General features: G+C 45.1%; 49 protein-coding genes (2 of these 49 running past the window's edge). 12 read left to right on the top strand and 37 right to left on the bottom strand.

The window, feature by feature from the left end:
• Positions 1–1,013 carry the 3' portion of a sensor domain-containing diguanylate cyclase gene (locus BK126_RS00755; protein WP_076310844.1) on the top strand. The gene continues 637 nt to the left of window position 1, outside the view, so 1,013 of the gene's 1,650 nt are visible here — the last part of the coding sequence; its start codon lies beyond the left edge, outside the window; its stop codon occupies positions 1,011–1,013.
• Positions 1,014–1,104: 91 nt separating this feature from the next.
• Here the strand turns inward: BK126_RS00755 and BK126_RS00760 are convergent, their stop codons facing one another.
• The 3 genes from BK126_RS00760 to BK126_RS00770 form a co-directional block, all read right to left on the bottom strand.
• Entirely contained in the window at positions 1,105–1,773 is a 669-nt protein-coding gene (locus BK126_RS00760; RefSeq protein ID WP_083655665.1) for a PilZ domain-containing protein, read from the bottom strand.
• A gap of 325 nt (positions 1,774–2,098) precedes the next feature.
• Positions 2,099–4,840 carry a beta strand repeat-containing protein gene (locus BK126_RS00765; protein WP_083655666.1) on the bottom strand — a complete coding sequence of 914 codons (2,742 nt, stop codon included), beginning with the start codon at positions 4,838–4,840 and terminating at the stop codon, positions 2,099–2,101.
• A gap of 53 nt (positions 4,841–4,893) precedes the next feature.
• A complete protein-coding gene (locus BK126_RS00770) occupies positions 4,894–5,229 on the bottom strand; it encodes a hypothetical protein (protein ID WP_076310846.1) in 336 nt (111 codons plus the stop codon).
• 357 nt (positions 5,230–5,586) lie between these two features.
• Between BK126_RS00770 and BK126_RS00775 the strand changes: the two genes are divergently transcribed.
• Entirely contained in the window at positions 5,587–6,375 is a 789-nt protein-coding gene (locus BK126_RS00775) for a glucose 1-dehydrogenase (RefSeq protein WP_076310847.1), read from the top strand.
• Positions 6,376–6,531: 156 nt separating this feature from the next.
• On the opposite strand, the gene BK126_RS00780 is transcribed toward BK126_RS00775, so the two are convergent.
• The 7 genes from BK126_RS00780 to BK126_RS00810 all read right to left on the bottom strand — a co-directional run bounded on the left by BK126_RS00780 (position 6,532) and on the right by BK126_RS00810 (position 15,815).
• Complete coding sequence (locus tag BK126_RS00780) at positions 6,532–8,517, bottom strand: FUSC family protein (RefSeq protein ID WP_076310848.1); 1,986 nt, start codon at positions 8,515–8,517, stop codon at positions 6,532–6,534.
• Between the two features lie 21 nt (positions 8,518–8,538).
• A complete protein-coding gene (locus tag BK126_RS00785; protein ID WP_076310849.1) occupies positions 8,539–8,985 on the bottom strand; it encodes a MarR family winged helix-turn-helix transcriptional regulator in 447 nt (148 codons plus the stop codon).
• Between the two features lie 198 nt (positions 8,986–9,183).
• Entirely contained in the window at positions 9,184–10,053 is an 870-nt protein-coding gene (locus BK126_RS00790) for a CheR family methyltransferase (protein WP_076310850.1), read from the bottom strand.
• Between the two features lie 12 nt (positions 10,054–10,065).
• The gene (locus tag BK126_RS00795) at positions 10,066–13,710 is read right to left on the bottom strand and encodes a response regulator (RefSeq protein WP_083655667.1); all 3,645 of its coding nucleotides are present in this window, start codon (positions 13,708–13,710) and stop codon (positions 10,066–10,068) included.
• A gap of 361 nt (positions 13,711–14,071) precedes the next feature.
• A complete protein-coding gene (locus BK126_RS00800) occupies positions 14,072–14,473 on the bottom strand; it encodes an NUDIX hydrolase (protein WP_076310851.1) in 402 nt (133 codons plus the stop codon).
• Positions 14,474–15,295, bottom strand: coding sequence for a sugar phosphate isomerase/epimerase family protein (locus BK126_RS00805; RefSeq protein WP_076310852.1), 822 nt, complete (start codon positions 15,293–15,295; stop codon positions 14,474–14,476).
• A 76-nt stretch (positions 15,296–15,371) separates the two neighbouring features.
• Positions 15,372–15,815, bottom strand: coding sequence for a CBS domain-containing protein (locus BK126_RS00810; RefSeq protein ID WP_076310853.1), 444 nt, complete (start codon positions 15,813–15,815; stop codon positions 15,372–15,374).
• 417 nt (positions 15,816–16,232) lie between these two features.
• Here BK126_RS00810 and BK126_RS00815 point away from each other — a divergent pair, with 417 nt between their 5' ends.
• Both BK126_RS00815 and BK126_RS00820 read left to right on the top strand, forming a co-directional pair.
• Positions 16,233–16,718, top strand: coding sequence for a DUF2243 domain-containing protein (locus tag BK126_RS00815; RefSeq protein ID WP_076312479.1), 486 nt, complete (start codon positions 16,233–16,235; stop codon positions 16,716–16,718).
• Positions 16,705–17,511 (top strand): cytochrome c oxidase assembly protein, encoded by an 807-nt coding sequence (locus tag BK126_RS00820; RefSeq protein ID WP_076310854.1) that lies wholly within the window; start codon positions 16,705–16,707, stop codon positions 17,509–17,511. The genes BK126_RS00815 and BK126_RS00820 overlap by 14 nt, the downstream gene beginning before the upstream one ends.
• A 38-nt stretch (positions 17,512–17,549) precedes the next feature.
• On the opposite strand, the gene BK126_RS00825 is transcribed toward BK126_RS00820, so the two are convergent.
• Positions 17,550–18,644, bottom strand: a complete 1,095-nt coding sequence (locus tag BK126_RS00825; RefSeq protein ID WP_076310855.1) for a threonine aldolase family protein — start codon at positions 18,642–18,644, stop codon at positions 17,550–17,552.
• 371 nt (positions 18,645–19,015) lie between these two features.
• Complete coding sequence (locus BK126_RS00830) at positions 19,016–19,525, bottom strand: GNAT family N-acetyltransferase (protein ID WP_076310856.1); 510 nt, start codon at positions 19,523–19,525, stop codon at positions 19,016–19,018.
• Positions 19,526–19,644: 119 nt separating this feature from the next.
• On the opposite strand from BK126_RS00830, the gene BK126_RS00835 reads away from it, so the two are divergent.
• Entirely contained in the window at positions 19,645–20,499 is an 855-nt protein-coding gene (locus tag BK126_RS00835) for a LysR family transcriptional regulator (RefSeq protein ID WP_076310857.1), read from the top strand.
• 61 nt (positions 20,500–20,560) lie between these two features.
• Here the strand turns inward: BK126_RS00835 and BK126_RS00840 are convergent, their stop codons facing one another.
• A complete protein-coding gene (locus tag BK126_RS00840) occupies positions 20,561–22,771 on the bottom strand; it encodes a stalk domain-containing protein (RefSeq protein ID WP_076310858.1) in 2,211 nt (736 codons plus the stop codon).
• Between the two features lie 240 nt (positions 22,772–23,011).
• Between BK126_RS00840 and BK126_RS00845 the strand changes: the two genes are divergently transcribed.
• Positions 23,012–24,202, top strand: a complete 1,191-nt coding sequence (locus BK126_RS00845; RefSeq protein WP_076310859.1) for an FtsW/RodA/SpoVE family cell cycle protein — start codon at positions 23,012–23,014, stop codon at positions 24,200–24,202.
• 63 nt (positions 24,203–24,265) lie between these two features.
• Here BK126_RS00845 and BK126_RS00850 read toward each other — a convergent pair whose 3' ends face one another.
• The 3 genes from BK126_RS00850 to BK126_RS00860 form a co-directional block, all read right to left on the bottom strand.
• Positions 24,266–24,457 carry a hypothetical protein gene (locus BK126_RS00850; RefSeq protein ID WP_076310860.1) on the bottom strand — a complete coding sequence of 64 codons (192 nt, stop codon included), beginning with the start codon at positions 24,455–24,457 and terminating at the stop codon, positions 24,266–24,268.
• Positions 24,458–24,581: 124 nt separating this feature from the next.
• Positions 24,582–26,060, bottom strand: coding sequence for an alanine/glycine:cation symporter family protein (locus BK126_RS00855; RefSeq protein WP_076310861.1), 1,479 nt, complete (start codon positions 26,058–26,060; stop codon positions 24,582–24,584).
• A 332-nt stretch (positions 26,061–26,392) separates the two neighbouring features.
• Positions 26,393–27,772 (bottom strand): MATE family efflux transporter, encoded by a 1,380-nt coding sequence (locus tag BK126_RS00860; RefSeq protein WP_445321897.1) that lies wholly within the window; start codon positions 27,770–27,772, stop codon positions 26,393–26,395.
• Between the two features lie 161 nt (positions 27,773–27,933).
• Between BK126_RS00860 and BK126_RS00865 the strand changes: the two genes are divergently transcribed.
• Positions 27,934–28,812: an AraC family transcriptional regulator gene (locus tag BK126_RS00865; RefSeq protein ID WP_076310862.1), complete on the top strand. Its 879-nt coding sequence runs from the start codon at positions 27,934–27,936 to the stop codon at positions 28,810–28,812.
• Between the two features lie 62 nt (positions 28,813–28,874).
• On the opposite strand, the gene BK126_RS00870 is transcribed toward BK126_RS00865, so the two are convergent.
• From BK126_RS00870 to speB (BK126_RS00905), 8 genes are all read right to left on the bottom strand, one after another.
• Entirely contained in the window at positions 28,875–29,750 is an 876-nt protein-coding gene (locus BK126_RS00870; RefSeq protein WP_076310863.1) for a hypothetical protein, read from the bottom strand.
• A 258-nt stretch (positions 29,751–30,008) separates the two neighbouring features.
• Positions 30,009–31,352, bottom strand: a complete 1,344-nt coding sequence (locus BK126_RS00875) for an MFS transporter (RefSeq protein WP_256702779.1) — start codon at positions 31,350–31,352, stop codon at positions 30,009–30,011.
• The gene (gene opp4C / locus BK126_RS00880; RefSeq protein WP_143757707.1) at positions 31,321–32,193 is read right to left on the bottom strand and encodes an oligopeptide ABC transporter permease; all 873 of its coding nucleotides are present in this window, start codon (positions 32,191–32,193) and stop codon (positions 31,321–31,323) included. Before opp4C ends, BK126_RS00875 begins: the two co-directional genes overlap by 32 nt.
• A 75-nt stretch (positions 32,194–32,268) precedes the next feature.
• On the bottom strand, positions 32,269–33,219 hold the full coding sequence (locus BK126_RS00885) for an ABC transporter permease (RefSeq protein WP_076310866.1): 951 nt from the start codon (positions 33,217–33,219) through the stop codon (positions 32,269–32,271).
• Positions 33,212–34,276, bottom strand: a complete 1,065-nt coding sequence (locus BK126_RS00890; protein ID WP_305954022.1) for an ABC transporter ATP-binding protein — start codon at positions 34,274–34,276, stop codon at positions 33,212–33,214. Before BK126_RS00890 ends, BK126_RS00885 begins: the two co-directional genes overlap by 8 nt.
• A gap of 4 nt (positions 34,277–34,280) precedes the next feature.
• The gene (locus BK126_RS00895) at positions 34,281–35,270 is read right to left on the bottom strand and encodes an ABC transporter ATP-binding protein (RefSeq protein WP_076310867.1); all 990 of its coding nucleotides are present in this window, start codon (positions 35,268–35,270) and stop codon (positions 34,281–34,283) included.
• Positions 35,271–35,298: 28 nt separating this feature from the next.
• The gene (locus BK126_RS00900; protein WP_076310868.1) at positions 35,299–36,939 is read right to left on the bottom strand and encodes an ABC transporter substrate-binding protein; all 1,641 of its coding nucleotides are present in this window, start codon (positions 36,937–36,939) and stop codon (positions 35,299–35,301) included.
• Complete coding sequence (gene speB / locus BK126_RS00905; protein WP_076310869.1) at positions 36,923–37,924, bottom strand: agmatinase; 1,002 nt, start codon at positions 37,922–37,924, stop codon at positions 36,923–36,925. Before speB (BK126_RS00905) ends, BK126_RS00900 begins: the two co-directional genes overlap by 17 nt.
• Positions 37,925–38,270: 346 nt before the next feature.
• On the opposite strand from speB (BK126_RS00905), the gene BK126_RS00910 reads away from it, so the two are divergent.
• A complete protein-coding gene (locus tag BK126_RS00910) occupies positions 38,271–38,819 on the top strand; it encodes an ANTAR domain-containing response regulator (RefSeq protein WP_076310870.1) in 549 nt (182 codons plus the stop codon).
• An 85-nt stretch (positions 38,820–38,904) separates the two neighbouring features.
• Here BK126_RS00910 and speB (BK126_RS00915) read toward each other — a convergent pair whose 3' ends face one another.
• From speB (BK126_RS00915) to BK126_RS00940, 6 genes are all read right to left on the bottom strand, one after another.
• The gene (gene speB, locus BK126_RS00915; RefSeq protein ID WP_076310871.1) at positions 38,905–39,876 is read right to left on the bottom strand and encodes an agmatinase; all 972 of its coding nucleotides are present in this window, start codon (positions 39,874–39,876) and stop codon (positions 38,905–38,907) included.
• Positions 39,877–40,335: 459 nt separating this feature from the next.
• On the bottom strand, positions 40,336–41,949 hold the full coding sequence (locus BK126_RS00920; protein WP_076310872.1) for a catalase: 1,614 nt from the start codon (positions 41,947–41,949) through the stop codon (positions 40,336–40,338).
• Positions 41,950–42,162: 213 nt separating this feature from the next.
• Positions 42,163–42,918, bottom strand: a complete 756-nt coding sequence (locus BK126_RS00925; protein WP_076310873.1) for an SDR family NAD(P)-dependent oxidoreductase — start codon at positions 42,916–42,918, stop codon at positions 42,163–42,165.
• A 104-nt stretch (positions 42,919–43,022) separates the two neighbouring features.
• The gene (locus BK126_RS00930) at positions 43,023–44,108 is read right to left on the bottom strand and encodes a Gfo/Idh/MocA family protein (protein WP_076310874.1); all 1,086 of its coding nucleotides are present in this window, start codon (positions 44,106–44,108) and stop codon (positions 43,023–43,025) included.
• Positions 44,109–44,243: 135 nt separating this feature from the next.
• Complete coding sequence (locus BK126_RS00935) at positions 44,244–46,196, bottom strand: amidase family protein (RefSeq protein WP_256702665.1); 1,953 nt, start codon at positions 46,194–46,196, stop codon at positions 44,244–44,246.
• A 166-nt stretch (positions 46,197–46,362) separates the two neighbouring features.
• Positions 46,363–47,220, bottom strand: a complete 858-nt coding sequence (locus BK126_RS00940) for an aldo/keto reductase (protein WP_076310876.1) — start codon at positions 47,218–47,220, stop codon at positions 46,363–46,365.
• A 202-nt stretch (positions 47,221–47,422) separates the two neighbouring features.
• Between BK126_RS00940 and BK126_RS00945 the strand changes: the two genes are divergently transcribed.
• The gene (locus tag BK126_RS00945; RefSeq protein ID WP_076310877.1) at positions 47,423–48,250 is read left to right on the top strand and encodes an SPL family radical SAM protein; all 828 of its coding nucleotides are present in this window, start codon (positions 47,423–47,425) and stop codon (positions 48,248–48,250) included.
• Between the two features lie 97 nt (positions 48,251–48,347).
• On the opposite strand, the gene BK126_RS30165 is transcribed toward BK126_RS00945, so the two are convergent.
• Positions 48,348–48,416 (bottom strand): universal stress protein, encoded by a 69-nt coding sequence (locus BK126_RS30165; protein WP_076312482.1) that lies wholly within the window; start codon positions 48,414–48,416, stop codon positions 48,348–48,350.
• A 13-nt stretch (positions 48,417–48,429) separates the two neighbouring features.
• Positions 48,430–49,896, bottom strand: a complete 1,467-nt coding sequence (locus BK126_RS00955) for a SulP family inorganic anion transporter (RefSeq protein ID WP_076310878.1) — start codon at positions 49,894–49,896, stop codon at positions 48,430–48,432.
• Between the two features lie 165 nt (positions 49,897–50,061).
• Between BK126_RS00955 and BK126_RS00960 the strand changes: the two genes are divergently transcribed.
• Together BK126_RS00960 and csaA are read left to right on the top strand one after the other, a co-directional pair.
• Positions 50,062–50,610, top strand: coding sequence for a recombinase family protein (locus BK126_RS00960; protein ID WP_076310879.1), 549 nt, complete (start codon positions 50,062–50,064; stop codon positions 50,608–50,610).
• A gap of 16 nt (positions 50,611–50,626) precedes the next feature.
• A complete protein-coding gene (gene csaA / locus BK126_RS00965) occupies positions 50,627–50,956 on the top strand; it encodes a chaperone CsaA (RefSeq protein WP_076310880.1) in 330 nt (109 codons plus the stop codon).
• A 137-nt stretch (positions 50,957–51,093) separates the two neighbouring features.
• Here csaA and BK126_RS00970 read toward each other — a convergent pair whose 3' ends face one another.
• The 5 genes from BK126_RS00970 to BK126_RS00990 all read right to left on the bottom strand — a co-directional run bounded on the left by BK126_RS00970 (position 51,094) and on the right by BK126_RS00990 (position 56,969).
• Positions 51,094–52,242, bottom strand: coding sequence for a beta propeller repeat protein (locus BK126_RS00970; RefSeq protein WP_076310881.1), 1,149 nt, complete (start codon positions 52,240–52,242; stop codon positions 51,094–51,096).
• Positions 52,243–52,257: 15 nt separating this feature from the next.
• Positions 52,258–53,940 carry a glycoside hydrolase family 13 protein gene (locus BK126_RS00975; RefSeq protein WP_076310882.1) on the bottom strand — a complete coding sequence of 561 codons (1,683 nt, stop codon included), beginning with the start codon at positions 53,938–53,940 and terminating at the stop codon, positions 52,258–52,260.
• Between the two features lie 205 nt (positions 53,941–54,145).
• Positions 54,146–55,213, bottom strand: coding sequence for a glycosyltransferase family 4 protein (locus BK126_RS00980; protein ID WP_076310883.1), 1,068 nt, complete (start codon positions 55,211–55,213; stop codon positions 54,146–54,148).
• Between the two features lie 6 nt (positions 55,214–55,219).
• Positions 55,220–56,437, bottom strand: coding sequence for a glycosyltransferase family 2 protein (locus tag BK126_RS00985; protein WP_076310884.1), 1,218 nt, complete (start codon positions 56,435–56,437; stop codon positions 55,220–55,222).
• A gap of 160 nt (positions 56,438–56,597) precedes the next feature.
• A complete protein-coding gene (locus BK126_RS00990; RefSeq protein WP_047914261.1) occupies positions 56,598–56,969 on the bottom strand; it encodes a hypothetical protein in 372 nt (123 codons plus the stop codon).
• A gap of 176 nt (positions 56,970–57,145) precedes the next feature.
• Here BK126_RS00990 and BK126_RS00995 point away from each other — a divergent pair, with 176 nt between their 5' ends.
• A protein-coding gene (locus tag BK126_RS00995) for a sialidase family protein (protein WP_076310885.1) crosses the window boundary here: on the top strand, positions 57,146–57,671 show its beginning. 719 nt of this gene lie beyond the right edge of the window; only the first 526 of its 1,245 coding nucleotides appear in the window; it begins with the start codon at positions 57,146–57,148; the stop codon falls past the right edge of the window.

Here is a 57,671-nt window from a genome sequence, read left to right on the forward strand (position 1 = left end):
ACGATAACACGATTCTGTTAGGGCCCGATGATATGGTGGGTCAACAACTAGACATTCAATCCATTCAAAATGTGCAAAACGGTCAAAATTCATGGGAAATTGAAGAATGGCCCGATGGACAAACATATCTAACCGGCTATGCATATGGAGATGGATATTTGAATTATGAGGGTCTCGGATGGTCCGTACTGGTCAGACAGCCTGAAGCCACAGCCTTTATTGGTCTTAACGAGCTGACAAGACAGTTTATTATGGTAGGGGCAGCCGCCGCCCTCATCTTTGCTGCGATTGGCTGGTTATTGTCAGAGCGAATTACAAAGCCGATCCGGGGAATTACCAATGCGGCAAATCAGCTGAGACAAGGTAAAGATGTGAAAATCCCGGTATATAAAAGTTTCTCAGATATGCAGATTCTCTCCCTGTCTCTTCGCAGTCTGGTCGATACACTGGTTCGGACAGAAACAGCGCTGGGTGATATGAAAAATCAGGCTCATCGGGATCAGCTTACAGGCTTACCTAATCGGGCAGCCCTGGAGATTTATTTGGAGAATACCATTATGGATCTGGATCCGGAGCATGAGGCGTTATCTTTTATGTATTTGGATTTGGACGGCTTTAAGCGTGTTAACGATACTTTGGGACATCAGACAGGTGATATTTTATTACAAAAAGTAGCAAGCCGCTTAAGAGAAGCCATCCCAGCGCGTGATATCGTTGTCCGCTTAGGCGGAGATGAATTTTTGATTATTCTGCGTTCCGGGAAGGATGAAGCGATAGACGCGGCGCGCACGATCTCTCATCGGATCATTGAATCGATCAACAGCCCTTTTATTATTGATCTCAATCATGTAACGATCGGCTGCAGTATGGGTGTATCCTTCTACCCGATCCATGACAGGGATGTGGGAAGTATAATTCGGCTTGCAGACGAAAGCCTGTATCAATCCAAGCAATCCGGAAAAAACCGGGTCACCTTCTATCCTCATGAAGATATCCGATCATCGGATGAATAGCTATGCAAAGAACCCGGCAGATGCCGGGTTCTTTGACACATCCAATACATTCGATCGTACCAGCTCTATTCTCGCTTAACCATTTCCTTCTTCAATCGTTTAAATAGTGCGCTATTCCAATCTGCATTGGGCGATGTGTAGCTTGTTGATTAATAATTAGGGATTTGAGCGTATGCTTATCTTCCTTCGACATTTCCACAAATTCTGCACCGTATCTATACTCTGTATCCAGATTCTGATGATGTCTGATTATCGCATTAAGCCTGAATTTTCCGTCAAGATTCACACGGACGATATCCTTCTCCTGAATCGGAATCGGACTTTCGATGGAGAATAGCAAGCCTCCCAAGCTAATATTTTTAATATCACATTGCAGCCCTGGCTCAAATACAATCGGACTGGAGGATGCTTGCGGTAACAAAGACTCTAGACAAGAGTTCAAGTGCCTCACCGGTATGCGGACATCCTTCCGTCTATTCAGCATCTTTTTCTGTAAATTTGGTGGTAATATGCATAGAATCCGCTGCAGGTAGCTTGCAATGGGATAGGTATCAAACACAATTAATCCTTCAGCAGAGTAGATCGTGATGCCCACCGAATTACCTAATGGAAACGGGATATTCTCCTCCACCTCAAACATCACTTCAAATACATCGCCTTCTATATAAGAGACACGCCCTCCAACCGAGCGGAGCTTACTCCGTACAACGACGACACAATCTATTAATGAGGCTTCGTTAATTTTATCTATGCTCATCATGTATTCCTCCTGAAATAGTTAAAAAGCTGCATTGAAAATACATCGTTGTGTGTTTTTGGAAAAATGATGATCAGGATTATTATATAAGAATATCAGAGATTTGAAATGTAGTTTTTTATATGAGTGAGCAAACCGAATCCGTTTCATCATCTCTATAGTAGCTTCAAGTTCAGCCCTGTATACCAATTTATCGGTTAATGCGTCTTGTTCCGAAATACTTGCTGTTATTCCATTGGAAGACTTCAATGAAAATAAAAAGAAACAGGGCTCTTATTAAAGCCCTGCATGTGAATTGGAATTTAATCTACTTGGGATATCGGTACAATTATGTTGGGAAAGAAATTGCGTTGAAGTTGGTATTATTTGCTGATACTGAGGTCACGTTTGTACTTGTCGTCAGAAATCCTCGTACAGTATACGTGCTTGTCGCCGTTGCAGGAGCTGTATCTACATAAGTATTCGCAATAATAAACCGCTGAATTCCTGCGGTACTACCGCTCCTAATAACGACCTGTGTATTGATCAAGGTTGCATCCCTGTATAATCTAAATTCCACCTGAACCGACCAATCCGCCGTTGTATCGACTTCTGCAGAGAGGGTGTAATCTATCTTAAGTGTTAGGCCTGCTGTAGTATCCTGGGTTACCGTTGCAAGCGTAATCTCTGTCGCTTCGGGCATTTCAATGGCTCCGGGAACATTTGCAAAAGCCAGCACAGGTGATTCGGCAGTTGCACCCGTCGAGCCTGTAGCTCCCGTCGCACCTGTTATCCCCGTTAGGCCGGTTGCTCCTGTCGGGCCGGTGGCTCCTAATGCTCCGGCTTCACCTGTTGCCCCTGTTGGGCCGGTTGCACCGACTGCGCCTGCTTCGCCCGTTGCTCCTGTCGGACCTGTTGCACCGACTGCCCCTGCTTCACCTGTTGCTCCTGTTGGACCTGTCGGACCCGTTGCACCGACTGCCCCCGCATCACCCGTTGCTCCCGTTGGGCCCGTTGCACCGACTGCCCCGGCTTCACCCGTCGCACCTGTCGCCCCTACTGCCCCGGCTTCACCTGTTGCTCCCGTCGGACCTGTCGCTCCTATTGCCCCGGCTTCACCTGTTGCTCCCGTCGGACCTGTCGCTCCTATTGCCCCGGCTTCACCTGTTGCTCCCGTCGGACCTGTCGCTCCTATTGCTCCCGCTTCTCCGGTTGCTCCCGTTGAGCCGGTTGCACCGACTGCCCCCGCATCACCCGTCGCTCCCGTCGGACCTGTCGCCCCCGCATCACCTGTTGCTCCTGTCGGACCGGTTGCACCTGTCGGCCCAGTTGCACCTGTCGGCCCAGTTGCACCTACTGCTCCTGCGTCACCTGTTGCTCCCGTTGGACCGGTTGCACCCACTGCTCCTGCTTCTCCGGTTGCTCCTGTCGGACCCGTTGCACCGACTGCCCCTGCTTCACCTGTTGCCCCTGTTGGGCCGGTTGCACCTATTGCCCCTGCTTCTCCGGTTGCTCCTGTCGGACCGGTTGCACCGACTGCCCCCGCATCTCCGGTTGCTCCCGTTGGACCGGTTGCACCTACTGCGCCTGCTTCGCCCGTTGCTCCTGTCGGCCCAGTCGCACCTACTGCTCCGGCTTCACCAGTAGCTCCTGTCGAGCCCGTTGCACCTACCGCTCCTGCTTCTCCGGTTGCTCCCGTCGGGCCTGTCGCCCCTACTGCTCCTGCGTCACCCGTTGCTCCCGTTGGGCCGGTTGCACCTACCGCCCCTGCTTCACCCGTTGCTCCCGTTGGACCGGTTGCACCGACTGCGCCTGCTTCTCCGGTTGCTCCCGTTGGTCCCGTTGCACCGACTGCCCCCGCAACACCGGTTGCTCCAGTTGAGCCGGTTGCACCCACTGCTCCGGCTTCACCTGTTGCCCCTGTTGGGCCGGTTGCACCGACTGCCCCCGCATCTCCGGTTGCTCCCGTTGGACCCGTTGCCCCGACTGCTCCTGCTTCTCCGGTTGCTCCCGTTGGACCGGTTGCACCGACTGCGCCTGCTTCTCCGGTTGCTCCCGTTGGTCCCGTTGCCCCTACTGCTCCTGCGTCACCGGTTGCTCCCGTCGGACCTGTCTCCCCCGCATCACCCGTGGCTCCTGTCGGACCCGTTGCACCTACCGCTCCTGCTTCACCCGTCGCACCCGTCGGACCGGTTGCACCTACTTCCCCTGCTTCTCCGGTTGCTCCTGTCGGGCCCGTTGCACCTACTGCGCCTGCGTCACCTGTTGCCCCCGTTGGACCTGTTGCACCGACTGCCCCCGCATCTCCGGTTGCACCCGTCGGGCCTGTCGCACCGACTGCTCCTGCTTCTCCGGTTGCTCCCGTCGGACCTGTCGCCCCCGCATCACCTGTTGCTCCTGTCGGACCGGTTGCACCTACTTCCCCTGCTTCTCCGGTTGCTCCTGTTGGGCCGGTTGCACCTATTGCCCCTGTTTCTCCGGTTACTCCCGTCGGGCCTGTCGCCCCTACTGCTCCTGCGTCACCCGTTGCACCTACCGCTCCTGCTTCACCCGTCGCACCCGTCGGACCTGTTGCACCTATTGCTCCCGCTTCTCCGGTTGCTCCCGTTGGACCCGTTGCACCAGTTGAACCACCAGGCGGCCCTTCTGGCCCTGTAATTCCTGTTGCTCCTGTCGCACCTGCTTCACCGGTTGGCCCTGTTGCCCCTGTTGCCCCTGTAGCTCCGATCCCTCCAGAGTTTGCTCCAAGGAGCTCAGATGAGACAATTCGATGGGCTGCTGCCAAATTTCCAGCGGCGTCTTTGCCCCATACAGATAACTCAATTAAATCTTCTGCAAGACCGCTTGTAAGAAATTCGAATTCAAATCCATCCAGGTTAGCGAAATAGGTTCTGTTAATCACACCATTAGGTCCAATACTTAATGAATCGAGTACATATAATGTTCGAGCACCGTCTAACACATATCCCTGAACCGTTACAGTTCCGCTATTGATGGTATCTCGGTTTTCAATGGATATCGTTACCTGCTGTGTCAGTCTGACTCCATTTACCGCATTATTCTCAATAGGTCCCGTTGAGTAATTAGCCATATTACCAATCTCCCTCAATTATGAAGTGCTTTGTTAGTTACAACACTCACTTCTTACAATTCCGAAGACACTAATCGATGCGCGCTTACGATATGACCTGCTCCATCTTTTCCCCACACGGATACTTCAATCGCATCATGATCTTCAACCGACACTTTAAACTCATAACCGTCGACATTGGCTATATAATCGTTTGTAAATACTGCATTCGGATTGAGATTGAAGAGCTCTTCCACGTAAATTGTTCTTACTTGATCCAGCACATATCCTTGTATTAGGACCGAAGCATTTTGTGTCAATGATCTATTTATCATTTTAACTGTGACCATTTGGACCGGCCGAAGGCCGTTTACCGCACTATTCACAATAGGGCCCGTCGTGACAACCAATTATTGTTCCCTCCTTCATTACTGACCAATCCCAATAGATTAGGAACCATCTTTCTCAACATATGATGTCGGTGCTCAATGAATGTCATGAACCTTGTCGAGTTAAGCATTAATTTGGATCCTATTCGAACATTTCATCTACATATGTTTAAGTTTTGTCTCCTGGGTGAACATAATAGAGTGTGCTGTTGTTTAGAGGACATGGAACAGAGCTTTGTTTATTGTCAAGTGAATTATTTGTGATATATGATTACTAATGAATTTCGCTTGCAAACCCTATCACCATCTACATAAATCAATTCAACTTACTGATTTACATAGATGCCGTATAATTAACTTAACAAAGGAGAATGAAGCATGAATAAACGTTTTGATTCAAAAGTTGTATTGATTACTGGAGCAGGCTCCGGATTAGGACAAGCAGCAGCCCTTCAGATCGCTAAGGAAGGCGCCAAGCTGTCACTGGTTGACCTCAATCAAACCGCACTTGAAGAAACCAAGAAATTGATTCTTGAAGCCGCACCCGAAACAGAGATCCTTCTTCTTACTGCCGATGTATCCGATGAGCAAGCGGTACAGAAATATGTAGATGATACAGTACAAAAATTTGGCCGCATCGACGGTTTCTATAACAATGCTGGGATCGAAGGTACTCAGGCTCCTACGGCAGAATACAACAGCAAAGTGTTTGACAAAGTCATCGACATCAACCTTAAGGGTGTCTTCTATGGTATGAAATATGTACTTCCTGTAATGAAAGAGCAGCAGTCCGGCGCCATTGTAAACGTAGCATCTGTCGGCGGGATTCGCGGAGTTCTGAATCAGGCAGCTTATGTTGCAAGTAAACATGCCGTGTCCGGTATGACAAAAAATGCAGCAATCGAGTACGGTCAGTACAACTTGAGCATCAATGCCATCGCTCCAGGTGCCATCATGACTGCTATGGTCGTTGGTTCCTTGAAGCAGATTGGCGGGGAAGACGGTTGGGAAGAAGCAGGCAAGGAATTTGTCAGCGTCAATCCGAAAAGACGTTTCGGTAAACCCGAAGAAGTAGGCCGTCTCGTCGCCTTCCTTCTGTCCGGAGAATCCGAATTTATTAACGGTGCCGTTATTCCTATTGACGGTGGACAGTCGAACCAATACTAATCCATCTTCAAAACGACACTTGGACCCCTGCCTGGGGTCCTTTTCTATTAGATGGGTTCAATCTGATCCCTCCATCTCCACACAAACAACACTAAGAGGCGGATCCCTATAATAAGGGATTCGCCTCTTTATCAGTGCTTCTATCTATAATTTGACCTAACTTGTCGCCTTCTCCCCTATACGCAGGGAATGCTGGAGCTGGACTAGATCCTCATATATCGCTGGGAACTTGGAGAGCCAAGGGATATTTATTTCTACTGGATCTTTCTTATCCTTAATGGATTGAGTGAGCATTTCAAAATAACGCCGAAACTCTAGCCTATCCTCATCAGATATCGCTTCGGTTTCATTTTTGTTTGCTGCTGCCAGCAGAACATATCCCAGATGCAGGCAGTCTGCAACAGCCGGCCACAGCACGGCGATCCGGCCGCTTTTTTTAATAGACTCCGCAAAAGCATCATCGTAGACCATTCTTAATTGAATCAATGCATTACGCAGATCATGCTCTAGTTTCTGCTTATCATGAACAGGATCTTCATTTAGTATTGCAAGCAGTAATTCTCCTTCTTTTTGAACGGCAAGGGACATCGTCTCTGGCAGTTTCCTGGAGGCCCTAGTTCTCCAGAGCAGCAATGAACCCACAATAGCGATAATACTTCCGATGATAATATCTACAATACGGGCCGAGATAAAGTATCCTGCGGTCAAAGCAGGCTGAATGGTTGTGCCGATCAGCAGCGTGCTTGGTGTCAGGAATAATACAGCCAGTGCATAGTTTCTTCCGTAGATAAGCTCCACAACGAATTGAAAGATCATTAGAGTTAGTGGTATGACTATACCAAGCGGTTCGTACCACAGCACGGCAGCACCAATCAATATTCCGATGATTGTCCCAGCCGAACGCTGCAGACCTCGATATACTGTACCGATATAGGTGCCTCCTGCCATAACAGCTGCACTAGACAAGGGAACCCAATAAGAGCGGTCGAAATGAAAACCATAGGCGATGGCCGCTGCAACGAGCAGCACCAGTCCATATCGAAGTGAAGTGTACAGGATCGTTGAATCCGGTCTGAATGCGTTACGCAGCAAATCCAGAATCGAAGGCTTCGAATGAACCACTGTCACACCATCTCCAGCCGGTGTATCAACTTCTCTCGTTAACATAACATACGCCGCTTCAATTTGAACATGCAGATTTCGTAACGAACCCTCAAATTCATCTTCCAGAGAATAGTTCGTACGAACACTAGCATCTCTAGTATGGATGGCATGGCTTAGCCTTTGTAACGCTTGCGCCAGCTCGTCCTCAGCCGCATTTTTGCTCTCCATGGAGACATCAATGATCGATATAAATATTTCGCTCGCTTGCAGATTTAATCTCTTTAATTTTTCTAAGTACTGATGATTTCTCGAGCCAATCACTTTACCATTCGTTAAGGTGCGTTCCGCCTGCTTCATAAGTGAAGCACTCTGATGCTGAAGATCCGTGAATCGCTCTGTACCGATACCGGATAGCAGCTTGGATAAGCTCTGATATACAGCAGAGACTGATTTATTCTCAGGACCGTAAGGGACGATCAAATAACCGAACATCCCCACAATCCAAGCAAACAGCCCGCCTAGCAATACGCACATTATATTTAACGGCAATGCACCTGGATCATGTGGCATGGACGTTCCGACAGAATAAGCAAGGACAAAAAACATCCCCCCTGGACCTGTTATTTGAAAAAGATTGAATATAAAGACAGATAGTGCGCCAACAACTCCAAACATGAAGACCATTAATGGCACATTGTAGGAGCTTAAGGCGCCTAGCGTTAGAGCAGCGGTCAAGCCAAGTGCAACCCAAAACAAACGGACTGCACGCTGAGCATAGGTTTCATTCGACACATACAAAAAAGTAAAGCCGCCGATGGATGCCAATATTCCAAGACTCGGATTTCCACTCAGAAACCCTAATATGGAAGGTATACCTACACTTATAGCGGATCCAATTCCTCGAAACCAATTTAAAGGAATGGGCTTGATTGCAAATGCTTCTCTATACTTCCTTTCCGCCGGAATGCTGTGTTGTACACGGCGTCTGTCGGTGGATTTTATATATTTGCTATTTTTATGATTTTTGTAATTATCCATACTTGTTACCTCGATTTCCAACTAAAAATGTATTGCATGAGTGGCTGCATTATCTTCTATCCTGCACAACACTTTGTTGAATACAGCCAGCTCATCTTGGGGTATTCCTTCAAGAACCTTGTTGAATACCTGTTCCAGATGTTCATATACCTCATTTCTTAAATTCACGCCTTGCTTAGTAATGTAAATGCGATAGGACCGCCGATCCTCCTCATTTGTCTTGCGAACAATCAGTTCTTCCCTTTCCAGTATGTCCAAAATTTTAGCGAGTGTTGCCGGATCTTTATCTGATATGGCGGCTAACTCTTTTTGCGTAATACCCTCATGCTCGAACACTCTCTTAACTACAGTCCATTGCTCAGGAGTTATCGAATAGCTTCTTAAATATCCAGTTAGAAACCGCAGCACCGCTCGGCTAGTTCTTGTTATCGCATATCCATACTTCTCTTCATTCCCTAATGCTCTCATCCATCTGCCTCCATAGTTGTTATACAAATTATATGTATACAAATCAATTTTATCTCTCTGGTTGTACTTTTTCAAGTTTTTTCTGAAAATTACTTGTTAAACGAATCAATTTCATCATACCCAGGAGTCCTGAATTTGATGTCTCCACACAAAAAAAGAACCCGCAAAAGCAGGTTCTTCAGTAATATAGGTTCCTGTTCATTGGATCTTTCGAAACAGCTTCTCACGCTTGTCAATCGTTTCATACTTGCGGCTATGACTGTTAAACAGCATCGATTCCTTATCTCCCAGTACAAGAAATCCAAGCATCGCTAGACTATCATGCAGAAGATGATGTACCCGATTCTGCAGCTCCCGATTGAAATAAATCAGTACGTTTCGGCAGAATACCACATTAAATTCATTGAACGATTGGTCCGTGACTAAATTATGCCGAGCAAATACAATGTTCTTCAGCAGAGATGAATTAAAAATAACAGAGTCCTTGCGTGCCATGTAATAATCTGAGAAATCTCTTGTACCGCCTGAACGAATATAATTATAGGTGTTCACTTTCATATTTCTCAAGGGATATATGCCCATCTGTGCCTTTTCAAGTGCATCCTCATCAATATCGGTTGCATAAATTCTGGCTCTGTCGTATAAGCCTTCCTCCTGAAGCAGGATCGCCATTGATAATACCTCTTCGCCGGTTGAGCAGCCTGCATGCCAGATTCGAATATGGGGATATGTCCGTAAATACGGGATAACATTCTTACGAAAAGAATAAAACATATCCGGGTCACGAAACATCTCCGTCACGCCAACGACAAAATAACGAAGCAGCTTCTGCATCCGATCAGGATAATGGAGTACTTGAGGGATTAGAGCCGAGATCGACTCTTCACCTATGGACTGCATTCCGTGCCTGATTCTCCTATATATCGAATCATACGCATAGTTGCGAAAATCATAGCCATACATTCGATAAACCGCCTGGAGAAGCAGCTCTACTTCTATTTTCTCAAGCTCCTTATCTTGACCTGACAGAGGCGCAAGCTGCGTATATTCTCCATGATCAGAAATGATCCTCAGCCTCCTTTACGTATAAAGCCACACCTTCAATAAAGAAAGCAATTTCTCAACATCAATCGGCTTACTAATATAGTCAGATGCACCCGCTTCAATACATAGCTGCCGGTCCTCTTTCATCGCTTTTGCCGTCAAGGCAATAATTGGAGTCTTCTCAAAGCGACTGTTACCACGTATTGCTCTCATCGTCTGGTAGCCGTCCATTTCCGGCATCATAATATCCATCAGAATCAGATCAAATTCAGGATCCTCGGCAAGAACATCCATCGCCTCTCGCCCATTTTCAGCAAAGGTCACATTCAATCCATACGATTCCAATATACTTACAAGTGAAAAAATGTTGCGTATGTCGTCTTCAACGAGAAGAATTCGTTTCCCATCAAAATCGGTCTGATTGCTGTACAGCTTCTTCAATATATCGCGGCGATCTTCCGGCAGATTTGCTTCGACACGATGCAGAAACAATGCTGTTTCATCGAATAGCCTTTCCTGAGATTTAACGTTCTTAATTATAATGCTCTCCGCATACTTTTTGAGCTCAATTTCTTCCTTCATGGTCAGATCTTTTCCCGTATAAATAATGATGGGCAGCTGCTTCAAATGATCGTTCTGCCGTATACGGTCAAGCAGTTCAAATCCGGATATGCCGGCTAACCCTAAATCCATGACCATGCAGTCAAACCGTTCTTTTTCAAGTTCCCGTAAAGCCTCTTCACCCGTAGATACATCAGTGATCAGCACATCGTCATGACCAATCAGTTCTACCATACTATTTCTTAGAACGACATCATCTTCAACAATTAGCAGTCGTTTCAGGTCACGATTAATGAAGGATTCAATATTTGACAGGGCATTTTCAATCTGGACCTTGTTGACTGGCTTCTTCAGATATGCGATGGCTCCCATCGTTAGTCCCATCTGCTGTTCGTTCGCTGCAGAGACCACGTGTACTGGAATATGTCGCAATTCCGGATGCTGCTTCAGCCGCTCAAGGACAGTCCATCCATCAATGATAGGGAGCTGAATATCCAATATGATGGCATCTGGTTTATAAGCATGTGCAAGTGCAAGACCATGATCTCCCTGCAGAGCGACGATTCCTTTAAACCTCCGCGATCGAGCCATGTCCAGTATGATTCCAGCAAAATTCACGTCATCTTCTATGATGAGCAGAACGCGGTCCCCGGCTTCTATGCTTAACCGATCATCTAATAGGTCCATTTCGGGAGAGCTGACCGAATTCGGTGAATCTGGGTGCGTGATCACGGCAGTAGAATCGTTCAGCTGTTCCATAGCGGGTGGAGGTTCCTCGCCTGCGACAGCAGCCTCATTTATCATCTCGATATCTGAATCATGCTTGTATTCTGGTATGAATAGTGTAAAGGTGCTGCCTACTCCTACCTCACTGTCAAACTCAATACGTCCGCCAATTAATCCTGCAAGCTCGCGGCTGATCGTCAGCCCAAGTCCAGTTCCACCATATTTTCGGCTCGTTGTTCCATCGGCCTGCTGGAATGCATCGAATATGATCTCTTTTTTGTCGAGTGGGATGCCAATCCCGGTGTCAGCAACAGTAAAAGCAATCCAATGCTCCACTTCGCCTTCATTGAAAGGACATCTTCGTTTTTCTTTATGGACGCTCAGCGTGACTTGACCCTCACTTGTAAATTTAAAGGCGTTGGACAACAGATTCTTCAAAATTTGCTGTAATCGATGAACATCCGTATAAATGTATTCAGGCAGAGGTGCATCTGAAACAATATTAAACTCAATTCCTTTGTTTAAAGCGATAGGATGAAAGCTTCCCCGAAGGCTGTCCGCAATATCCACAAGCAGCACATCATCCATCTCGACTTTCATTTGCCCCGCTTCTACCTTGGATAGATCCAGGATGTCATCGATCAGCCGAAGGAGATCATTACCCGAGGAATGAATGGTTTCCGCAAATTCAACTTGCTTCGCATTTAGATTCCCGTCTTTGTTATCCATCAGAATCTGAGAGAGAATTAATAAGCTGTTAAGCGGTGTTCTCAGTTCATGGGACATATTCGCCAGGAATTCCGATTTATATTTGGATGCAATTACTAGATCAGATGCCTGCTTCTCCAATACATAATTTTGTTTCTCGATCTGCTCGTTAATTTCTTCAATCTTGCGCAAATGACTTTCCACTTGCTCTGTTCTCACAGACAAATCCAGATTGATCTGCTCAAGGTCTTGCTGCTGACGCTGCAGACGTTCCTCCGATTGACGAAGCGCTTGATTGGATGCCCTCATCTCGTCCTGCTGGGCGATAAGCTCTTCCGATTGTGTCTTTAATTCTTCGGTTTGAGACTGGAGCTCTTCAGACATCGCCTGTGATTCTGTCAGCAATCGCTGGACCTCCATTTGCGCCAGGACATTATTGATTGCGATTCCGATCATGCTTCGTGTCTGCTCCACCAATTGAATATGCTCAGGCGTAAATTTCTTGAACGAAGCAAGCTCAATTACACCCTCGACTTCATTTTCAAATTCAACCGAGAAGATCATGATATGACGTGGAGAAGATTCGCCGAGTCCTGTCGAAATTTTCACATGTCCCTCGGGAACAGATTCAAGAAGGATGATCTGCTGCTGAAGTGCCGCCTGACCCACGAGCCCTTCACCAATGCGGATATATTCAGTTCCCAGACCTTCTCCAGAAGAGGCATAGGAAGCGGTCTTAACCAACTTGTTTTGTTTACGAAGATAAAATACCGCATAAGGCGCATCTAGCAGAGAAGCGAGTTTCACTGTGAATGCTTCTGCAAGCTTGGATACTTCGATTACGCCTTGATACGATACCGCAACCTCACGGATACTGGTCTGCAGCCAGTCATTCTTCTCATACGTTTCAATAAGTCTGTTGGTGACTTCACCTAATTCCCTAATTTCATCACGCGTGCGAACGGTAATGCGTCTAGATAGCAGCTTGCCTTCATCGGAAGCCATATCCGAAATGGCGGAGCTGACCTGTTTGATCGTACCCACTATATTTCTCGATATGATATAAGCAACAATAAGAGACAGGAGGATAACTAAGATGATAACGGTGTACATCACATTTCTGAAATCCGCATTTTGCTGATCCAGCTGCAGTAAACGTTCTTCCGTCAATGCTTTCTCTGTCACTCGAAATTCGTTGAACTGAGTTCTCATCTGATCCATCAGCCGCTTGCCAATATCCTTTGTGAAATACACTGCAATTTCCTGTTCTCGATTCTCCTGCTTCAGACCTATGACATACTCACCGGCATTTTCGATCCATTGCTCAATATTGATCTTAATTTCATCAAGACGCTGGATCTGAGTCGGATTATTCGATACCAGCTCATACAATTGATTGTAATCAGCTTTCCAATTGGACATTGCTTCGTTGTAAGGTACCAGGTAACGATCTTCACCAGCGATAACAAACCCTCTCTGACCCGTTTCCATATCCAGCATATGCTTCTCTATCTGGTACGTCAGATTATGTACTTCGATGTCGTGATCCGCAATAAAATTCATCTCCTGCTCCATGGACGCAATTCGGCTGCCAAGGATAAATATCGCTGCTCCCAGGCAGACGATAATGATGAAATAACCGATGATGATCTTGGTACGAATCGTAAGCCTCATTTTTTCAAACATTGATCTCTCCTCCTGAACATTTTTCCTTATAAGCGAGGCTGTTGATTCATGATTATCGGTACAAATAAAAGCTTCGAGCTGCTGTCTCTCATTAAAAAAAGAATCCTCAGGTACGGCTCGGATTCTTCATCGAAAGCGTTCTCTTCATGCAAAAATATAGAACCATATCGTTAAACACGAGAATCCTATGAATTCCAGTTTGAATGGCGTCTATTGCTTAGTTTACGTGAAGTGAAAACACTTGTCTATACGGATTATTCAAGTAAAAAAACACAGTGAAGCTCTATAGCTGCACTGTGTTTTGATATAAATTAAAGCATTCTTTTTCATTGCAAGTCATCTACCTATACGAGAATAAACTCTACTTCAACAAATTCTCGCTATGAAGCTGGTCAAAAATAAGCTGTGTTACTGCTGACACTTGTTCCCGATCAGCATAATTCAACCATTTCAGCTCCTCGATCTCGGATTCAGGGCTTAGGACTCCTTCGTAATCAGCCATGTAGCAGGTCATCATCACTTGAATCCCTTCCGATTTGCCATGCGCCGGGGCCTCGAACGTACCGTATAATTGAATCCTCTCCTTAAGAATATCTACAGATAACTCTTCTTGGATCTCGCGAATCAATGTTTCTTCGTCTGACTCGCCAGGTTCTCTTTTGCCGCCCGGCAAATAATACGTATCCTTGCCTTTACTGCGAGCACCTAGAATTTGACCGTTAAGCAAGTGAATCCATGCGATCTTATCTATTGTTGTTGTCATTTACTTGGACACCTTTCCAAATCCGCTGCGGGAGCGGGCTAATAAGTCATCCCAAGTTCCCTCCGGCTGTTTCGGAGACAATATCTCTTGGGATACAACTCCATGATATCCGATTTGGGCCAAGCTGCTCAAGTAGCCGGAGAGATCAATGACACCTTCTCCAGGATAAGCCCGGTCATTATCAAGCAGCTGTTCTATCGGGAGGTCATAGGCATCATTTATGTGCACATGAACGATTTGGTTCTCTTTGAGACGAAGCAGATCATTCGGAGTTAAGCCTGTTGTATGGCAATGATAAAAATCAACCAGCAATCCCACATTAGACAAGCCAATTGCGTCGATCATCTCCAGCGTCTCATCTGCGGTCCAAATAAAAGGATGCTTCCATGCGGTTCTTAGGTGATGCGGCCCCACAAATTCTAGACCGAGACGTATGCCATAGACCCCTAGTACTTCAGCACACCACCTTAACCGTGAAATGCTTCTGGCCATAAATGAAGCCGCTTTCTCATCGGTGGACGGTAATATATATGTAGTACAAGCCTTACAGCCAAGCTGTTCCGCACGAGCTGCGGATAGGGCAAGCCCCTCTAATCCTTGCTTAAACTGTTCATCCGTCCCTCGCCATTCTACGTCCAGTCCGATAGATCCAATAATCATGCCCTGTTCCTTGAGAAGCTGCTGTGCACTTTCCAGTCCTATTGTATCGACGAGCTGCTTGGCATCCAGATCAACGGCTTCAAAACCATATTCTGCCGCTTTTTGTATGAACAAGACGTCATCAATTGCACCAATACCTGCTTTTGTCAGTCCTTTTTTCACGTTCACTTCACCCTTTCTGGCTTGGATACGAAGAAGATAAAGATTTCTTATTTCTATCCTACATCATATTCCATAACTACAAAAGAGATTGAAAGGAATGGCGAATGACATCGCCTCTGCTGATGATGCCTGCAAGAACGCCATTGCGGTGGACTGGGAGTTTTTTGATCTGTTTTTTGCCGAGAATCGAGGCAATGATCTCAATATCCTCATTCCAGGATACGGTTATCACTTTTTTCTTGCATATGGACATCACATTCAGTTTCATAATTTGTTTGACTCGATCTTCATATTCTTCATAATTTAAATTAACAGCGTATGTATATATAAACATATCATCCTTCTTCCCTATATAACGCATAATGTCTCCGTCACTGATGTATCCGACAATTTCATTACGTTCATTAACTACCGGAAGACCACTAATCCGATGATCGATAAATCTCTGAATAACCTGTTCCACATTGTCACTTTCTTTCACTTTATAGACGGGACTAATCATAATTTCATGCGCCTTCATCCTCCGGCCTCCTAATTAAGCATCATGTTCATTTCCTAATCATCTGAAACGTTATATACTTATTCTTTATTTTATACTCTTGTTACAAAAAATGCGTAATGGTTCACACCGAAATCATGAATTTCGGTAAAATATTTTTAAGGCTTCCTTTTTTCTTATACCAATCTGATCCAGATAAGGTGATAGAAAGTATTTTTATGGAAAGTATCTAGATAAAAAAGATTATTTTCTATTATGAATTTTTCATATGTTGAAATTATTATAACAGAGGATGGTACTTTCGTTCGTGCTCGTCATATCTGCTTTTATTGGGGTAAGTTTGCAGATGTTTTTTTCTGGTTAGACTTAATTCATACATACTAGCTTATGGAGGTACTTAACGTGCACAATCAAAGCCGGCCAGAATCGAAAACAACAATGAACCCTGGCTCTGTCGGAGCGCAGGGTCGTCTGTCATCATTAAACCTATGGTCTGGTATTTTATTTGGTCTGGGACTTGTGAGCTTTGTAGATGAAACTGTTTTTCATCAGCTGCTTCATTGGCATCATTTCTATGATAAATCGACGACCTCTATCGGACTTATCTCCGACGGTTTGTTTCATGCCTTCAGTTGGTTTGCTACGATCGGAAGTTTATTTATGCTTGCACATCTGCTGAGACTAAACTCTCTGCATAAGAAACGCTGGTGGGGCGGCGTCCTATTGGGTGGTGGTTTGTTTCAACTATACGATGGTACGATTCAACATAAGCTCATGCTGCTCCATCAGATCAGGTATGTGGAGAATGTAATCATCTACGACATCATCTGGAACCTGTTTGCCATATTGCTAGTCATTGGTGGAGTGACATTGATTATTCAAACAAAACATACAGGAGCAGCTTCAACCTATGCCGATTCATAATCACATTCCTTCAGCCCAGCATTCTCTTTCCCTCTATTTATTTGCTCTGCCTCTCATTACAATGATGATCGCGTATATGATTGCGGCTATTGTGTCCAGCCAAAAGCTGCGAACATGGAAGATACACCGGACTCTCTTCTGGCTCCTCGGTATCACATGTGCGATCGCTGCAGTCTTCGGACCTTTAGCTAATGCGGCCCATCACGATTTTCGATATCACATGCTCAGCCACTTGCTGATTGGAATGATCGCTCCCATCCTGCTTGTATTTGCAGCTCCGATGACACTCATCCTGCGTACACTTCCTGTTCGACTAGCCCGGAGGTTCATTTCATTCCTCAACCGCCCTGTTATCCGAGTCATCAGTCATCCTATTTCAGCTTCACTCATCAACCTCGGAAGTATGTGGCTTCTGTATACGACGAGCATCTATTCTCTTATGCATCATCACTTTTGGCTGCACTGGTTCGTCCATGTTCATATGCTGCTAGCCGGATTCCTGTTTACATACTCCCTGATCTATGTGGATCCTGTTCCACATCGGCACAGCTTCAGACTTAGAGCTTGTATCTTGCTGCTCTCGTCGGCAGGACATAATATCCTGTCGAAGTATATTTATGCCCACCCTCCTATAGGTGTAGATATCTTACAGGCAGAAGCCGGAGCTGTGCTTATGTATTATGGAGGAGACATTGTTGATGTCATCCTCATCACGATACTTTGTACTCAATGGTATAAATCCGTTAGCTCGAGGTCCTTCCTATCTAGGAAGAGCAGCACGCACTTGTCATAGAATGAAAATGTCATGCATGAAGCTCGTAATCTATCGCATTACTTTAACATGTTCTCCTGAAGTAATTGAATCGCCTGATATAGTCGATCCTGCGGTACTTCGCCGTAACGATCTCCTAAACTAATCTCTGTCTTGCATTCCTGGTCGTGAACTTCTCGCAGAAACGAGATTAAGCCGATTCCTGTCTGTGTATATACATCAATCAGTATTGGCGCAAGGTCACTAGCAGACATATGAAAATGAAGATGAAACATATTTGTCACGGGGACCTGTGGAACAGTTCTAACTCCAGAGCACTGATTGAACAAGCTGGCGAGCTCCTTTGCCCGGTTATAATATTCTGCCATTCGGTCAATCCGTTTATTGAGATAATAATCACTGCTCAGAATGTAAGGATATAATCCGATCAGATCTCCGCCATGGCGTCTCTTCCATACCTTGGATACTGTAGTGAATTTTTCAGGTCCTGCTAATATCGCACCAGCAATACCGCCAATTCCTTTATAAAAAGAGACGTAAACACTGTCAAACAGCGCACATATCTCGGCTGCAGACTTTCCATAGTAAGGTGTTGTTTCGAATAGTCTTGCACCGTCCAGGTGCAGCCGAATCCCCTGTTCTCTGCAATAGGCAGAAATTTCAACAAGCTCCTCAAACTCCGGCAGCTGACCTCCAATCTCACGCTGCGGCAATTCTAGCAGCAAACATGCCACATCTCCTCCTAACTGCTTCACGTCTTGCAGTCGAATCAGACGGTGTGCTTCTCCGAGAAGGACAGGCTCCAAGTGATGCAGCTCCTTGAGACCGTTTTCTTCATGTATTTCCAGATGACTAAGTGGATGATACGCGACAATTTTGCTGTCTTTCTCATCTGACCATATTCGCATCGCAATCTGCTGCGCCATCGTACCACTCGGAAAAAATACTGCCGATTCTTTGCCTAACATATCAGCCATTTTACGCTCAAAATCTTCAATCACTTTGCCTGTTCCATAGCGGTCTCCTGCCACCCCCCCGTCCACATGCTCTAATGCCTCCTTCAGCAACTGAACATTCCACTTACCATTCCCTAGAATAGGGTACTCACTCTTGTTGTATGCTTCTGCTAATGTGATTTTGTTGTTTTGTTCCATGTGTCTCCTCCTGTGGTAGAAATACCTAATTCATAGATTATTATTTCTCTAAACATATCATAAAGCAGCTAAAGACATTATGAATTTGGTTTCAACTCTATTAAAAATAGTTACTAGCGTAATCCAAATCATAAGGGAGTGCATAAAATGCTATTAAATCCGGTATAGGAGGTGTGGTTAAATGAGCTACGAAGATGGACACGATAACTTCAAAATCGGAGGAATTCTTGTATTGTTCATTTTGTTGGTGATTATAGCAAAATCTTTTAAATCGTATTGATCTAAATAGGCAATATAAAAGAGTCTTAGCTAGAAGGGTGTTCTAGCTGAGACTCTTTTTTACAATCTGCTTGAGCTAGCTGGCAGTCTGGTTATTTTAAGATTTTATAATAGTAATTCGTGGGATCGAGCTCGCCCGTTTCGCTTCTAGCATAGAGCGGGATTTGACCAGCGTATATATAACCATGGGATTGATACAGGAGATTGGAGGGATCTCCATCTCTCGTATCCAGAACGATTAACGTCCTCTTATCCTCCCTAGCGCTCGTTTCAGCGGCGTCTAATAACCTTCTTCCGTATCCCTGCCGTCTGGCAGAAGGATGAATCATAAGCTTAGCAATCTCAGCTCTATGAAGTCCGTTCTTCTTCATACATAACTGAAGCTGTACGGATCCTACGACTTTATCATCCTCTATTAATACAAAACAACGCACATCCTCCTGTATGACGTCGTCCCAATAGACTCTAGACTCAGCCTTCGTCAAGGGTGGCAGAAATCCGATCGAAGCCCCTTCGTTGACCACATCTACCAATAAGCCTGCTAACTCTTCAATATGATCTTCTACTATAGACAATTGCTTAATCCTTACTTGTTCTTGCATTGATTTCCCTCCCATTTCATGTTTACAAAATCATAACGCGTCCTTATCCATTTGTATAACGAATAATATGTATTATAATAATTAATATTTCGAATAATTGGAGAGCAGGTCATATTCATATGGATATCTCACAGATTGAAGCTCTACTGGCTGTATGTAAGATTCGCAATTTTACGAAAGCAGCGGAATTTCTACATATATCACAATCTGCGGTTACGGCGAGAATCAAAGCGCTCGAAGCCACATTAGGAAAAACACTGCTCGACCGGGATAAACGAAATGTTCGTCTTACTCAAGCAGGCATCGCCTTTTTACCTTATGCGGAGAGAATGCTGCGAATTTACGAGGAGAGTAAGGTGACACTCCAAGAGGAAGTGGATCATCACCTTATTGTTAGCGGACCTGGGTCCGTATGGCACTACACTTATTTGCAGAACATGCTTGATTTCAGAGAAAAGCACCCAAGTATTGCTGTCAAATTTCTAAGCTATATTGACTCCAGCTATATGATTCGTGACCTGTTACTCGATGGAATCGTACAGCTCGCCCTTCGTTACGATCCGCCAGAACATCCGAAATTTACGAAGAAGTTCTTGTTTGAGGAGGAAATTATACTCGTTTCATCCAAACCGAGAGAGAACTTCATCACAAGGACTGATTTCTATGATCAGAATTATTATCATATTGAATGGGGCCATCCCTTTCCAGAATGGTTCAGGGGTATCGTGGGTGATGCCTATATTCCTCCGCTTCAGACCGATCATTCGGCAATTATGCTGACCATGCTTCTGCAGGGAGGTGGATTTGGTTATCTACCTCGCGCAATAGCGGACCCCTATATTCAGACAGGACAGCTGTACGAGCTGCCCACTGAATTTACTGTTCCACCCTCCAAAGTGTACGCCGTATATCTGACCGACAATCAGGATGATCCCAGGATTGAGCTGGGACTCGAGATGCTCGGTATCGAATAACGTCAAACAGCCATCTATCCCAGGTGCTTCAGGATACATGGCTGTTTGTTAATTAGGATAACTATTCTTTTTTCTCTGGCAGTGGTGTAAAGAGCAGATTGACAGGCAAATTACTTCCTGGGGCTGCAGTCATCAGGATTTCTACTTTTTGACTATAGTTTCCTGTACGGTATAATATTGCCTGCTCATTAGGTGCACTGACCTGTCCGGCAGAATAGATCGCCGTAATGTTACCGTTGACCATGGCATAACCAGAATACTTACCTCCACGTGGATTGAAGGAGATCAGTGTATTAGCCGCTACGTTATCAAATGTCATTTTGTACAGTACGCCGAAGTTACCTGTGTTGGAGGCTTCAACACCAAGCATAGGGTCCATACCCGCCAGATTCGGATCGTCCTGATTATCACCTAGAGCTAAACGCTGTGCGGAATCCCCAACATACTCAGAATAACGAATGACTCGAGTCGAATTCGGGTACGTTCCTCGGTTGTGTACGCCATCACGATCGAGAACAGGCAGCTCACCAAGCACGGTAAGCGGATCAAGCTTCTCATCAATCATCACGACATTGTACTCAATCGGATAGTCGCTGTGCATATCAGAGAATAACGAGATAACATCTCCTTGCTTCATTCTCGTCTTACTCAGCTCTGTCATCACCAGCTTGCTCTCTCCCGGTTCGAGTGTCAGCATCGATCGTTTGGAGCCGTTCTGCATGGACTCAAAATAATTGTATACGGATTTCTTACCCGCTGCGGTTGCAATACCTGTCGGACCGGCAAATCCAAGATTCTCTGTCGTTATGGTTGCCTTCGTGGCGTTCTTGTTCGTCGCGACTACATACATCTTCACGTTCTTGCCGACATTGTTCACATGGTGAATCATAAAGCGGGTGTTACCCACAGAGGTTTCCTTATATACAATACCTTCACTGTTAACGGTTTCCGGACTGTTACTGCGAATGAGTGTGCTGGGCTCATCATAATATGAATAGTTGATTTTTGGAAGAGCAGGCACATTAGACCCGTCAAACGAGAACTTCTCCCCTGGAGGCAGCAGCAGCTTATTAAAGTCATCTGCAGAATACAGCGTTTCCCCAGAAACAATAATCGTCTTCTCATAAGTAGCTGTTAACCCTTTATTGTCGGTTACCGTAAGGCTGATCGTTTTGGGTCCTGGCGTGAAATGTGCATACGCTTTATTGTTCCAATCATGCTTCACAATTTGACCATCGTCGGTACTTTGATCCGTAATGGTAATGAATTCGCCCATTCGATATTCATCCTTATCCGTCGTGAACATGGCAACTGGCGGCAGATTAGGCTGGAGTACGGTTATCTTCTGGCTGTATGGATCACTCCAGGTTCCGTTCTCGTCTTGTACCGTGTATGTAATGGTGTACTCGCCTGCTTGAGCATAAATGTCCTGTCTGCCTTCCCAGCGTTCGTTAACAATCTCAAGTCCTGAAGGTGAAGTCGCTTCCGTTACATACGTAAGTGTTGTTTGGCCAGCAAAAATCTCCTTCTCCTGGATTGTGAACTTGGCAACAGGCTTAACCGACACATCCATAATGATTCGCTTGCCGACATTGTCTACCTTATAAGATATATTAAGTGCTTGAGTAATCGCAGTCAGCGGGACCATGAAGGTATTCTTCGTTTGGAAGGAGGTACCTTTCATCGACTTTGAAACTCCATTAACCGTATACTTGCTGCTATCCGTTTTGAAGCGCAGCTCGTTGGTTCCGCTCGTAATAATAGTTTCCTTGGTTTTCTTGTCATAAGTCACCTTATAGCCTACACGGTCCACAAGGGCACGGATCGGAACATACGATACCCCTTTCTTAACTTGCATTGGCTGAGGTGCATTATATACTTGGCCGCCTTGCTCCATCTTCGTGCTGTTAAAGTGCAGTATCAGCTCATTAGCGGAAGCCGCAGGTATAGGGTCCGTCGTATCCGTATTGTCAATAACTTCTGCAGGCGGTTCAGCCACCTCACCCGTTTCCGTTTCAGTAGGTGCGTTTGGCAATGGCGCTGACTCGTTTGTAACAGAACTGTTATTTTCAAGTTCTCCTTGAGAGCCTTGCTGATCAGAGACAGAAGCTTCGTTTCCAGTCTCTTGAGATGTCAGGCTCTGCTCGAGAACTTTGCTCACGTCCGATTCTTGTGGAGCATTGGTTACGGTAGATTGTGCACTAACCGGGATAGCTGAAGCGATCTGTGACAAGGCCAGGACGGTTAGCATGGATAGTTTCTTCAGTTTCATTCTTTAACTCCTTCTGTTCTATTTTTCTATTCTCCTCTAAAAATCATAGTATTAGACGCTCTGTATCGGAAAAAGTTTCTAATTTTATTCTATATAATTCTAATTTTCGCCATAATATCCTAACCCATCTAATTAACAGTGGTAAGTAAAGGTGTTAAGCTTGCACACAGGTAATTGGTAAAGATTTGATGACTGAACTATAATTTAATAGAAGAGACAACAAATAGAGAGGAGTTAATCATGCTATCCCATCTCAAGAAAATAGACTGGACGATCGTTATCATTCTATGCTTTTTTATGGTTGCGAGCATTCTTCTCATTCACAGCGGCATTCAGTCTGATCCGATCATGGCCGGCTCTGACAAGACGATGCTGCTCTATTATATGCTTGGATTTGTCGTACTCTTTGGGACGGCATTTATTAATTACAAGCTGTTCATTAAATATCATTGGATTCTGTTTGCGGCTGGTCTATTGCTGCTTCTCTATGTTGCCTTCTTCGGAGATGTCATTAATGGTGCCAAAGGCTGGATCAGCTTAGGACCTGTCAATGTACAGCCAGCAGAAGTGTTTAAATTCATATTGATTTTGAGTCTTGCCGCTATTGTAGCAGCCAAGCAGCGGGAGCTCTTCTTCTGGAAAGACGTTGTGCCCATTTCTCTCCTCACCTTTGTTCCCTTCGCGTTCGTTATGGTGCAGAATGATATGGGAAACGCACTCTGCTATGTCGTGATTCTGCTGGGTATTCTATGGATTGGTAATATGAAAAACATGCATACCCTGCTGATTATGTTACTTATCGCTGTGCTCGTGTATGGAGGAATCAAATCGTATATCGGTTTTCATGATGAGATTACCAGCTTCTTGACGGATATAGACAAAGAACACTGGCTGGATCGGTTTGACGCTTGGCTACTTCCCGATGAAGCGAGCAAGGATGCCACCTACCATACCAACAATGCCAAGCTGGCTATTGCTTCGGGCGGATTATTTGGCAAGGGCTTTCTCAGCGGTGCTTACGTACAGTCGGGCTTTGTCCCATACACCTATTCTGATTCGATTATCGTTGTAGCCGCAGAGGAGTTTGGATTTCTTGGTGTATCTGTCATTTTATTTCTGTATTTCATTATTGTTCACAGACTCATTACCATCGCGCTGGAGTGCAAGAGCAGCGAAGGTCCTGTTATCATTGTCGGAATCGTGTCCATGCTGCTCTATCAAATATTTGAGAATATCGGGATGTTTATCGGTTTAATGCCGCTGACAGGAATTACGCTGCCTTTTCTCAGCTTCGGTGGATCTTCACTGCTCATTAACATGGCTTGCATGGGAGTAGTGCTTAGCATCCGGCTATATGATGAAGAACCAGAGGAACTATTTATGAATCCTCACCCTACTTATCTCATGGAGCAGAAGGAACGCTCACTATAAGCAACAAAAAAAGGGACTCTGCCTGACGTTTCTCAGGAAGAGTCCCTTGCACTGTCCGTACTTCTACTCATCATGGTTATTCATCGTTTTCCGCACTTCTTTAAACGTCCTGGCCGCATAGATTCCTACAAACACAAGACCGATCAGCATAGGGATGAATCCGATAAATTGATCTCTCCCTGTTAATGTCATGACGAGCAGGCCCACCAGTATCAAGCCGATACCTGCATATTTGTTCCATTTATTATTGCGCATTCTGTCAGCTCCACAGTTAATGTAGTACATTCACTGTAATCATACCATATCTTCACGTGGATGCTCTATTCGTTACACTGTAATATGCGGGCTTTGGCTGATGGTCGTCATCGAACAGGTATGATTAAAAATTGAATGTGTTGTTACTCTTCTTGTCTGAAGGTACTTCTGGAATGTACTCCTTCTCCCAGAACTCAGCATTCTTGATGCCCAGCTTAACCGGATCGAATACGGGGTCTTTGCCTTCTTTTTTCTGTGCTTCATAATCTCTAAGCACCTTGAGAGCAGGTTTGGTAAGAAGAAGAATTGCAATAATATTGAGCCACGCCATACTGCCAACGCCAATATCCCCGAGTCCCCATGCAAGACTCGCTGTTTTCACACTGCCGTAAAACGTTGCGAACAGGATGACCAATTTGAGTGCGAACTCAGCCCATATCCGGCGTGTCTTCTGATTAATATAAGCAAGATTAGTCTCGGCCATATAATAGTAGGCCATGATGGTCGTGAAGGCAAAGAATAACAGTGCAATCGCAATGAACGGAGCACCAAAGCCTGGAAGGAAGGTCTCTACTGCCCTGATCGTGAAATCAGGACCTGGACTAACATCACCCAAGTTATTAACAATCGGAGCTGCACCTTCTGGAATTACATTGTACATTCCCGTGATCAGAATCATGAATGCCGTAGCAGAGCATACAAACAATGTATCAATATAGATTGAGAATGCCTGAACCAAGCCCTGCTTCGCAGGATGGGATACTTCAGCAGCAGCAGCCGCATGCGGCGCCGTTCCCTGTCCTGCTTCATTGGAATAAATTCCGCGCTTCACACCCCAGCTGATTGCTGCTCCAATAATTCCACCAAAGGCAGCATGGGCACCAAATGCACTCGAAAAAATCATGCTGAATACTGCTGGAATTTCAGAGAAATTCGCGATTACAATAAGGACTGCCATAATGATATAGCCTCCAGCCATGAAAGGAACCACGATCTGGGCAACATTAGCAATCCGCTTTACCCCTCCAAAGATAATAACAGCCAGAAGAACCACAAGAACGATGCCAGTAATGACAGGATCAATATTAAAGGCCGTTGTCATTCCTGAGGCAATACTATTCGCTTGAACACCAGGAAGAAGCACACCGGTAGCCAGTACGGTCACGATCGCAAAAAGGACCGCATACCATTTCATGTTCAGACCTTTCTCTATGTAATAAGCGGGGCCACCACGAAACTGCCCATCCTGCTTCGTCTTGTACACTTGACCCAATGCTGCTTCAACAAAAGCAGAGCCTGCACCCAGGAAGGCAATCAGCCACATCCAGAATACTGCACCCGGTCCGCCGAAAGCGATGGCGGTGGCTACACCTGCGATATTACCTGTTCCAACTCTTCCCGCCAAAGCCATGGACAAGGCTTGGAAGGAGGAGACCCCCGCATCAGAGCTCTTCCCTTTAAACATCAATTGAATCATTTCCTTAACCATTCTTACCTGCATAAACCTCGTTGCAAAAGTATAAAAGAGTCCTGTCGCTAAACATAGATAAATTAATGCGTCACTCCATATAATTCCGTTTAACCAATTAACAAATGACTCCATTTGCAAACCTCCTGAGAATTATACTTTTACATTCATCGCGTCATGTAACTTAACTTATCCCTCCCAACATTTTATAAATATCCAAGATTTGAATATTTTACATAACTAACTTGAGTTATTATAGTCTGATTCAACCATGCGATGTCAATATATATTTCATATAAGTATCAATCAAAATCAGGTTTCTGGCATTAGAGAAGAGAAATGAGAGAAGCTGTAGGTATTTTGTAATTTATACAGCAGCAAGCCACAGGTTATGTCAATAATAGGTGAAACAAATAAAGAGCCCTGTCTATGATAAGAAGGACTCTTCATTAAATGATGATTTCAATTTATATTGCAGGTATCGTTTCAACAGACGGAGGAGTTACAGCTTCGTTGCTGCTCACTTCTGCCTTCTTCAAATATTTCTTTCCTCTCCATCTGTAATAAGACAGGATTCCTCTTAAATATTCATCAGCGATCATGCAGGAATAAATTCCGACCAGCCCCCATTCCATGTGAACTCCCAGTACGTAAGAGAGCCCGGTAGCTACAATCCACATCGATCCTAGTGAGATATACATTGTAAACCTCGTATCACCAATCGCATTGAGCGAGCTGCCGAGTGCCATATTGAGCATTTTTCCCGGCTGCAGGATCAGATTCATCCCGAGCAAGGAGGCCCCAATCGCAATGATCGTCTGATCATCGGTGAACAGGCCTAATATATGTCTTCCGAATACAAAGAGTATAAATGCATTGACGACAACATATATTGCCCCGATACCCAGGGCCCTGTAAGCACTGCGGTATGCTTCCTTTATTTTGCCTGCACCAAACAAATGCGCAATTTGAATTTGAGCTGCCATCGCAATTGAGGATCCAAGCAGGAAACAGAACGATTCCAGAGTGTTCATATAAGTTCTCGCTGCCAGTTCTGCCGATCCCAGCGTCGCGATAAAAGAGTAAAGGATAAGCTGTGTAAAGACCCAGCAGGAGGAATTGACCCCAAGCGGCCAGCCGATCTTCATAATCTCGCCGAACAAAGGCTTGTTAAATATCCGGAATTCCTTCCACTGTATCTTATAGTCAAATGAACGAAGGAACATGTAGAACAGCAGTAATACAGCCAAAAGCCGGCTTACGACCGTTGAGATCGCTACTCCAGTAAGTCCCCACTGCGGGAAACCGAAGGCCCCGAATATGAATCCATAGTTAAAGAAGACGTGGATAATATTCATCCCGATGGCAACATACATAGGCCCCTTCGTATTTCCTGTATTCCGAATCACCGTGCTCATCGTCGCCATCATTGCCACGAGCACCATACCCCCGCCTACAATCGAAATATAAGTCCCTGCGAGCGGAAGCAATCCGGCTGGGAGCTGCAGCAGTGTAGAAATTTGTTCTGGAAACACATACAGAACGACGCTGCACAGTATGCCGATCAGCGTTGTCACGCTAAAGGCCATTATACCGATAATGCGCGCATCCTGCTTCTTGCTTGAGCCCAGCTTCTGAGCAATCAGAATCCCCGCCCCGCTGGCAATCGTTGTAAACAAGACCGTCATTGCCTGGAACAGCTGATTAGAGAATCCAACAACAGCGACAGCATCGTCGGAAATCCGGCTTACCATTAATGTATCGACTGCTCCGAGCAGAAACTGCAGAAACAGCTCAATAAATATGGGCCATGCCAGCACCCACAACGTAAACTTTTTACTATCCATATCTAATATTCCAACCTCCACAACAAAATAAGCGTTTATTACAAAAAGCATTCTGAACGCCTCAACATTTTCAAATTATAGATGGTATACTAAATGGATAATATCATTTTATGAACTCAAACTTATAATATTCAAACCTAAGGAAATGAAAGGGCTTTATTATGACGATTCTTCATTTCTCCGTCCCTCCGCTGCCGGAGTATATCATGAGCGGGATTTGTAATGGACCTATGGCAGGTAAGCATCCAAACCGCAGGAATATCGGCATATTTGATCTGCTGGTTGTGCTCTCTGGTGAGCTTGATGTCACAGAGAACGGAACTGCCTATCAGATCAGCGCAGGGAAATATTTAATACTACGGCCGGATGCGCATCATTACGGGACGAAAGATTGCTCGGAGGATACAACCTATTACTGGCTGCATTTTCAATCTTCCAGCTCATGGAGTACGGATTCTTCATCTCTGAAGCTTCCGAGCCATGATTCTTCCGAGCTGCAGTTAATGGTCCCGAATTACTTCACGTTACAGATCCCCCAGTTCGGCACGCTGCCAAGCATAGACAGAACAGAGGAATTGCTTCGAACATTAACCGGGCTTGTACAGCATGGTCATCATACTCCATCCTTATGGAAACAGCAGCTTGTCTTTCAAGAGCTGATGGAGCATTTGGCAGGAGCACTGGAGCCTCCGATTTCCTCGCCTTCCTCTACGTGCGCCAGTAAAGCTGCTGCGTATATACGCAAGTATTATCGGGAGGAATTCAAAGCTCAGACCATGGGAGAGCATATCAATTTTCACCCTGTCTATATCGCACGGTGCATGCAGAAGGAATTCAATTGTTCTCCAGTCGAGTATTTGCTGCAATACCGAATCGAGCAGGCAAAGCTGCTGCTATTACAAACAGATCTATCCATCAGCCGGGTTGCTGAAGAAGTAGGCTTTAATCAGGCTGCGTACTTCACATCCTGCTTCACCAAACAGGAAGGCATATCACCACGAAATTTTCGGAAGCGATTATTCATGAGTGATAACTCCTAGATAATGAAAAAAGGTCCGAACCCTTAAGCGGTATCGGACCTATTATCCACGTATGAGAGCCTCTATTGATCAAGCTCAATTGTATTTAGAGAAGCATAGGCGTGAGGCTTAAACCCTTCCGTCGGTTCTCCTTGCGGGATGGATACCTCATAAATGAACCAGGTGCCATCTATATCCTTGATGATATATTCATAGGAATCACCTGTCGTTTCTTCCCGTACTTTTAGATACAGGCTTGCATCGTCTATGCTGCCACTTTCCTGTTCTTCTACCGTGCCATACTTAGAGAGTCTGGTTATCCCCTCTTCTCTTAACTGTACAAGCTCCGTATCACCGCTCTCTTGACCAATCTTCACCTCATAGTCCGGATCCACATCCATAGACAACACACCGGTCTCAGGATTAAAGGTGAATATATCAAACACATATAGAGAATATCCATCTGCTGCTTTTACCAGCTCTGCTTCTTTTTGCTCCGTCGTACCTTCAAGCTGCAATTCGATCTCTGTTACGGCAGGTCTTCCGTCTCCCGGTGATTCAGAATCAATGCCTTTAGGACCCTCACTTCCTTGTGCAGAGCTTATAATCTCAATGAGAACCAACTGCTGAAGGGAGTCCTGGCCTTCAATCGGTCGCTCTTCATATTTAAACTCAAGCACGCTGTTCTCTTCTACCTCTGCAATCGCATCCTGCATTCCCTCGCCTAACTGAAAGGCTGTCGGCTTGCCATCGATTACAATCTCAACCGTGTGCGGATCGGCAAGACCTGTAAGCGTTCCTCTCGCTTCCTTGATTACTGCCTCGGGCTCATTCGGCTCCACAACGCCTTGGTCAACTCCTGGATCAGGGACAGGCCCCCCTTCCGTACTCTGACCACACCCTGCAATCGTAAATACAAATAGTAATAACCATATCATTTGAGTTCGGATTTTCATCATTCAGCACCTCCTCTATATAGGACGCGACCTTATACTTTAAAGTTGCTTGTAAATACAGAATTGGGCTCTGAACTTTTTGTATTGGTGTATTCATTTGCGTGGATTGCCGTCCTTCAAGGAATGTTGTACGCTGGGGCGGAGGATTTGTAGAATTTATCATCATACTCCTTCTCTAATTAGCTAAACAAGCCGTCACTTGTGCTTAACAAATGACGGCTAATTTGTTAGTCTCCTTTCTTAACCTTTGAGCTTATTTGCTTATTTCCCCAGGGTCTCTGGTCTCAACGATATGGTGTGCACAGGCTCTTCTTTTTTGTTTAAGTTGGAATGAATATAGAACATCGCAAGTGCAGCAAATGAAGACATCGTGCCTAGAAAAATAACCGGAACAATCCCCCAAAGATCATATACATTACCGAACATTAACGGACCAATCATTCTTCCCACATTGGCAAATCCTCCGGACAACCCCATATAGAAAGGTGCATAAGGGCCTGTTCGTTCAGAGAAAAAAGTAGGAATTGTCGGCAGCAGCATCATCTCACCGATGGTCGCCAGGATCATGCCGAGAACGAGGTAAATGTACTGATCATGGAAGAACAGGATGAAAGTAAACGCAATAGCTGAGAATATTGCACTTACAAACATTTGCCGAACGATTGTTTGTGCAAAACGGCTTTTCATCCAGGCAGTAAAAGGTTGTCCGAACAAGATTACAAAACCATTGATTGTCCACAGCAGACTGTAGAACTTAAGATCCATCCCCTTCTCGTCTATGTAAGGAGCAATTCCCGTTGACCAGAGAGAGAAGGAAATCCAGAAGAACATGGCACCAAGTGAAATAAATAAATATATGCTCATGTTTTTCAATAAGCTTTTTCGATCCAAATGTGCCTCTTCCATTATTAGCGGGTTACTTTCTTCTATTATATTGGGATTCTTAACTGTATTCGGAATAGAGTGAGGATGTGAAGAGGTGCCTGCACGTACACGCATAAAAAATAGCAAAAATATGGCAAATAAGAGTGTTGTTGTTCCTGTGAACGTATAGGTTAAAGTAAAGGAAATAGAAGCAATTAGACCACCCACCATCGCTCCAATGGACAAACCGAAATTGTTGCACACATACATCAGGTTATACAGTGTTCTTCGATGCTCTTTCCAACGAAACCCAACATAGGCGTTCAAGGATGGAAGTGCAATTCCGTTAACGAAGCCAAGCAAGCACACGCATAAAATATACGCCGGCCAGCTGTCAGTGAAGGCTATACCATACAGCGCGGCAGCAGACAGAATAAAGGAGCCGGTAATCAGGAGCTTCGGGCCAAGCCGGTAATACAAATTCCCCCCTACTATTTCACCGATTACACTGCACAGCGCTTGATATAACACAATGAGTCCGGCCTCACCATAGGATTTCCCCATTATATTGTGAACATATAGTGTAGTTAGTGGCCACATGATCGCTTTGCCTGTGGAATTGACAAAGCTGGCGGCAATAAACAGCAGCGCATCTCTTGGATATTTTTTCAGCAAATCGAGCTTGGTATTCTTCATATGCCCTCTACTTTCATACACCCGTCCTGCGTGAGTCCATCGCATCACGGATACCATCACCTATAAAATTAATGGACAGTACGGACAGTATAATAACGAGCCCCGGCGGAATCCATAACCACGGCTGAGTGGTCAGTGCAGTAATGGACTGTGCTGCATTCAGCATATTCCCCCAGCTTGCAGCCGGCGGCTGAACGCCCATTCCCAAAAAGCTAAGAGAGGATTCAGATAGAATCGCGGCAGCTGCTCCAAAAGTCGCATTGACGAGAATAGGTCCCATCGCATTCGGTAAGATATGTCCGAAGATGAGGCGAGGTGAACTGAAACCAAGCGCGATCCCGGCTCTTACAAATTCAGTTTGCCGAAGTGAGAGCACACTGCCTCTCACCAGTCTTGCAACTGCTGGCCATCCAAGCAGAGCAAGCACGATAATAATATTTGAGAGTCCTGTACCAAGTACGGTTACCAGTACAAGAATGACCATCATGCTGGGAAATGACATAAACACATCAATAATTCGATTGATCAGCATGTCAACCCATCCTCCGACATAACCTGCAATGGCGCCAACTACTGTACCTATTAGTACATACAGGATTACGGTGATAACACCTACCGCAAGCGATACCCGAGTAGCATATATCAACCTGCTGAGCACATCTCTTCCCACCTGATCCGTTCCAAGCCAGTGAGCCCCAGAAGGAGGTGCGGAGAACGCACCTATAATTGCATTCGGATCGTATGGCGCGATTAATGGCGCAAATATACCAACGAGAATTAATAATCCCATGATTATAAGGCCTGCTACAGCAAGCTTGTGCTGCATAAATCGCTGTCTAATCATTCTCCAGTAGCTATCCACTTCATAGGAAGGCACTTGAGCCATGGCTGCTGATGTCCTATCTTCTGAAGCTGCAATAGGCTGCACATTCAGTGAAGGCATACTTTCTCACTCCTTTCATTAACTGTATTTGATACGTGGATCAACAACCGCATACATCACATCAGACCATAGGTTTGCGGCTAACACAGACAAGGCGGCCAGCATATTCACGCCCATAAGCAGTGGAAAATCTCTTGAGAATATGGCTTGAATGGTAAGCTGCCCCATTCCGTTCCACTGAAAGATCGTTTCCGTAATCACTGCCCCGCCGATGAGTATGGGAATATCAAGACCCGCAATCGTGATAAGAGGGATTAGCGCATTTTTTAGCGCATGTTTATTAATAACGATAAATTCCTTCATTCCCTTTGCCCTGGCCGTCCTGAGATATTCCTGCCCGAGCACTTCAATGACACTTGAACGCACATAACGGATCATGCCCCCGGATATGGAGGTCCCTAGCGTAATTGTAGGCAGGATAAGGTGAGTCAGTGTATCCCAGAACCCTCCGCTTCCTCCCATCGAGTTCATACCACCGGTAGGAAGTATACCTAGCAGAACACCGAAGATATAAATAAGACCTAGTCCAAGAAAAAAATTGGGAATGGATACACCAAGAAGAGAGCCCGTTGACATCAAGTAATCAAATTTGGAGCCAGATTTGACAGCACAATATATCCCAATCGGTATAGCAATTAAATAACCAAACAAAATAGAAGCTCCGACTAACAGCAAGGTCGGACCAATTCGTTCAGCAATCATGGCCGTAACAGGCTGGAATGAGCTGAAGGAATGCCCAAGATCACCCTGTAATAAGTTTGCAAGCCATTTAAAATAACGGATCATAAATGGATCATTGAGCCCTAGAGCCTCTCTCCGGATCTGCTTGTCCTCCTCCGTTACATCCGGATTCACATACATATCCACCGGGTCACCAGGGGCTAGGTTAATCAGCACAAAATTTAGAAAGGTAACACCAAGAAGCACCGGAAGGGCGATAAGTAATCTACGGATAATGTAATTAAACATAGAGTGCCCCCTCTTCTCGAGTCCTCACTATTGGGTTACTTATGAGCGGATAATGACAGGCATAATGATGGTTCTGGTCAATTCCATCATTCGTCAATCCAGGCTCTTCTTCCTTACATTTATCATTTGCCATCGGGCAGCGGGTATGAAAACGACAGCCTGCCGGTGGTGCTGCCGGACTCGGAACATCCCCTTGCAGGAGGATCCGTTCTTTATTTCGAAGATGTGGATTCGGGACAGGATAAGCATCCAATAATGCTTTGGTATAAGGATGCTTCGGATGCTGAAACAAAGCTTGGGCAGAAGCAATCTCAACGATTTTTCCTAAATACATGACTGCAATTCGGTCACTCATATATTTAACTGAGCCTAGTCCATGTCCAATGAACAGGTATGTCAGATTAAACTCTTGTTGTAAATCCTTCAGCAAGTTCAAAATTTGGGCTTGAATCGACACATCCAGTGCCGAGACTGGCTCATCACATACGATGAGTTTAGGCTTCAAGGCCACAGCACGAGCAATGCCTATTCTCTGTCGCTGGCCTCCCGAGAATTCGTGTGGATATTTACCAAGACTTGAGAGAGGGAGCCCAACAATCTCCATAAGCCAAGAAGCCTGCTGCAGAGCATCTCCATCCGTCATCCCCCGTAGTACTTTGAGCGGCTCTGTCATTAAGTCCACGACCCGCTTTCTCGGATTCAAGGATGAATACGGATCTTGAAAGATCATTTGCAAGTCGCGCCTGATTCCTCGCATTTGTCCAAGAGGCAGCGGAGCAAGATCCTTTCCCTCAAATAAAACCTTACCTGAGCTAACCTCCTCCAGCTTAACAATGCTTCTCCCAAGCGTTGATTTTCCACAACCCGACTCTCCTACAAGTCCGACTGTTTCTCCAGGAAACACCGTTAAATCCACCCCATCCACCGCTTTGATATGACCGATGGTTTTCGAGAATAGTCCTTTCTTGATCGAGTAATATTTATGAACAGATTCTAGTTGAAGCAGCGGTGTTGCAGCTGTAATGATTTCTTTTTTATTCATCTGTAATGTGGACATCGATTCACCCCTCGATCTTGGACAAATTGTCCGGCATGATTGGATACCAGCATCTTACTTTGTGACCTGCTTTAATCTCTGTAAGCGGAGGCAGCGAATGACATCGTTCCCCAGCTCTTGTGCATCGCTTCATAAATCTGCAGCCTGAAGGCATCTCCTGCAGGGAAGGAACCGAACCTTGAATAGAGCGAAGCTTCACGTCATCCATTTCTATATGAGGGATGGATTCCATCAAGCCATTGGTGTAGGGATGTGCAGGATGGTCAAACAGCTCGAACACTTCCCCTTCCTCCACCACCTGACCGGCATACATCACGATAATTCGATCCGCCATCTCTGCAACAACACCCAGGTCATGCGTAATCAGCATGATTGAAGTGCCATATTCAGAACGAATATCTTTAATCAGCTGGAGAATTTGAGCTTGAATCGTCACATCCAGAGCTGTCGTAGGTTCATCCGCAATCAGGAGCTTGGGCTTGCAGGCAAGAGCCATGGCAATCATAACCCGCTGTTTCATTCCACCTGATAAGGTATGGGGATATTGACCAAGAATCTGCTCTGCTCTTGAAAAACCGACTTGCTTAAGCAAGGTTATTGCGTGCTCTTTGGCTTGTTTAGCGTTTAAATCTAGATGCATCCGAATAACCTCGATCAATTGATTTCCGATGGTGAATACCGGATTAAGAGAGGACATCGGGTCCTGAAAGATCATGGCGATATCTTTGCCTCGAAGTTTAATCAGTTCATGTTCGGGGAGCTCAGCCAGCTCTTTATCCTGAAACCGAATGGATCCGTGAGATATATAACCACTTCGTCCAAGTAAGCGCAGAATCGATAGAGATGTCACGCTCTTCCCGCAGCCAGATTCGCCGACGATACATAAGGTCTCGCCTTCTTGAAGAGAGAAGCTGACGTCATCAACGGACGTCACTTCTCCTGTTTCTGTACGAAAATTGGTTTTCAGCTCTCGAACCGTCAGCAAATCGTTCATGCTGTACCTCCTTCGTCATTCTTGATCCTTATCTGCGTTCCCATGTGTTAACGTCATAGTGCATACCATCGACGACACCACCCTTACCGTTAATGTCCTCTCCTATTGCCATAAGGTTAAACTCGGAATATACCGTGATGAGTGGAACATCCTCCTGAATAATATTTTGAAGCTTGTCATAGATTTCACCTCGTTTCACAGGATCCGTCTCTGCCATACCCGCATCAAAGAGCGCATCTACTTCTGGATTGTTATACCGCATATCGTTCAGTGCTGCAGTCGATCGGTAGACCGTCGCTGGCCCGTCAGGATCGATAATGCTTCCGAAGCTGCTGAGCGCAAGATCGAAATCTCCTGATACCAGCTTAGAGACCGTCGTTGGAAAATCAAAATTGACCTGATTCACCTTCAGACCTATTGCCTGAAAATTTTGTTGAATTATATTCCCTGCCATTTCACGTGTTCTATCTCCAGTCGGAACAATAAGCTCAATGGGAGCATTCATATCGAAACCTGCTTCAGCTAACATTTGTTTGGCTAGTTCTGGATCATAGGAATATTTAAGGATATTCTCGTCGTGGTAAGGATGGCTGTTTGAATAAGGCCCATCCTGCAATTCGCCTGTCCCAGGCATCAGCTGATCTACAATCATTTGACGATCGATTGCGTAGGCAAGAGCTTGACGTACTTTTTTATCAGGAAACCGTTCGGTATTAATTTCAATGGAATTATATCTTCGGGTCTGTTCTTCAAGGGTCTTTAGACTTTCGATTGACTTGACTGTGCTCCACTCCGTTGCTGGAATATTCCCAACACCTTGCGCAGCATTCATGTCGAGCTCACCAGACTCTAATTGCGCAACCATATTGGCAGCGGGCATGATTTTAATAAACACTTTCTCTATCTTCGGTGCTCCCCGGTAATAATCCGGGTTGGCAGCCAGCTCAACATAAGATTTGTTCTCATACTTAACAAAAGTATAAGGTCCGGAGGTTACATTGGGACTACGCCAGAACGGATTTTGGTTCAGTTCCGCGGGATTCACTTCAGACAATATGTGTTTAGGTACAATGAGCACATCTGAGAAACGTTCATATACGAGATTGGGGTCAACCGGGGTTTTGGTGCGCAGCTCCAGATGCTTGTCATCAATGACTTTAATGGACTCCAGCTTGTCCTTTCCTTCCGGCAGCATTCCTTTCTCATTTAAACCGTCCAATGAAAAAATAGCACTGCGCTGAGTTGTAATGGTCTTCGGATTGGCGATCAAATTAATCGTAAATTCAACATCCTCCGCCGTAATTGGTGTACCATCCGTCCAGTTTGCATCTGGATGGAGGGCAATTTTGAATGTTTGATTGTCCTCTGTTTCAAATGACTCTGCCAGCTGAAGCTCAAATTGAAGTGGTCCTGTCGTCTTGATCAAGCTGTCAAAGAAATAACGATACGTAAACACAGCGCCGCTCGAACCACTTCCGTCAGAATCAATCGGATTAAACATAAGCGGAGGATTGGTGATTCCGATCGTCAACTGGTTTGCTTGAGAAGCATTACCACCAGACGCCGCTCCTACTGCGGTTCCCGCGCCTTCCCCCTGTGAGCCGCAGCCTGTTATAAGCAGCATGCCAATCAGAGGGAATAAAGCCATTTTTTTAAACCATTTTCTCATATGACATGTCCCCTTCCGCCCGTGTCACGCGTTCTGACTTCTCTCTACGCTTTACTGCAAGCAAGCTGATAAACTCAAACACAATATTAGCTGCATTCAGTGCCGTCACCTGACTTGAATCACGGTCAGGCAGTACTTCTACCAGGTCAAAACCAATAAAATCAAGGCCCGCCAAGCCTCTCAGCATCTTTTGTGCTTCGTAGGTCGTGAAACCGCCGACCTCTGGCGTTCCCGTTCCAGGCGCATAGACCGGATCCAGAAAATCAATATCAAAGGTAAGGAACACCGGGCGATCTCCGACACAGCCTTTTACCTTGCGACAAAGTTCAGGAATGGTTAAATCCCTGACATCATCTGTCGTCAACACTTCAAAACCCATCGCTCTGGCTTCCTCCAGACCATCTGCACGGTATGTTGTTCCTCTCATTCCCATCTGGATGGAATGATTAGGATCGATCAGACCTTCATCTACTGCATAACTGAAAACAGCACCATGCGACCACATTCTTTCCGGATGCTTGGATCGGCCAGTGTCAGAATGGGAATCAAAATGCACCAGACATACAGGACCATGCTTCTTGGCTGCTGCTCTTAAGTGAGGAAGTGATATAGAATGATCTCCTCCCAGCAATATCGGCACCACGCCTGCTTCAAATACTGGCGTCAGCTGTTCTTCAATTGCCTGGTAGGATTGTTCGATATAACCTGGGTGAACGATGAGATCCCCATAATCCACCCCTGATAAATATTCAGAAATATCAATCTGATGTACGGGAGAGATCGGCCTGATCCGCTGCGACATGCTTCGAATTGCTGACGGACCGAACCTAGCTCCAATTCCATAACTGACACCTGTGTCAAACGGAACACCGATTACGGCAAAATCCACGTCATCATCCAGGTTTTGTTCGTAAGGCAAATGCATAAACGTATGGATTCCTGAATACAACGGTTTCCCCATTTCAATCTGTGGACGATATTTCATCTTCAGCTCACTCCATTCTATTTTCTTAGAAAAAAGCAAAAAGAGGCTGCTTAGAATTAAGCGGCCTCTTTGCCATAGACAAGCATCCCATACTAGAGGATGCATGCTTGTATGCAGTTGTGTAATGCAATTATAGAAACAGGAGTTACTTATGTCAATATGTTTAACATATTATCTTGAAATTTATTATTTTTTGTACTTTTGTGTCAGATTACTTCACTTAATCAGTTGACTTTTAAATAGATGTATTATATAAATTATCATTAATCAGGAACATTCTCCTTTGTACATACACAAAACACGAAAGCTGTTGTCTCAATTCCTACTTCGAGGTGATGGGTAAATTATGAAACCAAGATTATTGCATGTTCATGATATCCCGACGACCAAATGTCAAGTTGATGTCAAGTTCAAAGAACTAGGTTATCGTGTTGAGTCTGTTGAAGCTGAATGTATGAGTAAGCTTACAGAGAGCAGGTTTGAAATGATCATTCTCGATTTGCCTGCTTGCCGACTGAAGAAATGGCTTCATTCGGCAAACTCCTTATTCTCTTTTCCTATTCTGTGGTGGTGCGATGAACGAAAACCTGCTACTGCCGCTCCCCACGAGAAGCTCGACGGTGTACTCTGCTCAGGCATGAATGATAATGAGCTTCAATGGTCATTGCTCATAGGAGTAAAGAACTATCAGATGAGGGTCCATTTGGAACGTGAGTATCGTTTCTTATCCAGCAAGCTTGATGAGATTAAGCGTGTTGAAAGCGCAAAGCTGTCACTTAGTAAACAGAAAAATATAAGTGAGAACAAAGCGTATGAACTCATGCGTACACAGGCAATGAATGAACGCAGAAAAATCATCGAGGTCGCTGATTCCGTGTTAAAACAGACTATATGATCTGCCTCCTGGCATGCCAGGCGCACACGTTAAAACATCCGCTGAGCAATTAGCTTCAGCGGATGTTTTTTTATATAACGTGAAGTCAGACAGTCACAGATTCTGCAGCCATTAGCTTTTGACTTCGGCGATGTATTGCCAGAAGTGTAATAAACTCCGATACAATGGTGGCCGCATTCAGAGCCGTTACCCTTGTTGGATCACGGTCAGGCAGCACCTCTACAAGATCACATCCAATGATATTTATTCCAGCAAGTCCTCTCAGCATCTGAATCGCTTCATATGTCGTAAATCCCCCGACTTCAGGCGTTCCCGTTCCTGGTGCAAACACAGGATCCAGAAAATCGATGTCAAAGGTCAGGAAGACCGGTGTGTCTTTTACTCTGTCCTTGACTCTTTGACATAGCTGCTCCGTCCCCATTCTCTTCACATCATCGGTAGTAAGCAGATCAAAACCAAGGGCACGAGTTTCTTCATAGTGCGTTAAGCTCGAATGTCCCCGCATTCCCATTTGAATGGATGTCTGAGTATTGATCCAGCCTTCTTTGGCTCCATGATAAAACATATTACCATGAGAAAACCTGCGTATTTCATCCATAGGCTCCCAAGCATCCGAATGAGAATCAAAATGAACGAGGCTGATCGGACCATATTGGGCTGCAGCAGCCTTCACATGAGGATAGGATATGGAGTGGTCACCCCCTAAAATAATAGGAACAATGCCTTTATCATAAATTGGAGCAAGCTGCTCTTGAACGGTTTCATACGTCTGTTCAATATAACCAGGATAGATGGAAAGGTCACCATAATCGATTCCTGACAAATACTCACTGCTATCAATTCCTTGGGCCGGATTCGTTGTCCGGATTCGCTGTGACATTTCCCGTATTGCTGACGGACCAAATCTTGTGCCTACTGCATAACCGGCTCCCGTATCAAATGGATTTCCGATAATAGCATAATCGACATGATCCAATGTCTTGATATGCGGAAGATGCATAAAGGTACGAATTCCTCCAAAAGCAGGTTTGCCTTTCTCTGTTAAAGGTCGATACATGTACAACACTCCTTAGAATGATTTAAAAATGCATAAAGTAAACAGAAAGAGCCGCTCCCTTATCTTCTTAGATAAGCAAGCGGCTCTATTGCCGATCAAGTAGTCACCCGTCTTGGAAAGACTACCTGAGATATGCATTTGTTGTGTATGTAATATAGCAAACAATGGAAAAATGGTCAAGCTGCCAACTAAATTATGCATCTAAAGAACCAACCCGTCTATAAGCCTTCACACAGTTGATAAATCTCTTCCTTATTGCACAAATCTCGTCCCCATCTTATCATATTGTATAAAAAAATCCCTCAACAGCATGGAATATCGTTCATGATCAACAGGATCAGTCCGACTCATGTTAACTATCGAGGGATATTTTATCAGACATAAGAATACTTGGGCCTATGTACTTTATCCGCCGAAATAGAAGATCTTCTCAGCAGACTAGCTCACCGCAAGCCATTCTTAATAAGGATCCTGCTCGTGTCCTTTTTGAATTGCTTCATTCACTGCCTCAGGTGCATCATCGGCTCCAAGCGGATGTGTTTGTGCAACACTGTTATTGTCACCCATCATTTTGCTCTTCTCTGCAATGCCTTCTCTCAAGCGGCGTCCATAGTCATCATCGGCCTGCTCTGCAAGAGCAATCATTTTATCTTGAATGTCCTTCGGGCAGATGGCAAGATCGTTCACCATGTTGTTGATCAGCTCATCCTTTTCCCATTGTTCAAAATCACGGTAGGTTTGACCTGCCTGCTTCGTATTGTCATTGCGGTCTATGGACTCTCGGACAAGATTGCCTTCGACATACGGGGTGTACTCTTTTCCTGTCTGCTCTGCTTCTGTAAGTCCGCCCATACTGGATGGTTCGTAATTGACATGCAGATTCTGCCCCGGTGCCTTGTCGTTATAATAACGAAGCTGACCGCCCTCCTGGTTGGTTGCAACACGCTTCTTCGCGGCATTGATCGGCAGCTGCAAATAGTTCGCACCTACACGATAGCGCTGTGTATCCGAATAGGAGAAGGTGCGACCCTGCAGCATTTTGTCATCCGAGAAATCAAGTCCATCGACCAGTACTCCTGTACCAAAAGCAGACTGCTCTACTTCATTGAAATAGTTCTCAGGAGACTTGTTCAGCACCATGCGTCCAACCTTCTTCCATGGGAACTGATCATTCGGCCACAGCTTTGTGTCATCCAGCGGATCAAAATCGAGCTCTTCATTCGGACCATCCTCCATGATCTGCACGAACAACTCCCATTCCGGGTAGTCACCACTCTCGATAGCCTCATACAAGTCCTGCGTCGCATGGTTGAAGTTCTTCCCTTGAATCTCTTCTGCTTCCTTTACAGTGAGGTTCTTAATGCCTTGCTTGGGTTCCCAATGATATTTGACAAGCACTGCTTTTCCTTCTTGATTGACCCATTTGTATGTGTTTACTCCCGAGCCCTGCATCATTCGGTAGTTCGCTGGAATGCCCCATGGAGAATAGACAAATGTAACCATATGAAAGGATTCCGGCGAATTGGCACAGAAATCAAAGAACCGTCTCGCGTCCTGAATATTGGTCACTGGATCTGGACGGAACGCATGAATCATATCAGGGAACTTCATTGCATCCCGGATAAAGAAAATTTTGAGATTGTTGCCAACGAGATCCCAGTTGCCGTCTTCTGTATAAAATTTAACTGCAAATCCGCGCGGGTCACGCACCGTTTCCGGAGAGTGCAGGCCGTGTACAACGGTAGAGAAACGCACGAAGACGGGTGTTTGCTTGCCTTTTTCCTGGAACAGCTTGGCACGAGTGTACTTGGATATCGGCTCATCCCCGCATGTTCCATAGGCTTCAAAGTAACCATGAGCTCCTGCTCCTCTGGCATGTACAATGCGTTCGGGCACCTTTTCCCGGTCAAAATGGCTTATTTTTTCGATAAAATCGTAGTTTTCCAGAGTTGCAGGCCCCCGATTGCTGACCGTTCTAATATTCTGATTGTTTGTAATCGGATGACCTTGTCGATTCGTTAAAGTTTGGTCGTCTTCTATGTTCGTTTTCGGATCAGTATTATGCGTATCCAATGCATGTACCTACTTTCCTATAATATGGGTGAGGTCAAGCCTACCCCTTGTATATTTTCCACAACTGGAATTTTTATTCTTATATTTGTGTGCATAAAATGATTGCAAAATGTAGACTCATGAAAATTCACATCCAAAAAACCCCTTCCCGGCTGTATCGCCAAAAAGGGGCTTAGATCTAAATCCTTATATATTTTAATAAAGGCTGACCGGTTACATCGCACCCATACCGCCGTCAACGCGATACTGCACACCTGTAATAAATGAGCTCTCATCAGAAGCGAGAAATAGTACGAGATTGGCGATATCACTGGATTCAGCATAACGTCCCAGCGGGATAGCCTTGGCCAATGTCTCCTGATCCGTCTGCATTCCCGTTTCGAGGGAGCGCATCATACGTGTATTGACTGGTGAAGGGTGAATGGAGTTTACCCGGACATTTTTACTGGCTACCTCAAGTGCGGCTGCTTTGGTCAGTCCCACAACCGCATGCTTCGAGGTAATATAAGGTGTTACTCCAATGCTTCCGCTTAATCCGGCGACGGATGAAGTGTTGATAACACTTCCATAGCCTTGATTTACAAGCACTTTAAGCACATGCTTCAATCCGAGGAACACACCCCTGACATTCACAGCAATAACCTTATCGAAATCCTGAACCTCTTGTTCCATGATCGGCGCAACCTTACCTTCGATCCCGGCATTATTAAAGAAAATATCAATTTTGCCAAATTGATCCACGGTCGCTTTTACATACTTCTCCACATCTGCTTCATTCGATACATCTGCTTGGATAGCAACAATTTCACCGTGTGATGACAATTCCGACTTCACCGTATCGAGGGCATCCTGCACGAGGTCTACAATAACCACCTTCGCGCCTTCCTTCAGAAACCGCTCAGCAGTCACTTTACCGATTCCGCCGGCTCCTCCTGTAATGATCGCAACTTTGTCTGTTAGTGTAGCCATTTCGCATGTCTCCTGTCATTTATATTCTGGGTTATAACTCGACCTAAGTAATTTACCCAATTGACAGAAAAATACGAGGTTCTAGAGAATTAATGGACGATTACCTATCTGCTTGACCACGGCATAATTTCAGTGATGACCTCTTGACCTTCCTTGATTGATCTCTTCATCATCATGGATAAATAATGATCCTGTGCTGCCTTTGCAAAATTATAGAATGAAGGTCCCAAATCTAACGCATAGAGGCCCATCTTATACATGCTTGTCGCAACAGCAATCTCATCGTCCGACAGCCTTCCGCTTTCGAATCGATTCTCATAGATCATCTCCGATTCAAATTGGATTCCCCGGTGCGCGTATCCTTCCAGATTTCCTCCGTGTCCTGTATCTATTCTTCTTAAGCGGGATGTGACGGGCGTTCTGAAATCCTTCAGATAAGAAACCTCGTCATTGACAATTTCTCCACGCTCCCCGCGAACCAAGATCCGATTCCCCCGAATCCAAGAGAAGTACTGAACATTGGAAAAATCAAACACCGCGGTCTTCTCTCCAAATTGAAATACTGCCAATTCCTGAATGGACTCAACGATCTCTTCGTTTTCAGGCAAGCCCTGTCTGCCCGGTCCTTTCACAATGGGACTTGTAAATTGATGTCCTGTAATACTCGCCTTCTCATACCCGGCCCCCAGCAATTCTCTGATCAGGCTTATTCCATGATATCCATGTGCAGCTGATACTTGAACATGAGAGACCTCACCAAGAATACCGGACCGGGCAAGACGAATTCTGGCCGCATGCATCGGCTGATACAAGTACTGCTCTGCGACTTCCACCTTAGCATTTGCGGGCAGCTCCTGATGCAGCTTCAATAGTCCGTCCATATCTGGAGCTGGAGGCGTCTCGGCGAGTACAGGTATTCCCTGCTTGCTCAGCTCAGCTATGTAATTCGGATTGGCATCCCATGGTACAGAAATAATCGCATACGAATAGTCCCGGTTCTCCAGGAATTGATCCAATGTTGTTACGGTCTTTATTCCCCATTTCTTCTGAAATAGGTCAGCCTTAGCCCCATTTCGAACCAACACTCTGCTTACTTCAAATAGATCCGGCAGCATTGCGGCCACACGCATAAAAAATTCAGCTCTCCAGCCAGCCCCAATTACTGAGAATACGATTTTATTTTTATCCATCTCTCATCCTCAACCTTCCATTTCATATCATCCTATTTATAACACATCGCCCTAGGGGCTGACTCAATTTCTGGATTGGACACGCAAAAAAACAGCGGACTAATACATCCGCCGTTCGATAATGTTAACCGATCTTTATGGAGTTAAGACAGGAGCCGTACGATGCTGGGTGTTCTGTTCGTAGGAGTAGGCAAGCTTGATCAATGTCGGTTCACTGAAAGGTCTTCCGATGAAATCCAACCCAACCGGCATGTTGTCAGAGGCTCTGAAGCCAGCCGGAACCGTTATTGTCGGGTAACCTGTAAAGGAGCTGAGCTTAAAGCCATCGCCGATGGTTTGCTCATCCCCGATCTTTGAAATCGGGTTTGCGGAAGTAGGAAAAATAAGAGCATCCAGATCATAATCCGCCATCATCTTAAGTACGGCATCCTGTGCTAATTGGGTACGATGAAGAACAATATCTTTGTATGACTCATCCTCAAGGGATTCCCGATTGTTGCGCTCAATAAGCTGTGTCTTTACCGATTCATCGTATAAGCCGGATTCGATGATCGCTGCAAGATCCTCATATGCCCGTTCTTCTCCCAGCGATTCGAGATAATCATTAAACTGAAATTTGAATTCCCAGCCGCTAAGACTGGCATAACTGTTGATCTGTTTAAAGTTAGGGATCTCAACATGATCAATGAGTACAGCACCTTGGTCTTTCATGTCCTGAATTGCCTCATCCATCACATCATTGATATCTGGATCCGAGCCAAACACTTCACGGACAATACCAATTCTGGCCCCGTTTAATCCTGCTGGGTCCAAATAATGCAGATATGACTCCGGAATGCGGTCCACACTTGCTGCTGTAGTCACATCATCAGGGTCATAGCCTACTGTTGCGTCAAGAATTGCAGCTGCGTCAGCAACGGTTCTAGCAATCGGCCCTCCAGTATCCTGTGTCAATGCTAATGGCATGATTCCGTCTCTACTCGACAAACCAATGGTGGGACGAATTCCGACCAGATTGTTAAATGAAGACGGCACTCGAATAGAACCGCCGGTATCACTGCCCATTCCTGCTGCGGCAAAGCTCGCCGCAATCGATGCCCCCGTCCCGCCACTTGAGCCTCCAGGCACTTTGGATACATTATACGGATTTAGCGTCTGACCAGACACCGAGCTTACTGTTGTATATCCAAATGCAAATTCGTGCAAATTGGACTTCGCTAGTATGATTGCCCCGGCTTCTTTCAGCTTCTCTACTTGATATGCATCATCCAATGGAACACTTTCTTTTAATGCTAATGAACCTCCCGTAGTTGGCATGTCCGCTGTATCGAAATTATCTTTTAAAATGACAGGTATTCCATGAAGGGCACCTCTTGATCCACTCTTCCCACGCTCGGCATCCAGCTCCTTAGCCAGCTCGTCCGCCTGCTCATTAAGGGAAATAATTGAGTTAAGCTTCGGGCCCTGTACATCGTATTTCTCGATACGTTCCAGATACATATCCACCAGCTCTGCGGAGGTAACTCTTCCCGAAGTCATTGCTTTCTGCAAATCCGAGATGGATGCCTCTACGACACTCACCGGCTGTAAATATTGATAGACCCTGAGAGCAACAACTGCTGCATCCCCTTTGGTAAGGGGTTTACCATAACCATATGTATGTTCCGCAATCCCCTTCATCACGCCGGCCGTCGTGATTACACCAATTGAGCTTGCATAAGGACTATTGATCGGAATGTCCTGATACAGCATTTCTTCAACATAAGGCACATCAATTATTTCATCCAGCAAGAGAGCTGCCACTTCTCTCTTGATCTGATCCGAATGCGTAATTTCCGTAATAAGACGCTCAGCGCCGGCTTCCTTGGCCGCCAGATTAATGAGCTCCGCAAACTGTTCGGTACTGATGGACTTGTGTCGTTCAGTTTCCACTGTCCATTCACTCGGAGCCCAATTCAGTTCCATAAATTCAGACCATTCCGTGCTGACAGGTGCTGCAACCGCTCTCTCGCCAGAAAAACCGGCTACTGGAAGCAGCAGCCCTCCAGCCAAGAGCACACTCATAATTTGCATTTTGCTATTTCTCATACTCCATTCCCTCGCCCTCATTCTATTAATGTTATCTAAACTAACATATAATAGAATAAGAGACTTGTAAATAAGGGAATTCGAACATTATTTTAGCTATTCGTACGTAAATCGGATTAAAAAATACAAAAATCGCACTTTCACACGTAAGGTTTACTCACATTATTTAAATCATTTCCAGAGGCACTTTATGATCGGGCTTCGGAAATGCTATATCCAGCTCGTTGAGATCTTCCTCCGTTAGCTCCACCTCATACACAGCAGCATTTTGTTTTACATGCTCCTCCTTAGAGGATTTAGGGATAGCGAGCACTTGACCGTTCCGAATACTCCAAGCAAGCATTAACTGCAGCGGAGTTATATTATGTTTCTCTGCAACTGACATTACAGTCTCATTGCCAATAATTTCACGACGCAGTGTACCTCCCTGTGCAAGCGGAGAATAGGCCATAATTGGGATCTGATGCTCCGCCTGCCATGGCATGAGATCAACCTCAATCCCTCTCGAGCCAAGGTGATACAGTACCTGATTAACCGCACAATTACTGCCTTTAGATACAGATACCAGCTCTTCCATATCTTCTGTATCCAGATTGGAAACGCCCCAACGCGCGATTTTGCCGTCCTGAACAAGCTTCTCCATACCTTCTACTGTTTCGGCCAGCGGTACGTCTCCTCTCCAGTGAAGCAAATACAAATCCAAATGGTCTGTCTTCAGTCTGCGCAGGCTCTGCTCACAGCGGGTAATGATCCGGTTTCGTCCTGCATTATGAGGATATACTTTAGAGACAAGGAATACTTCTTCCCTAATACCATGGATCGCTTCTCCCACAAGTGATTCGGACAAGCCCTCGCCATACATTTCTGCGGTATCAATAACATGCATGCCCAGCTCAACACCAAGGCGAAGTGCAGCAATCTCTTCATTTCGTACGGAAGGATCATCTCCCATGCGCCAGGTTCCTTGTCCAATTGCGGGAAGCACGGTGCCATCTGCCAGCTTAATTGTATTTCTCTTGATCATGATTACATCTCCTTTTTATGCTGTAATATTACATTTAATGAATTAGGTAATTGCTGGATTATCCGGCTACGAATGTTATACCCGAATCTGATATCTCATAATCGAACGATGTTACATTCAGGCGACCAATAAGAATATATGTTCCCATATAGCCTTTCATGTATTATAATAGAATCTGTTCTATCAGAATAGAGGTGTATCTATGTCCAAAAGAGATATTCAGTATTTATATAAAAATCCAAAGTCACTGATGAATAAAGGAACTGGATTCCTGTCTGGCTACACCCATACGTTGAATCCATATACCGGGTGTTCGTTTGGATGCTCGTATTGCTACGTCCGCCGGATGCCTGTCTCTCTATTTCGCGGGTCGGAATGGGGAACTTGGGTAGATGTGAAGCAGGAAGCGTCAACCGTATTCCTTAAGGAATTAAAGCGTGCCACAGCTAAGGGGCCGGTTACGATCTTTATGTCTTCCAGTACAGATCCTTATCAGCCCATCGAATATAAAGAGCAGATTACTCGTTCCCTGCTGGAAGCAATGTGCGAATCTCCTCCGGATTTTATACTGGTACAAACCAGAAGCCCTCTCGTCACTAGGGATATCGATTTATTCACAGCACTGGGTGACAGGGTGCGTGTCAGTATTACGATCGAAACCGATCTGGATGAGGTCAGAAAACATTTTTCTCCCTCTGCTCCTCCTATTGCTGCCCGTATAAAGGCACTGCAGAAATTAACAGAGGCAGGCATTCCGACTCAAGCAGCGATCGCTCCGATTCTGCCAAGCAGTGAGGCTTTTGCCTCCAAGCTTAGTCATGCCACCAACCGCGTTACCATTGATGATTATTTCATGGGAGATGGCAGCGGCGGTAAAAGAACAAGGCAGCTGGGGATGGATGCTTTATATGATGAGATAGACTCATCAGCATGGTATGACTCCGCTGCATATCAAATCGTCCTTTCTCGGATGCGAAGCGTTTTTCCGGAAGATCGGGTATATATTAGTCAAGAGGGCTTTGAGCCTTAAGATATATGCAAGAAGGTCCTGCACTACTGAATATTCAGCAGAGCAGGACCTTCTTATTATTCATCAAGCAAAATATTGTTCGCCCTGTTACTTCACATTACTTCACAACAAGGACAGGACAATGCACATTCTTCACTACTTTATGACTTACACTTCCAAGCACCATAAGAATATCTGTTTTAATGTGTACTCAATTTACCCTTGCTGTCTGTAAATACCGCCAGCTTATCGATCATGCGCTGACTCGCTTCATTTAGTCCGGTCAGTCTGACTTCATTGTTATTCTCTCTGTATTTCAAGATGATTTTATCAATCGCGCCTACAGCAGAATCATCCCAAACATGAGAATTGGAGAAGTCAATGACGATGTCGCGATCTTGTACAGACAGATCAAAGGATTGTTCAAATGTCGTGGTAGAGGCGAAGAATAATTGTCCCTTCACCTTGAACACCTGTTTCTTGACATCCTCCGCTGGCTTGGTCACTTCCAGTTTCGATATCTTCGCCACGAAGAACACCGCGCTTAAGATGACACCAGCAATAACTCCTTTGGAGAGGTCATGGGTGGCAACAACAATAATTACGGTAACCACCATAACGATGGCGTCCGGACGGGGCGCTTTTTTCAAATATTGGAATGAAGACCAATCAAACGTCCCGATACAGACCATGACCATGATTCCAGCAAGAACGGGCATCGGCATTAGGACTACCAGATCACCAAGTACAAGAATCAGAAACATAAGAAACAGCCCTGCCACGAGCGTTGACAAACGGCTGCGTCCGCCTGATTTTACGTTAATCATGGACTGACCGATCATGGCGCATCCCGCCATACCGCCGAAGAACGCTGTGACGAAGTTTGCAATCCCTTGCCCCCTAGCTTCACGATTCTTGTCACTCTCTGTATCTGTCATATCATCGACAATGGAGGAGGTAAGCAGTGATTCAAGCAAGCCGACAATTGCGAGTGCGAAAGAATATGGTAATATAATCTGTAGTGTTTCGATAGAGAACGGCACATCAGGCATCAAAAATGACGGTAAGGTCTGGGTAATGTTCCCCATATCCCCTACGGTCTGGAGATTAAATCCTGTAAATACGGATACAACAGTTAATACGACGATGGCAATCAATGGTGCAGGAATGGCCTTGAAGAATCGAGGCACGACGTATACGATAAGCAGTGTGATACCTAGGAACACATAGGTTGCTCCATTGATGCCCCAGAAATAAGGGACCTGCGCCATAAAGATCAGAATGGCCAGTGAATTGACGAAGCCAATCATGACGGCACGTGGAATAAACTTCATCAGTGTAGCTACTTTGAACACACCTAGCAGGAATTGAATAATACCTGTTAATATGGTAGCTGCAAGCATGTACTCAATCCCGTGCTCCCTCACCAGGGGAGCAAGAACCAAGGCCATGGCCCCTGTCGCTGCTGAGATCATCGCTGGTCTGCCGCCAGCAAAAGCAATGATTACAGCAATACAGAAGGAAGCATACAAACCGACCATAGGGTCCACACCCGCAATCAGTGAGAAGGCAATGGCTTCCGGGATGAGCGCAAGAGCTACAACAATGCCGGACAAAATATCAGCTCTTACATTAAAAAACCATGTTCTCTTGAGATTTTCTAACACTTTCTCTCCACACCTCTTTATCTATTTTTGAGAACCTGACTTTTAAGTCTCATAAAAGTCAAGGCATCATATACATCCAAGTTATCAATACCTTCGTTAGTTTATCATGGATCGTTCCAAAATGGAACCTTTTTGAGACTAGTGAATGTCCAAGGAGTTTAATACATGCTAATCGGATATGTAAGACCTTATCAGGACGATTTACAATGTAACCACCAGCAAGCCGTATTGGCCCAATATGCCTGCGAGCATATCATTGCCGAGGAGCATGGCTCTGCTAAGAAACGAACTGCGTTGTACGGTCTATTAGACAAGCTAGTGCCCGGTGATCATATCGTTGTTGCTAAATTATTTGCACTCGCTGATTCAACGAGGCACCTGGCCGAACTGCTCGATGGGCTGCGCAATAGAGGCTGCTATCTTATTTCCGCAAAAGAAGGGATCAATACAAGTGCTTCTACCGGCTTGGCCTTTCATGAGATGGTACACCAACTGCTCGATTTTCAAAGTGATGTAATTAGTGAGAAGACTAAAAAAGGATTATATGAAGCAAAGCAGAAGGGGATTAGACCCGGACGCCCCAAAAAACCGGACGAAAACGTCAAAAAAGCGATTGTTATGTATCAAAGCAATCAATATAGTCTGGCACAGATAAAAGACGAAACTGGAATCAGCAAATCTACACTGTATCGATATCTCGATTCCGAAAATTAAACTTGGAGGAAATGGCATGGCCACGATAGATGATTTTGTAAAGCTGGATATTCGTATCGGGACCATTATTAAGGCAGCGGCTTTTCCGGAAGCAAGAAAGCCCGCAATCAAGCTGGAGATCAATTTTGGAGAACTAGGGATCAAGCAGTCTTCTGCACAAATCACGAAACGATATATACCCGATGAATTAATCGGAAGGCAGATTGCAGCAGTAGTAAACTTCCCTCCGCGCCGAATCGCCGGCTATGTATCCGAGGTTCTCGTACTCGGCGGCGTTCCAGAAGAAGGCGATGTCATCTTGCTGAGACCCGATGAAGAAGTGCCTAATGGAACACCGATCGCTTAAAAATTGCAATCTCGAACCGCACAAAGGAGCAGACCTTTGATTTTCAATTAATCAAAAGGTCTGCTCCTCCGTTCATTTTACAAATCGGATCGGCCATGAACACTCATCTGCTCCATTCATTAGCCGAGTATAACGAATCACTCGTTAGGCTGCTCCAGAACCAAGACCTCAGTCCAAGAATGACCTCCGTCTCCCGTTCGATAAATTGCAGGATGCATGAGGCTTGTATCTGCCATCCAGCCTTTATTACGTTCCGTGAAGGAAATGTCACTTTCGTATCCTTGAATAGACGGCAGGTTCTTCCACGTCTTCCCGCCATCGGAAGAGCTTCCCATGCCGATCTTCTCCCCTGCCGGTGAGAACCCAGCGAGATAGGCCGCCCCAGTTACAAGCGATAAATTTCCTGGATGCCCGGCAGGTGCTGCAGGACCGGCATCTGTATACCCTGGTTCGTCGCCAGGCCCGGGTCCGGCTCCTGCTGTATCTTGACCGATCACTTTGACAAAGCTCTGACCGGCATTGCTCGAAGCGTATACGGCGTAGGATTGCTGGGACATACCAGCCCCGCCGTTCAGCCTCACCCATACCTCCTGGCCGTTCACGGCGATTTCACCGCCACTAACTGTCTCCGAGGATACGGAGAGACGTACCTTCCAGTCTGTGCCGCCATTTGTCGTTTGATGCAGCTTATATCCGTATCCCGGATGAACTGTCAGTGCATAACCTTTCTTCGCATCTGTGAATACCGCATATCTTGTATTCGTCGGTGTGGCTATCTTGCTCCAGCTGCTGCCTCCATCGTAGGTATGGTAAGTGTAAGCCTGGGAGTAGCCAAATCCCTCATCCTCCTTAGTGAAATCGATACGCTGCAGATACATGTCCCCCGTTTTTATCTTCGTTAATGACTTACCACCATCATCCGTATGCAGTAGCGCATTCGGTCCGTCAATTGAGGATTTTGCCAGCGCATAACATACTTTATTATTGATAAAATCAAGCTGAGTGAACTGCCAAGTTCCTGTATAGATGTTCTGCCAGTGATCACCGGCATCGGATGTGCCAATCATATATCCATTACCTGCTGCACGTCCCGTCGTTCCGTTTAAGAACTGAATGTCACTAATATAGAAGGTCTCTCCTCCTGCAGGCTTATTCCCTGTGAGCTCACTCGTATCCTGAGCTGAGACCGAACCCATTGCAGTCATAGATCCTGTCAGCGCTAAAGTTAAAGTTAATTTCGTTAATCTAGCGAATGGAGCTAGTCTTCCGGTTGTTCTGCTTCCCATGATTCATTCTCCCCTTTATGTCAACAGCTTGTATACTCTTGCTTCAAATGGCTTTAATGTGAATTGCTTAGAGATGCCCTTATCCTGAATTTCATAGTTATGAATCAGCAGCTGTGAATCGGAGTACTTAATATTTTCATTAAGCATGAATTCCGCTTCCTGTTCTGAGTAATTTAGCACAACGATGAGCATCTCTTGTTCTAGTGATCTTGTATAGGCATAGATCTGTTCGTCCTCCTCATGTAGCAGCTCATAATCACCATACACAATAACAGGATGTTCTTTTCTAAGCTGAATCAGCTTCTGATAATAGTAAAACACCGAATTCGGATCTGACAGTGCCTCTTCAACATTGATTGCTGTATAGTTCGGATTCAGCTGAATCCAGGGTGTACCTGTCGTAAATCCAGCATGTTCACGTTGATTCCAGTGCATCGGTGTTCTTGCATTGTCTCTGCTTCGCTCATAGATTGACTGCATTAACAGATCATGCTGATGCCCGGACTGAGTATACTCGTGGAACATATTTAAGGTTTCAATATCCCTATAATCATCTATCGAAGCAAAATTCACATTCGTCATTCCGATTTCTTCCCCTTGATATATATAAGGTGTCCCTTTCAGCGTATGCAGCAGAGTGCCCAGCAATTTGGCCGATTCTATTCTATAACGATCATCATTTCCGAAACGTGAGACCATTCTCGGCTGATCATGATTGTTCAAATACAGGCTGTTCCAGCCTCGATCCTTCAGCGTTTGCTGCCATTTGTGCATTACCCGCTTAAAATCACTCAGTTTCCATGGAATGATATCCCATTTGCCAAGCGGTCCGTTGCCTACATTCATCAGCTCGAAATGAAATACCATGTTCAATTCGTTGCGATCTTCCGCTACGTAATTAACGGCCTCTTCAGGTGATACATCTAAACATTCACCTACCGTCATAATGTCGTACTTCGAGAGAACTTCCCGATTCATCTCCTGCAAATATTCGTGCACTCTCGGTCCGTTCACAAAATATTCCCCTCCCCAATGATAGGAGGAATCTCCTGTTTCCTCGGCGTCTGGAAACCGCTGATCCTTTGATATCAAATTAATAACATCCATGCGAAATCCATCAATACCTTTGTCCAGCCACCAGGTCATCATCTGGTACACTTCCTTGCGTACCTGCTCGTTCTCCCAATTTAAATCTGGCTGCTTCTTGGAGAATAGATGCAGATAGTACTCATTCGTTTCGGGCTGATGCTGCCAGGCAGAACCGCGAAAATAAGACATCCAATTGCTCGGTTCCTCTCCATTCTTGCCTGGCCGCCATATATAGTAATCTCGATACACATTATCCTTGGACTTCTGTGCTTCTACGAACCAAGCATGCTCATCTGAAGTATGATTGACGACTAGATCCATGATCAGTTTCATTCCACGTTCATGCAGACCCTCGAGCAGCTCCTCCCAATCCTCTAATGTCCCGAACTCATCCATAATCTGCTGATAATGCCTTATATCGTAGCCGTTATCATCATTCGGAGAGTCATAGACAGGGCACAGCCATACGACATCTGCGCCAAGTTTTTTTAAGTAATCCAGCTTCGAGATGATTCCTTGAAGATCACCGATACCGTCTCCGTTGCTATCCATGAAGCTGCGTGGGTAAATTTGGTATACGACACTTTCTTTCCACCATTGCTTTTTCATAACTGTTGATGTGCACTTCCCTTCTCTGCTGACTTTAACTAGCTTTAAATATTAATTACTTTCTTATATAGTTATTTAACCAATATACTTCATTACTTATTTCCATTTTTCTAGCTTGTCCAATCTAGATCTTGAACATTAGGAAGTAAAGACAAAAAAAGAAGGGAGCAGTCTCCCATCTCTACTCATGATTTAGTTCGAAAAATTATCTTGTGATCCTAGATAACATGGACTCAAATTGATCGCAGTATATAGAAGTGGAAAATTCGCTCTTAATATGCTGCTCAGCAGCCGAAATAATCTGATTCCTTAAGCCTCGGTTTCGCATTAAGGTGAGAGATTCACCTACCGCATGCTTGATATCTCCGAGGTTATAATATTTGCCGGTTACATTATGCTTAATAAACCGCTTTACTCCATCCGAGTCGGTAGATAGTACCGGGCATCTGCATAGCATTGCTTCTGCTACAGCGTAGCCAAAGCCCTCTTTAATCGAGGTCGAGCACAAGAATCCTCCTGAATCTCCAATGATTGATAAATAGTCCGCCATTTGCTCATGAGGAATATTCGAGTATCGAATCAATCGCTCAGACAAATTTAGTGTACGTACACTAAATTCGAAATAATCTTTCTGCGAGGGATCGGATAGTGTATCATCATCGAACATCCATAAATACAGATCGGGAATCTGCTTACGCAGCTCAAAACCGATTCTTAAGTATTCGCTCCAATTCTTGTTCTGTTCGATACGGCCGATCCAGCCTATAATCGGATAGGGTTTAGGGGGATAGGACACATATCCAAAGTGCTCCGTATCCAGTGGATCATCAAAACAGAACTGCGGGATGGCAGGGAAGATTTGCTCAAACCACTGCTTTAAATGTGAAGTTCGGGGATATAACAATGCGTCTGCATATTCTCGAATTCCTGAATCGAACACCTTCAGCAGCTCAAGGGCAGTGTCTGTCGTACCCAGTCCTTGAATCTCAAAGACCGCTTTGCCACGAAAGCCCATTTCCTTTACCTTTTGAAGCAGATGAATGTCTGTACAAACGACGATGATGTCATAATCCTCTGATTCAATGATACGCTTGATTTCCTCGTTATCATTAGTTACGAACGTTTTAATCCCTTTTATATTTTTACGTCCTTCACCATCAACCGCATATAATAGATGACATTCATACCCGCGAGCCATAAGTGCCTTGCTTCTTATCCGATTTAGCGTCTCCATACCACCGCTCGGATTAAAAAAAGTAAATAGTATTTTCATCCTCCACTACCACGCATTCATATATTTAAATTTTATGGCCTGAACAAGCTGCTCAGTTTTAAACAATTCGTTATAATAATCAAGCTTCTGCGGCAAATAGGGTGCGAACCGATAACCGATCTGTGAATGATCTGGTGTGTAATAATTAGACATTGCGCTTGGCTCGGCCTTCGATAATTCGATTAGCAAGGTTTCCATTTCCACCACGTCTGTTGTACATACATTGTTTAGAATCATCGTGTAAGGGGTTTGAATCATCTGAACCGCAATGAGACTGGCTACAAGTTCATTTACTGTGGGATACCACTTGAAATCCGTTATGGGATGGGGGACTTTGGACAACAGTACTTGAGCACTCTGATCTGTGGTCAGATCCAGCACATAGCAATAGTAATTACTAAAGCTTTGCTCATATAGATTCTCCAATCTCATAAGAGCTGCTTCATCTGCGATACTTATGGGGAACAACACCGTGACTTGAGGCTTCATTTTTCTTCTTGATCGAGCCAGATGACGTGCCAAATGATACGTATATCTCCATCTTCGATGCTGCTCACTTGATTTGAGTGTCGCCGACACGCTATAGGTCGAATTCACTCTGTAATCCATCAGCTCGACCGGGATATATCGAATCTCGCAATTCTCCGTCAAACGGAGCCAATAATCATAATCCTCTACAGGTACAAGATGATAACCATCAATCATTTTGGCATACTTGGACTTATACATAAACGAAACACCGATAATCGATGAATCCAGCAGCCTCTCCTTGGGTCTGCTCTGGTATTTGCGTAGTGCAGCCAGCTGATGCTCATTATGAAGACGGCTTCCGTTATTATCAATAGACTGAAAGGAGCTGTATACCAAACCTAACTCATCAGATCCCTTCTTCAGCTCTCTGCGCAGCATCTCCAGATAATAGGGATAATACACGTTGTCACTTGATACCCACGTCAAATATTCGATATGTTCATCCAAGAACAAATGCTGGAATCCGGTATTCAGTGCATGCGCAACACCTTGATTATTAGGATAAGCTACGATTTTAACTCGCTGATCTCCATTCACTATGCTCTTGACCAGCGGTTCCATCTCAGGAGCACCATCAATTACAATCACCATCTTGAATTTGCTAAAAGATTGGTTTAACACGGACTCCAGTGCTGCTTGGAGAAATTCGGGCTTCTGTACATATACAGGCATGACCACACCTAAATCAATCAAACCCAATCACCTCTTCCGCACATTTGGTATAGTGTATGAATCGTTGGACAAATGGATTGTGCGGATACCCTCATTCCCACAACTCGATCAAACCCGAAGAACCCATTGTTATAAAACAATGGGCAGATAAAATGTTCTATAAAATGAAACTTTGGCTGTATTAAATGGACAATGCAGAAATAGGAGTCAGTTCGGATTGAAGCACACCTTGCTCTGTAACAAGATTACCAAATTCATCTAAACCAAAAGTAGATATTGCCGCTTCTGTAAGGGTCGTGTCAATATTGTACTGCACTTCATAAGCCACATTTCCTGCAATATTAAATGAGCGAATGTCTGCGTTATCTGGAGCGATCGAATAACTGGAGACATATAACGGAGTAAGTGTCAAAGTGGTTATTGGAACGACGTAGACCACTACGATGATACTGGCAACAGAGTTCCCCACATTTCGAACACTAACTACCGCATTCGTAGCAGCTGTACCAAAAGCTCTTGTGTTTGTAATAAGTCCAGTAGTATACACGGGCATACCTTTCTCCTCCTTTCATCTTACACTATCATTTATATTCAGCAGATTCAGAGAGTTATAGACTAACACCTTTACATGTGCGGATTTATGACAAAAACGGGTGTTGTCCCAATCAGAACCGATGCTGTGTATATAGAATAAGAATAGATAAGACGAACGAAAGGAGGAGATTGCCGTTGACCAATTTTAATTTTCAAGTGACTCCAGTTGGTAATCCCAAGTTCGAACCTAGTGTCGCCGTGAATTATCTAATCCCCGGCATCATGGTCGCTACCGCAGTGGATACAACAACAGGAGTCCCGATCATTGGGGTATACCGATCCTTGAACGGTGGATTTTCTTGGTCCAATGCCCTCTTACCCCTTCCTCCAGGGTTCACAGGAGCAGAGGCTTCTGCGGTTGCTTATGCCTTTCCAAATACTTTTGTCATTACTGCCCATGCTTTTCCTGGCGCGTCTGACGGGACAGCGATCATTTATATATCTACCGACAATGGGGCAACATTCAGCGCACCGAGAATAGTAAATCAGGGATATGGTACTTATATAAATAATGATGAGACGAATGTCATATGCGATACGGCTCAGTCCAGTCCTTATCTAGGAAATATCTATGTGACCTACAATCACCAGTTTAATGTAGCGAATGCAGGGAACTCCACAGCCTTCTTCAGCAGATCAACCGATGGTGGTATTACGTGGC

The organism is Paenibacillus sp. FSL H7-0326 (assembly GCF_001955535.1).
Classification (GTDB): domain Bacteria; phylum Bacillota; class Bacilli; order Paenibacillales; family Paenibacillaceae; genus Paenibacillus; species Paenibacillus shunpengii.

Bases quoted from the DNA above. Each gene is read 5' to 3' on its own strand.
- BK126_RS00910 (WP_076310870.1), top strand. From the start codon at position 38,271: ATGAAACCAAGATTATTGCATGTTCATGATATCCCGACGACCAAATGT.
- BK126_RS00935 (WP_256702665.1), bottom strand. From the start codon at position 46,196: ATGAGAAATAGCAAAATGCAAATTATGAGTGTGCTCTTGGCTGGAGGG.
- BK126_RS00860 (WP_445321897.1), bottom strand. From the start codon at position 27,772: ATGGATAGTAAAAAGTTTACGTTGTGGGTGCTGGCATGGCCCATATTT.
- BK126_RS00775 (WP_076310847.1), top strand. From the start codon at position 5,587: ATGAATAAACGTTTTGATTCAAAAGTTGTATTGATTACTGGAGCAGGC.
- BK126_RS00970 (WP_076310881.1), bottom strand. From the start codon at position 52,242: ATGGGAAGCAGAACAACCGGAAGACTAGCTCCATTCGCTAGATTAACG.
- BK126_RS00975 (WP_076310882.1), bottom strand. From the start codon at position 53,940: ATGAAAAAGCAATGGTGGAAAGAAAGTGTCGTATACCAAATTTACCCA.
- BK126_RS00855 (WP_076310861.1), bottom strand. From the start codon at position 26,060: ATGGAGTCATTTGTTAATTGGTTAAACGGAATTATATGGAGTGACGCA.
- BK126_RS00820 (WP_076310854.1), top strand. From the start codon at position 16,705: ATGCCGATTCATAATCACATTCCTTCAGCCCAGCATTCTCTTTCCCTC.
- BK126_RS00810 (WP_076310853.1), bottom strand. From the start codon at position 15,815: ATGAAGGCGCATGAAATTATGATTAGTCCCGTCTATAAAGTGAAAGAA.
- BK126_RS00980 (WP_076310883.1), bottom strand. From the start codon at position 55,213: ATGAAAATACTATTTACTTTTTTTAATCCGAGCGGTGGTATGGAGACG.
- BK126_RS00875 (WP_256702779.1), bottom strand. From the start codon at position 31,352: ATGCGATGGACTCACGCAGGACGGGTGTATGAAAGTAGAGGGCATATG.
- BK126_RS00830 (WP_076310856.1), bottom strand. From the start codon at position 19,525: ATGCAAGAACAAGTAAGGATTAAGCAATTGTCTATAGTAGAAGATCAT.
- BK126_RS00850 (WP_076310860.1), bottom strand. From the start codon at position 24,457: ATGCGCAATAATAAATGGAACAAATATGCAGGTATCGGCTTGATACTG.
- BK126_RS00835 (WP_076310857.1), top strand. From the start codon at position 19,645: ATGGATATCTCACAGATTGAAGCTCTACTGGCTGTATGTAAGATTCGC.
- BK126_RS00930 (WP_076310874.1), bottom strand. From the start codon at position 44,108: ATGGATAAAAATAAAATCGTATTCTCAGTAATTGGGGCTGGCTGGAGA.
- BK126_RS00765 (WP_083655666.1), bottom strand. From the start codon at position 4,840: ATGGCTAATTACTCAACGGGACCTATTGAGAATAATGCGGTAAATGGA.
- BK126_RS00945 (WP_076310877.1), top strand. From the start codon at position 47,423: ATGTCCAAAAGAGATATTCAGTATTTATATAAAAATCCAAAGTCACTG.
- opp4C (WP_143757707.1), bottom strand. From the start codon at position 32,193: ATGGCTCAAGTGCCTTCCTATGAAGTGGATAGCTACTGGAGAATGATT.
- BK126_RS00940 (WP_076310876.1), bottom strand. From the start codon at position 47,220: ATGATCAAGAGAAATACAATTAAGCTGGCAGATGGCACCGTGCTTCCC.
- csaA (WP_076310880.1), top strand. From the start codon at position 50,627: ATGGCCACGATAGATGATTTTGTAAAGCTGGATATTCGTATCGGGACC.
- BK126_RS00890 (WP_305954022.1), bottom strand. From the start codon at position 34,276: ATGTCCACATTACAGATGAATAAAAAAGAAATCATTACAGCTGCAACA.
- speB (WP_076310871.1), bottom strand. From the start codon at position 39,876: ATGTATCGACCTTTAACAGAGAAAGGCAAACCTGCTTTTGGAGGAATT.
- BK126_RS00900 (WP_076310868.1), bottom strand. From the start codon at position 36,939: ATGAGAAAATGGTTTAAAAAAATGGCTTTATTCCCTCTGATTGGCATG.
- BK126_RS00870 (WP_076310863.1), bottom strand. From the start codon at position 29,750: ATGATGAAAATCCGAACTCAAATGATATGGTTATTACTATTTGTATTT.
- BK126_RS00895 (WP_076310867.1), bottom strand. From the start codon at position 35,270: ATGAACGATTTGCTGACGGTTCGAGAGCTGAAAACCAATTTTCGTACA.
- speB (WP_076310869.1), bottom strand. From the start codon at position 37,924: ATGAAATATCGTCCACAGATTGAAATGGGGAAACCGTTGTATTCAGGA.
- BK126_RS00795 (WP_083655667.1), bottom strand. From the start codon at position 13,710: ATGTTTGAAAAAATGAGGCTTACGATTCGTACCAAGATCATCATCGGT.
- BK126_RS00865 (WP_076310862.1), top strand. From the start codon at position 27,934: ATGACGATTCTTCATTTCTCCGTCCCTCCGCTGCCGGAGTATATCATG.
- BK126_RS00785 (WP_076310849.1), bottom strand. From the start codon at position 8,985: ATGAGAGCATTAGGGAATGAAGAGAAGTATGGATATGCGATAACAAGA.
- BK126_RS00825 (WP_076310855.1), bottom strand. From the start codon at position 18,644: ATGGAACAAAACAACAAAATCACATTAGCAGAAGCATACAACAAGAGT.
- BK126_RS00990 (WP_047914261.1), bottom strand. From the start codon at position 56,969: ATGCCCGTGTATACTACTGGACTTATTACAAACACAAGAGCTTTTGGT.
- BK126_RS00815 (WP_076312479.1), top strand. From the start codon at position 16,233: ATGAACCCTGGCTCTGTCGGAGCGCAGGGTCGTCTGTCATCATTAAAC.
- BK126_RS00760 (WP_083655665.1), bottom strand. From the start codon at position 1,773: ATGATGAGCATAGATAAAATTAACGAAGCCTCATTAATAGATTGTGTC.
- BK126_RS00845 (WP_076310859.1), top strand. From the start codon at position 23,012: ATGCTATCCCATCTCAAGAAAATAGACTGGACGATCGTTATCATTCTA.
- BK126_RS00885 (WP_076310866.1), bottom strand. From the start codon at position 33,219: ATGTTTAATTACATTATCCGTAGATTACTTATCGCCCTTCCGGTGCTT.
- BK126_RS00800 (WP_076310851.1), bottom strand. From the start codon at position 14,473: ATGACAACAACAATAGATAAGATCGCATGGATTCACTTGCTTAACGGT.
- BK126_RS00960 (WP_076310879.1), top strand. From the start codon at position 50,062: ATGCTAATCGGATATGTAAGACCTTATCAGGACGATTTACAATGTAAC.
- BK126_RS00780 (WP_076310848.1), bottom strand. From the start codon at position 8,517: ATGGATAATTACAAAAATCATAAAAATAGCAAATATATAAAATCCACC.
- BK126_RS00925 (WP_076310873.1), bottom strand. From the start codon at position 42,918: ATGGCTACACTAACAGACAAAGTTGCGATCATTACAGGAGGAGCCGGC.
- BK126_RS00840 (WP_076310858.1), bottom strand. From the start codon at position 22,771: ATGAAACTGAAGAAACTATCCATGCTAACCGTCCTGGCCTTGTCACAG.